The organism is Epilithonimonas sp., assembly GCF_032055105.1.
Classification (GTDB): domain Bacteria; phylum Bacteroidota; class Bacteroidia; order Flavobacteriales; family Weeksellaceae; genus Epilithonimonas.
The window spans coordinates 1-57,671 of sequence record NZ_DAMBRK010000013.1; the positions used below are offsets into that span (position 1 = coordinate 1).

The 57,671-nt window shown below is 35.4% G+C and carries 37 protein-coding genes, 1 tRNA gene and 1 pseudogene (1 of these 39 running past the window's edge); 29 read left to right on the top strand and 10 right to left on the bottom strand.

Annotated elements, in window-relative coordinates:
• Window positions 1-84: 84 nt before the first annotated feature.
• The 16 genes and pseudogenes from RTY06_RS11535 (at window position 85) to RTY06_RS11600 (ending at window position 20,971) form a co-directional block, all read left to right on the top strand.
• Window positions 85-158 (top strand) — tRNA-Asp (locus RTY06_RS11535).
• 329 nt (window positions 159-487) lie between these two features.
• Entirely contained in the window at window positions 488-619 is a 132-nt protein-coding gene (locus RTY06_RS11540; protein WP_312825153.1) for a hypothetical protein, read from the top strand.
• A gap of 100 nt (window positions 620-719) precedes the next feature.
• Window positions 720-920 (top strand): phage integrase SAM-like domain-containing protein, encoded by a 201-nt coding sequence (locus RTY06_RS11545; protein ID WP_312825032.1) that lies wholly within the window; start codon window positions 720-722, stop codon window positions 918-920.
• A gap of 196 nt (window positions 921-1,116) precedes the next feature.
• Window positions 1,117-1,608: a site-specific integrase gene (locus tag RTY06_RS11550; protein ID WP_312825033.1), complete on the top strand. Its 492-nt coding sequence runs from the start codon at window positions 1,117-1,119 to the stop codon at window positions 1,606-1,608.
• 125 nt (window positions 1,609-1,733) lie between these two features.
• Window positions 1,734-3,371, top strand: coding sequence for a DUF6377 domain-containing protein (locus RTY06_RS11555; RefSeq protein WP_312825034.1), 1,638 nt, complete (start codon window positions 1,734-1,736; stop codon window positions 3,369-3,371).
• Window positions 3,372-3,574: 203 nt separating this feature from the next.
• Entirely contained in the window at window positions 3,575-6,055 is a 2,481-nt protein-coding gene (locus RTY06_RS11560) for a T9SS type A sorting domain-containing protein (RefSeq protein WP_312825035.1), read from the top strand.
• 19 nt (window positions 6,056-6,074) lie between these two features.
• Entirely contained in the window at window positions 6,075-8,870 is a 2,796-nt protein-coding gene (locus RTY06_RS11565) for a TonB-dependent receptor (RefSeq protein WP_312825036.1), read from the top strand.
• A gap of 13 nt (window positions 8,871-8,883) precedes the next feature.
• The gene (locus RTY06_RS11570; protein WP_312825037.1) at window positions 8,884-10,362 is read left to right on the top strand and encodes a RagB/SusD family nutrient uptake outer membrane protein; all 1,479 of its coding nucleotides are present in this window, start codon (window positions 8,884-8,886) and stop codon (window positions 10,360-10,362) included.
• Window positions 10,363-10,382: 20 nt separating this feature from the next.
• Complete coding sequence (locus tag RTY06_RS11575) at window positions 10,383-11,852, top strand: SusF/SusE family outer membrane protein (protein ID WP_312825038.1); 1,470 nt, start codon at window positions 10,383-10,385, stop codon at window positions 11,850-11,852.
• 143 nt (window positions 11,853-11,995) lie between these two features.
• A complete protein-coding gene (locus RTY06_RS11580; protein ID WP_312825039.1) occupies window positions 11,996-14,473 on the top strand; it encodes a TIM-barrel domain-containing protein in 2,478 nt (825 codons plus the stop codon).
• A gap of 6 nt (window positions 14,474-14,479) precedes the next feature.
• Window positions 14,480-16,636, top strand: coding sequence for a glycoside hydrolase family 97 protein (locus tag RTY06_RS11585; RefSeq protein ID WP_312825040.1), 2,157 nt, complete (start codon window positions 14,480-14,482; stop codon window positions 16,634-16,636).
• A gap of 36 nt (window positions 16,637-16,672) precedes the next feature.
• A complete protein-coding gene (locus RTY06_RS11590) occupies window positions 16,673-17,644 on the top strand; it encodes a SusF/SusE family outer membrane protein (protein WP_312825041.1) in 972 nt (323 codons plus the stop codon).
• A 117-nt stretch (window positions 17,645-17,761) separates the two neighbouring features.
• Window positions 17,762-18,352 (top strand): annotated as a pseudogene (locus RTY06_RS11595) (RteC domain-containing protein).
• Complete coding sequence (locus RTY06_RS16220; RefSeq protein WP_409450850.1) at window positions 18,343-18,435, top strand: RteC domain-containing protein; 93 nt, start codon at window positions 18,343-18,345, stop codon at window positions 18,433-18,435. Before RTY06_RS11595 ends, RTY06_RS16220 begins: the two are co-directional and overlap by 10 nt.
• Window positions 18,392-18,580 (top strand): RteC domain-containing protein, encoded by a 189-nt coding sequence (locus RTY06_RS16225; protein ID WP_409450851.1) that lies wholly within the window; start codon window positions 18,392-18,394, stop codon window positions 18,578-18,580. The genes RTY06_RS16220 and RTY06_RS16225 overlap by 44 nt, the downstream gene beginning before the upstream one ends.
• A gap of 366 nt (window positions 18,581-18,946) precedes the next feature.
• Window positions 18,947-20,971, top strand: a complete 2,025-nt coding sequence (locus tag RTY06_RS11600) for a M13 family metallopeptidase (RefSeq protein ID WP_312825043.1) — start codon at window positions 18,947-18,949, stop codon at window positions 20,969-20,971.
• A 282-nt stretch (window positions 20,972-21,253) separates the two neighbouring features.
• Here the strand turns inward: RTY06_RS11600 and RTY06_RS11605 are convergent, their stop codons facing one another.
• The 3 genes from RTY06_RS11605 to dnaE all read right to left on the bottom strand — a co-directional run bounded on the left by RTY06_RS11605 (window position 21,254) and on the right by dnaE (window position 29,225).
• On the bottom strand, window positions 21,254-22,312 hold the full coding sequence (locus tag RTY06_RS11605) for a T9SS type A sorting domain-containing protein (protein ID WP_312825045.1): 1,059 nt from the start codon (window positions 22,310-22,312) through the stop codon (window positions 21,254-21,256).
• Between the two features lie 158 nt (window positions 22,313-22,470).
• Window positions 22,471-24,381, bottom strand: a complete 1,911-nt coding sequence (locus tag RTY06_RS11610) for a T9SS-dependent choice-of-anchor J family protein (RefSeq protein WP_312825047.1) — start codon at window positions 24,379-24,381, stop codon at window positions 22,471-22,473.
• Between the two features lie 191 nt (window positions 24,382-24,572).
• Window positions 24,573-29,225 carry a DNA polymerase III subunit alpha gene (dnaE, locus tag RTY06_RS11615; protein ID WP_312825048.1) on the bottom strand — a complete coding sequence of 1,551 codons (4,653 nt, stop codon included), beginning with the start codon at window positions 29,223-29,225 and terminating at the stop codon, window positions 24,573-24,575.
• 151 nt (window positions 29,226-29,376) lie between these two features.
• Here dnaE and RTY06_RS11620 point away from each other — a divergent pair, with 151 nt between their 5' ends.
• Window positions 29,377-30,090 carry a hypothetical protein gene (locus RTY06_RS11620; RefSeq protein ID WP_312825049.1) on the top strand — a complete coding sequence of 238 codons (714 nt, stop codon included), beginning with the start codon at window positions 29,377-29,379 and terminating at the stop codon, window positions 30,088-30,090.
• 60 nt (window positions 30,091-30,150) lie between these two features.
• Window positions 30,151-32,229: a S8 family peptidase gene (locus tag RTY06_RS11625; RefSeq protein WP_312825050.1), complete on the top strand. Its 2,079-nt coding sequence runs from the start codon at window positions 30,151-30,153 to the stop codon at window positions 32,227-32,229.
• An 81-nt stretch (window positions 32,230-32,310) separates the two neighbouring features.
• Here the strand turns inward: RTY06_RS11625 and pyk are convergent, their stop codons facing one another.
• The 5 genes from pyk to RTY06_RS11650 are packed head-to-tail and all read right to left on the bottom strand — an operon-like array spanning window position 32,311 to window position 36,487.
• Window positions 32,311-33,756, bottom strand: coding sequence for a pyruvate kinase (pyk, locus tag RTY06_RS11630; RefSeq protein ID WP_312825051.1), 1,446 nt, complete (start codon window positions 33,754-33,756; stop codon window positions 32,311-32,313).
• Window positions 33,749-34,222: an IPExxxVDY family protein gene (locus tag RTY06_RS11635; RefSeq protein WP_312825053.1), complete on the bottom strand. Its 474-nt coding sequence runs from the start codon at window positions 34,220-34,222 to the stop codon at window positions 33,749-33,751. Before RTY06_RS11635 ends, pyk begins: the two co-directional genes overlap by 8 nt.
• Window positions 34,197-34,967: a ribonuclease III gene (gene rnc / locus RTY06_RS11640; protein WP_312825055.1), complete on the bottom strand. Its 771-nt coding sequence runs from the start codon at window positions 34,965-34,967 to the stop codon at window positions 34,197-34,199. The genes RTY06_RS11635 and rnc overlap by 26 nt, the downstream gene beginning before the upstream one ends.
• A gap of 9 nt (window positions 34,968-34,976) precedes the next feature.
• Window positions 34,977-36,224: a beta-ketoacyl-ACP synthase II gene (gene fabF / locus RTY06_RS11645; protein WP_312825057.1), complete on the bottom strand. Its 1,248-nt coding sequence runs from the start codon at window positions 36,222-36,224 to the stop codon at window positions 34,977-34,979.
• A gap of 23 nt (window positions 36,225-36,247) precedes the next feature.
• Entirely contained in the window at window positions 36,248-36,487 is a 240-nt protein-coding gene (locus tag RTY06_RS11650; RefSeq protein ID WP_002976354.1) for an acyl carrier protein, read from the bottom strand.
• Between the two features lie 180 nt (window positions 36,488-36,667).
• Here RTY06_RS11650 and folE point away from each other — a divergent pair, with 180 nt between their 5' ends.
• The 9 genes from folE to RTY06_RS11695 all read left to right on the top strand — a co-directional run bounded on the left by folE (window position 36,668) and on the right by RTY06_RS11695 (window position 48,662).
• A complete protein-coding gene (gene folE / locus RTY06_RS11655; RefSeq protein ID WP_312825059.1) occupies window positions 36,668-37,333 on the top strand; it encodes a GTP cyclohydrolase I FolE in 666 nt (221 codons plus the stop codon).
• A gap of 138 nt (window positions 37,334-37,471) precedes the next feature.
• Entirely contained in the window at window positions 37,472-38,941 is a 1,470-nt protein-coding gene (gene cysS / locus RTY06_RS11660; protein ID WP_312825061.1) for a cysteine--tRNA ligase, read from the top strand.
• Window positions 38,942-39,039: 98 nt separating this feature from the next.
• Complete coding sequence (locus tag RTY06_RS11665) at window positions 39,040-39,771, top strand: hypothetical protein (RefSeq protein WP_312825062.1); 732 nt, start codon at window positions 39,040-39,042, stop codon at window positions 39,769-39,771.
• 71 nt (window positions 39,772-39,842) lie between these two features.
• Complete coding sequence (locus RTY06_RS11670) at window positions 39,843-42,494, top strand: 4-alpha-glucanotransferase (protein WP_312825063.1); 2,652 nt, start codon at window positions 39,843-39,845, stop codon at window positions 42,492-42,494.
• A 221-nt stretch (window positions 42,495-42,715) separates the two neighbouring features.
• A complete protein-coding gene (locus RTY06_RS11675; protein ID WP_312825064.1) occupies window positions 42,716-43,690 on the top strand; it encodes a hypothetical protein in 975 nt (324 codons plus the stop codon).
• A 100-nt stretch (window positions 43,691-43,790) separates the two neighbouring features.
• Complete coding sequence (locus tag RTY06_RS11680) at window positions 43,791-44,165, top strand: Spy/CpxP family protein refolding chaperone (RefSeq protein WP_312825065.1); 375 nt, start codon at window positions 43,791-43,793, stop codon at window positions 44,163-44,165.
• Between the two features lie 106 nt (window positions 44,166-44,271).
• The gene (locus RTY06_RS11685) at window positions 44,272-44,781 is read left to right on the top strand and encodes a ferritin (protein ID WP_312825066.1); all 510 of its coding nucleotides are present in this window, start codon (window positions 44,272-44,274) and stop codon (window positions 44,779-44,781) included.
• A gap of 13 nt (window positions 44,782-44,794) precedes the next feature.
• The gene (locus RTY06_RS11690; protein WP_312825067.1) at window positions 44,795-46,675 is read left to right on the top strand and encodes a DUF3857 domain-containing protein; all 1,881 of its coding nucleotides are present in this window, start codon (window positions 44,795-44,797) and stop codon (window positions 46,673-46,675) included.
• A gap of 16 nt (window positions 46,676-46,691) precedes the next feature.
• On the top strand, window positions 46,692-48,662 hold the full coding sequence (locus tag RTY06_RS11695) for a transglutaminase-like domain-containing protein (protein WP_312825069.1): 1,971 nt from the start codon (window positions 46,692-46,694) through the stop codon (window positions 48,660-48,662).
• Between the two features lie 67 nt (window positions 48,663-48,729).
• Here the strand turns inward: RTY06_RS11695 and RTY06_RS11700 are convergent, their stop codons facing one another.
• Window positions 48,730-51,888: a UvrD-helicase domain-containing protein gene (locus RTY06_RS11700; protein WP_312825071.1), complete on the bottom strand. Its 3,159-nt coding sequence runs from the start codon at window positions 51,886-51,888 to the stop codon at window positions 48,730-48,732.
• 208 nt (window positions 51,889-52,096) lie between these two features.
• Window positions 52,097-52,693, bottom strand: coding sequence for a ribonuclease HII (locus RTY06_RS11705; protein ID WP_409450852.1), 597 nt, complete (start codon window positions 52,691-52,693; stop codon window positions 52,097-52,099).
• Window positions 52,694-53,449: 756 nt separating this feature from the next.
• On the opposite strand from RTY06_RS11705, the gene RTY06_RS11710 reads away from it, so the two are divergent.
• Both RTY06_RS11710 and RTY06_RS11715 read left to right on the top strand, forming a co-directional pair.
• Entirely contained in the window at window positions 53,450-56,317 is a 2,868-nt protein-coding gene (locus tag RTY06_RS11710; RefSeq protein ID WP_312825072.1) for a SusC/RagA family TonB-linked outer membrane protein, read from the top strand.
• A gap of 20 nt (window positions 56,318-56,337) precedes the next feature.
• Window positions 56,338-57,671, top strand: the 5' portion of a protein-coding gene (locus RTY06_RS11715; protein ID WP_312825074.1) for a RagB/SusD family nutrient uptake outer membrane protein. The gene runs 31 nt beyond the window's last position; the window shows 1,334 of its 1,365 coding nt (coding positions 1-1,334); the start codon lies at window positions 56,338-56,340; its stop codon lies off the right edge, out of view.

The window sequence follows — 57,671 nt, forward strand, 5'->3', positions numbered from 1 at the left end:
GAATGCCGCCCTGTCACGGCGGAGGTCGCGGGTTCGAGTCCCGTCCGGATCGCAAAAGATTTACAATTTTATCTTCAAAAAATTGATCCGGTAGTTCAGCTGGTTAGAATGCCGCCCTGTCACGGCGGAGGTCGCGGGTTCGAGTCCCGTCCGGATCGCAACTGTAAATACAGAATCGTTCAAAATGCTTTAAAATATAAGTTTTAAAGCATTTTTTGTTTTATGTCAGTTCAGATTGGGCTAAAAAATATAATCTGGAAGTGTCCTATTCAGTGACCCATTAAAAAAGCATAAAAAAGGTCACTAAAGATTCAGAAAGGTCTTTTAAATAGGCTATTTATAGAGTTCTATTCCCGCTATGTTTTGAGTTGTTTAATTTTAACTTTAAAATAAAGACATCTGAACAAGACATTCAATTTACTCTTCTATGTGAAAAAAAAACAAAATAGATTCGGCTGGTGAAGCATCTGTCTATTTAAGAATTACCATAGACGGGAAAATTTCTGAAATTAGTACGAAGCATAAGGTTCAGCCTTCAAAATGGAATTCTTTGACACAGAAGGTTATTGGAACTTCAGAAGATATCCGCTCATTCAATTTTTATCTTAAAACATTTTAACAGAAAGTTTATGATACCTATCACTTGTTGATGAGGGATGAAGAAACGGTAACAAGCGAATGCTAAATAAAAACTCTTAGGCAAAGGTGAAAAATCAAGAATGCTTATTCCTATCTTCCAGGAGCATAACAACAGAATGGAATCATTATTGGGAAAAGAATATGCAAAAGGGACATTGACACGTTATAAAACCTGTTTGAGCCCCATCAAGGAATTTCTGAAATGGAAATTTAATATTTCTGATATTGAGATTATAGAAATAGACTACGTCTTCATTTATGACTTTGAGTTTTTCCTGTAAACAGAAAAATCCTGTGCTAATAATTCCGCAGTGAAGTACGTCAAAAATTTCGGTAAAATTATTAGAATATGGTTGGCAAATAAATGGATGATTCACAATCCTTTTCAGGCTACAGTTCCAAATTTGTTGAGGTAAACAGAGGTTTTTTGAATGAAGAAGAATTATCACGTTTGCAGAATAAAGAATTGAAAATAGAATGAATTGCTTTGGTTCGCGATGTATTTCTTTTCAGCTTTATACAGGACTATCTTTTATTGATGCTTGGAATCTTACCAAAGACAATATAGGAGTCGGAATAGACGGTAATAAATGGATTTTTACTGCACGGCAAAAAACAAAAATAGCTTCTCATAAACCTTTGCTCCCGGTTGCAGAAGATATCATTAAGAAATATGAAAAACATCTGATGTGTACTATTTCTGGAAAACTTCTTCCTGTGCTCAGTAATCAGAAAATGAATGCTTATCTTAAAGAGATTGCAGATTTATGTAAAATCACAAAAGAACTCACATTTCACATTGCAAGTCACACATTTGCTACTACTGTTACTCTTTCCTATGGAGTTCCTATTGAAAGTGTCAGCAAAATGCTTGGACATAAAAGTATTAAGACCACTCAGCATTACGCAAAAATTTTAGATAAAAAAGTAAGTGAGGGTATGTTGACTTTGAAGAAAAAATTGGTGTAGAATTTTTAAGATTATTTCAAACTACTAATCGAAAATTAAACTAATATTTTTATTCATAATAAAAAATAGAATGTCATCATTAAATTTAATCTTTTTATAAATTAGCAGATAGAATTAAAACTTTTATGATAGTCTTTAAAATAAGGAACTGTTTTTTTATTTTTTACTTTTTTTTAGGAGCTATTTCCTGCCAAAAAAATAATTCTGCTATTAATGTAAATGAAAGATTACTGAGTAGCTTAGACAAAAAAATTAAACAAAAACAATATTACGAGAACAAGAAGAAAATAACAATCCAAAAACTGAAAGATAAGCTTAAAACCAATAAGAATTCAGATAGCGTTACCTATGATGTAAATTATCAGATAGCGGAAGAATATCTTGGATATCAATGTGATTCTGCATATCTATACTCGGACAGAAATAGACAAATAGCATTAAAAAACAATAATAACAGATGGCTACACAAAAATCTTCTTCAAAGATCTGTATTGCTTTCTACGACCGGACTTTTTGTAGAATCAAAAGAGATTTTAGATAGGATCAATCCCGAAAAACTTTCTTCAGACTTACGTTTTTCTTATAATTCTGCTTACGAATGCTTGTATTCCAATCTGCTGGATTATACCGGTGATAATAATACTCATGGAATTAGATATAAAAAAAATTTGGTTAATTATTACGATTATGCCTATAAAAGTTTGAAACCGGATAATCAGTTTTATTATCTCTTTCTGAGCCATAAAAACAGGATTAATAATCAATGGCAGCTTGCTAATGACAATATCGACCGGTTCCTGAAAACTACAAACCCCGGAACTAGGCTGTATGCGATAGGAAGCTATTGTAAAGCAGTAATAGAAGCAAAACTTGGGAATCAGGATTCGCAGGAAAGCTGCCTTATCTATTCTGCAATATCCGATATAGAGTCTTCTACGAAAGAAAACCGTTCTATGCAGGATCTTGCAAGCATTTTGTATAAAAAGGGTGAAACGGAAAGGGCTTACATCTACATCCAATCGGCTTTGCAGGATGCTAATTTTTATAATGCGCGTTTCAGAAGCATTCAGATCAGCAAGGTTCAGCCGATTATAGAGAATACTTATCTTCTTACGATCAATTCCCAAAACAACAAATTGCGCTGGTCTGTTTTTATCATCAGCTTTTTATTGTTAGGACTGGCTATTACCTTGTTTTTTATCTATAAGCAGCTGAAAACAATCGCGTCTTCCAGGAATGAGCTATCGTTGATGAATACAGACCTCAAAATGATGAATGGCAAACTGAATGAAGCTAACCATATCAAGGAAGAATATGTTGCATTTTTCATTAATCAGTGTTCTATCTATCTGGAACGTTTTGAAAAATATAAAAAATTGATTTCCAAAAGATTATCTGCTGGTCAGGTGGATAAGTTGACTGAAATGATAAATAATAAAAAAAATGTTGAACTGGATTTGGATGAGCTTTATCTAAGCTTTGATAAAGCATTTTTGAGAATCTACCCAAACTTTGTAGAAGAAGTTAACAAACTGCTGAAACCGGAGGAAAGGTATGATGTTACAAATATACTGAAAACGGAGCTTAGAATTTTTGCATTAATACGACTTGGCATTAATGATGCGCAACAAATTTCTGACTTTTTAAGATATTCTTTAAGAACAATTTATAATTATAAGAGCAAATTGAAAACAAAATCGGTTGTTGGAAATGATGAATTCGAAGAAAAAATTATGATGATTGGCTCAATTTCTTATCATTAACATTTACTTTTTTAATTTGTTTTTTAAAACGTAATATTTTGTATTTCAATTAAATAAACTTTAAAATCCTCTTTTTTTATTTACCTAAATATCTTCAGCGACTGTTAAAGGCATTTTTTGTTATGTAATCGAGATATATTAGCAAAAGTTAATTAACATTCAGTTAAAAAACTGTTAATAATAACTTTAATCTCCCTTATATTATGAAACAGCCTAACATTTTCAGACGCTTGTATTCTCTTATATTTCTACTTTTTCTATCCGGCATTTGCTATTGTCAAAATCCATATAAAGCACCACTCTACTGGAATCCTTATGAATATCATATCACGCGAGAGATGGCTGGCGTTCAGGACAATTACCTTACAGAGCAGGCTTTATCCGATAATATCAATTGGCTTGAGCAAAACCTGAAATCCTATGGCTACAATATGGTGTGTATGGACGGATGGGGAGATACAAGCCAAATCAATGAAAACGGTTATAGAAAAAGCCATTCTTCTCATTGGCAGCACGATTATGCCTGGTGGTCCCAATATCTCCAGGGTAAAGGGATGACTTTCGGGATGTATGAGAATCCTCTTTGGCTGCACGTGGATGCTAATGATACCACAAAAAAGATTGTAGGGACTAATATTAATGTATCATCACTTCTAGATCCTAATGAAAATGCAATGTGGTTCCGATGGGTACAAGTTGACAGACCAGGTGCAGAAGAATATGTAAAAGGATATGTGAAATATTATGCGGATATGGGAATCAAATATCTGCGTGTAGACTTTCTATCTTGGTTTGAAACTGGTTATGATAGGAACTTAGGAACTGTAGGTCCACAAAGAACAAGAGCTCAGTATGAAAAGGCTTTAAAATGGATGCGCGAAGCTTGTGATGCCAATGGAGTATATCTGAGTTTGGTAATGCCAAATCTTACCAATGTTGCTGAACTTGAAAAAGTTTACGGTCATCTATTCAGAATCAATTCTGATGCGTTAGAAGGTACTTGGAATAGATTCAGTGATGTAAACAGAGGGATACATTTTCCAACTTGGTCTCAGTATGATTCTGCTTTTGATGGATTCATTTATTGGTCGCAAGTTACAGGAAATAATAAAGTTCAACTAGACGGAGATTTTATCAGAATCAACACTTTTGCAAACGATACAGAAAAAAGAAGTGTGATATCTCTTAATATTTTAGCAGGTGGTCCTGTTACCATTGCAGATCAGTTTGATACGATTGGTAATGATCTTTGGTTGTATCAGAACTCTGAGTTATTGGATCTGAATACCGTAAAATTCATAGGAAAACCTCTTAGCAATGATCCAAATAATGTTGGCAGCCAGACTTGGAGAGGACAGCTAAGCAACGGAGATTGGATCATCGGATTTTTTAATAGAGAAAAAACTCCTCAAGTTCGCTCTATGAACTTCCTCAACCAACTTGGGATTACAGGGCAAATAATGGTAAGAGATCTTTGGCAACATGCTAATCTGGGAAAAATGAACAGTATTTCTGTTAATGTTCCGCCACACGGCTGTGTCATTCTGAAATTAATAAAAAACTCTTCAGAAACTTGTAACAGCCAAACCATTACCTTCCCAACAATTCCTAATAAAAATGCAAACGATCCTGTATTCTCACTATCTGCAACATCATCTGCAGGACAAGCTATTACATATGAAGTTAACGCAGGACCAGCAAAAATTGTAAACAATCAAGTACAATTGACAGGTTATAATGGAACAGTCTATCTTCAAGCAAAACAATCCGGAGCAAACGGTTTCTGTGCAGCTATACCACAACTTCAGAGCTTTAATGTTACAGGTGGGCATAACAGCCAGATTTATGTTGGAGGAACTTATAACAATTGGAGTATGAATTCTATGACAATGGAGAATAATGTGTGGAAATTAAAAAATCAAATTCTTCTTGCTGGTAATCATGAGCTGAAATTTGCAAACACAAGCAACTTTAGCGGTCAGGATTGGGGCAATGCCAACGGACTTTCTGGAACTGCGCAGCAAACAACTGGTGGAGGTGTTAATATCAAATTTTCTATTGTAAATCCGGGTACTTATAACATAGAATTCAATGATCTGACGCTTCAATATAACATACAATTTGCTCCAACTCATCAGCAAAATATGTATGTAGGAGGAACTTTTAATAACTGGGCTTTGCAACAGATGACCCTTCAGAATGATATCTGGACAAGAAGTAATGTTTCTTTCTCTGCTGGAGATCATGAACTAAAGTTTGCCAATACATCTAACTGGACCGGTGACGATTGGGGTAATGCCAACGGAACTACTGGGTTTGCACAACTTACGACAGGTGGTGCGCCTAATGTCAAATTCAATTTAGCATCATCAGGCAATTATAATATCCTTTTCAATGATATGACTTTAGGTTATCAAGTTTATAACGTTTTGGCTGTAAATGATGTCAGCAAAAAACCTTTATCAATCTATCCTAATCCTGCGGATAAAAATATCTTTATCACATCTGATAATGAAATTATTAGAAGCTACGAAATATATGATATGACAGGAAAATTGATCAAATCTCAAAAAACAGATTGTAAACAATGTGAGATTAATGTTTCCAAAATGATAAAAGGGAATTATATTCTTAATGTAAATCTGGAGAACAGAATTGTAGGAAAAAAAATTATAATCAAATAAATAAAAACCCCAATTATAAATGAAACCAAAATTTTTGAGAAGCACCATTGCGATTGCAGCAGTCTATTTTTCAGGGAATTTGTATGCACAGCGAACTGCTGATACGTTACAAGCAGAACAGAAGATAGATGAGGTTGTAGTAATCGGTTATGGTAAAGCAAAAGCAAAAGATCTGACAGGTTCAGTATCTGTAATCAATTTAGGGAAGGCAGAAAACCAACCTGTTGCAGATATCGGGCAGGCGATACAAGGTAGAGCTTCCGGTGTTAATGTGATCACTTCCGGGGAGCCGGGGGGTAATGTTACTTTTCGTATCCGTGGAACAGGAACTATCCAAAACAACAACCCACTGATCGTAGTTGACGGGATGCCACTTAATGGTGGACTTAACCAAATTAATATGAGCGATGTAGAATCTATTAACATTCTGAAAGATGCATCATCCACAGCCATCTATGGTTCTCGTGGTGCGAACGGAGTTGTAATAATTACTACAAAAAGAGGTGCAAAAGGTGGAATTCTTAATTTTGATACCTTCACCGGAATCCAAAGCGTGAGTAATATGATTAAAGTTCTGGATGCATCGCAATATGCCCAGCTTAATAATGAAATGCTTACCAATGCAGGGATGTCTACCAATCCGGAATTTGCAAACCCCGCATCATTAGGAAAAGGTACGGATTGGGTAGATGCGCTTTTCAGCCCGGCATTGCTGTCAAATTATTCTTTGTCATATGGAGATCGTACAGAAAAAAGTAACTTATATGTTTCTACAAGTTATTTTAATCAAAAAGGTGTGGTTCTCAATACAAATTATGACAGATATATTGTTCAGTTAAACGGAGATACCAAAATAAAACCTTTCTTAAAAATCGGGAATAGTGTAAAACTACAACACGATCTTAAAAGAAGTGGATCTTATGATATCAAAGGCGCAATACTGTCTTTACCAACAAGACCTATTTACGATGCAAATGGCGGATGGGCAGGCCCGGGAAGTAATCCAATGCTTTACGGAGATATAGATAATCCGATTGGGAAAGCAACGATGGTAGAAAACTCTACAAAAGGTTACAATATACAAGGAAACGTGTATGCCGAAGCTGAAATCATAAAAGATTTGAAATTTAAATCTTTAGGTGGTATGGAAGCGAACCTTTGGTATACAAGAACTTGGTCTCCAAAATACAACTGGGGCGTAAAATCTCAGGAGAATTCTTACCTTTCAGAAGGTTCTAACAGAAGTATTACTTTGCTTTGGGATAATACCTTGACTTATGACAAAAATTTTGGTGAACATCATATCAATGCCGTTGTAGGAAGCAGTGCTCAGAATAATCAATTTAATTATCTAAGTGCATCGGTACAAAAATTCCCTAGCGAAAGTACACAGCAGATAGATAACGGTATCTTGCAACCAGTGCAACACGGGAACGCATCTGAGTGGGCAATTATGTCATACCTAGGACGTGTAAACTATAGTTTTTCAAATAAATATTATTTAACAGGAACTATACGTAGAGATGGATCTTCAAGATTTGGAGTAGATAATAGATGGGGATGGTTTCCATCAGCAGCTTTAGCTTGGAGAATTTCTAATGAAAATTTCCTTAAAGATTCTAAAACCATCAATAACTTAAAACTAAGGTTAGGTTATGGTATAACGGGAAATCAGGAGATTGGTAATTACTCATTCTCATCGTCATACAATACATATCTGTACAATTTCAATAATACTTATGTAAGTGCGGTTTTACCAACCGTTTTACCAAATCCGAACGTAAAATGGGAAGGACAAGAACAGTATAACGCCGGTTTTGACCTAGATATGTTCAACAACAGAATTAGTTTGATTGTAGATGGGTATATCAAGAACACCAATGATATGCTCGTACCAATGTCGGTACCGGTAACCTCCGGATATTCTGATGTGTATGTTCCGTCAATCAATGCTGGTAAAATCCAGAACAAAGGGATTGAGGCCACGTTATCTACCAAAAATTTTGTTGGAGAAAACTTCAAATGGTCTACAGATGTTGTCTTTTCTTATAACAAAAATAATGTAGAAAGCATCAATAGTGAGACACCGATTATCACAGCAAGTGGTGGGCTTAATAGCACCATTGGACAGATCCAGAACGGTTATCCTGTTAATATTTTCTATGGTTATGTTACGGATGGGATTTTCCAAAATCAGACCGAAGTGAATGTTCATGCTGTACAACAACCAGGAAGCAATTCTGCTACAAGTACAGCTCCTGGTGATATCAGATACAAAGATTTGAATAACGATGGTGTTATCAATGACAAAGACCGTACGATTATTGGGAATCCGAATCCAAAATTCACATTCTCACTTAACAATACTTTTACATACAAAAATTTTGATTTAACTATTTTCCTACAAGGTAGTTATGGTAACGATATCTTCAACGCCAATAGAATGTATACAGAATCTATGTCTGTAATTAATAATCAAAACGCGTCTGTACTAGGAAGATGGACAGGAGAGGGCACTAGCAACAGTATGCCAAGAGCAATCTATGGAGATCCAAATCAAAACTCTAGAGTTAGTGATAGGTATATCGAAGATGGATCATACATCAAGATCAAAAATATTAATTTGAGCTACACTCTTCCTAAAGGTGCCTTTGGTCAGAATTTCAGTTTAATCAAAATATTTGTTTCTGCACAGAATCTTGTGACGTGGACCAAATATACAGGCTTCGATCCAGAAGTTCCAGTTAATGGCATAGACAACGGTACTTACCCTATTACAAGAACTGTTTCTTTGGGACTTAATGTAGGATTTTAAAAAAAATAAAATAATGAAAAAGATTAAAATAGCAATCTTCGCACTCATCGCACTTACTGCTGTAAACTGTAGTGACGATTTTCTTGACAAAACTCAGCCAGATACAATTAACACTAGCAACTATCCGAAAACAGGAGAAGAACTTATCACTTTAGTAAATGGAGCTTATCAGCCATTACAACGTCCTAAACTTTATAATATGAGAATGTGGACAAGCGATATCTTCGCTGGGAACAGTATTGTAGGAGCTGGAAGTGGCGATGATGGGATAGAAACCACACAACTTTCAAATTTTGTTACAAGTACGGATAACCAAGGCGTTTTAGACCTTTGGAGAGGGCCATGGCCAGGGATTTTATCTACTAATATTATCATCAAAACAGCTTCAACTTTAAATATTGACGATGCGGTCAGAAACAAATGTTTGGGAGAAGCTTATTTCCTAAGAGCACATTATTACTTCATTTTAGTAAGATTTTTTGGTGATGTTCCTTTGGTAACAGAGCCTCAGGATGTGAACGGAGATCTTTATCCGGCAAGAGCACCAAAAGCAGATATTTATAACCTGATTGTTTCCGATTTAGAAAAAGCGATCCAGTTATTACCAACAAAACAACAGTATGGTGAGGCTGATAAAGGAAGAGCAAGCAAAGGTGCAGCAATTGGCGCATTGGCAAAAGTAAACCTAACCTTAGGAAACTGGCAAAAAGTTGTAGACCTTACCAACCAATTAGAAGGAATGGGCTATGCACTGAATGCAGATTATTCTGATAATTTTAATGTTAATACAGAAAACGGAATAGAATCCCTTTTCGAAGTTCAGTACGCTTCTGATGGTGGATACGATTTCTGGAGCAATGAAAATCAGGCTTCTTGGACCAGTACATTTATGGGACCTCGTGGTGCAAATTTTGTTGGCGGAGGCTGGGGCTGGAATCAGCCAACGCAAGAATTTGTTGACAGTTACGAAGCTGGAGACAAAAGAAAAGACAAAACTGTTTTCTATCAGGGTTGTCCGGATTATGATGGTAAAGAATACAAAGCCAGCTATTCCCTCACAGGATATAATGTAAGAAAATTCCTTGTGCCTTTATCTGCATTCCCGTCTTACGACAACAGTCCGCTTAATTTCCCAATAATGCGTTATTCGGAAGTGTTGTTGATGAAAGCCGAAGCGCTTAATGAGCTGGGACAGACTTCGCTTGCATTGGTTCCCATCAACGCTGTGAGAACAAGAGCTGGATTGGCAAATCTAATTTCCGGACTTTCACAAGCCGCATTCCGTGACAAAGTATTACACGAGAGAAGGATGGAGTTGGCTTTCGAGGGACAAAGATGGTTTGACCTTGTACGTACAAACAACGGACAATATGGTTTAGACTTCTTACATTCAATTGGGAAAACCAACGCTACTACCAAGCATTTGCTTCTTCCGATTCCTCAGATAGAAAGAGACAGAAACCCTAATCTTACACAAAATCCTGGCTATTAATAAAAAGATTATCCTGAATTATGAAAACAAAATCTAACATAAAAAATTGGAGCAAAAAGTTATTTTGGATTGTTCCTCTTATGTTCCTTGGCATCTTTGCCTGTCGGGAAGAGCTGGCTTCAGAAGAGTTTGAACTCAGCGAATTGTCTGTGAAGACTTCGGAAATCAGTGAGTTGCTGCCATCAATGTATAACTCAAAATTCAATTTTAGCTGGACTCCGGCTAACAATCATGGCACAAGCTCTGCAATTTCTTATAAATTGGAAATTGATAAAAAAGAAAATAATTTTTCTAATCCACAGTCTTATGATATAGGGAAAAACATCTACTCTCATGATATCGTAATCAGCGATCTTAATACTTTGCTGATTGACACTTATGGAGCAACTCCAGGAACAGATATCGCTATGCAGGCTAGAGTGACTGCTACATTTGCAGATGCTTCGGTACAGTCTCAGTCTGCAGTTGTAGATTTTACACTTAAACCTTTTAAACCATTTACCAATACCTTATACATTGTTGGTGATGCATCTCCGAATGGTTGGGATATTACAAAAGCTACAGCACTTACAAAAAGTACAAGTAACCCAGCAGAGTTTGTTTATTATGGACAGTTGAAAGCTGGAAACTTCAAGTTTGCTACCACTCAGGAGAGTTGCTGGTGTCAAGATTTCTATACCAAAGATGCTAATGATGAGACCAAAATGGTTTACAACGTAGGCGGAAGCGGTACAGATTTGCAATGGACTGTTGATAATGCAAGCTTATATAGAATTACAGTAAACGTACTGACACTAAGCATTAAAATAGAACAAATGAATGGTCCTCAGTTCAGTGATATTTGGATTGTAGGTGACGCATCACCAAGTGGTTGGGATGTTGATAACCCTGTTGCTTTAAAACAGGATACAAGTAATCCATTTATTTTCACTTTAGAATGTTCTCTTAAAGAAGGAAACTTCAAATTCTTAACGGGTACAAAAGGAGAGTGGTGCGGAGAATGGTATCGTCCGCTGGTAGACAATCAGGATCTTATGGCAACGGGAGTAGCTCAAAATTCCGGCTGTACCGTCGACAATAAATGGAAAGTCAATGCTGCAGCTGCAGGAAGATATCTAATTACACTTAACACAGCAAACAATACCATAAAATTTGAACCTATTAATGTATATATAATCGGAGATGCTACTCCAAATGGATGGAATATGGGTACACTCACACCAATGCAGAAAAACGGAAGCGTTTACACTTGGACAGGTAACCTTACTGCTGGTTCTTTCAAATTTACCAAATTCAATACCACTTGGTGTGATGGGACAGAATTGGTTGGTGTAGTTGCAGATCAAAGCATTTCTAATACAAGTTTCCAAGAGAGAGTAAAATGTGCCGGCGGTGATGCAACAGATTTTAAATGGAAGGTGACAGCTGCGCAAGCTGGTAACCACACTATTACACTTAATCTGGATACCAATACACTAAGCATTCAATAATTTTTTTTCATATCAATTAATCGCGCGGCAATTTTTGCCGTGTGATTTTTAAGATATTATGATACCTCTGATTTTTTTTAAAAATTGGAAGTGTCTCGGGAGATTATTGCTCAAAAAAAATAAATTAAAAAATTAAAAGTAAAATGAAAGTTACACAACAACTTTTTCTTTTCATCGGACTGCTTTTTTCTTCAATACTGTTTGCTGGCGAGATCACCTCGTTTACAAAAAAAAGGAATGAAGTCACTTTTAATTGCAAAGACGGTTCAAAATTATCATTAACAATCAACAGCAGTTCTGTTGTGAAAGTTTGGTTTGACCAGTCGGGCAAATTCTCACGTCAGAATCCATCTTTTGCGATCGTAAATGATCAGTTGGAAAATGTCGGCGATATATCAGTGAATGAAGAACCTTCTGCCTACGAGATCTTTACCTCAAAACTAAGAATCCGTGTCAACAAAAATCCGATGCAACTCCAGATTTTCGACAAATATCAGAAACTGGTTTTCAGCGATTATAACGACAAAGGAAATGTCCCAAACGGGAAAGGTGTAAAGTCCTATAAAAATCTCAGAAGTGATGAGCAGTTTTTTGGTTTGGGCGAGAAAACAGGAACACTTAACAGAAGAGGGAAAAATTATAAAATGTGGAATAGTGACAAACCTTGTTACTCTACCACAGAAGATCCGATTGCCAAGAGTATTCCGTTTTTTATGAGCAGTTATAATTACGGGATTTTCCTGGATAATACCTATAAAAGCGAATTCAAATTCGGGACAGAATCAGATGATTATTACTCCTTCGAAGCTCCTAATGGCGCATTTGTCTATTATTTTATTTTCGGGAAAGATTATAAAGATATTCAGAAACAATATATTACGCTAACGGGAAAACCGATAATGCCTCCAAAATGGGCACTTGGTTTTGCACAAAGCCGTGGATTGTACACCAGAGAAGATCAGGCGCTGGAAGTGTCAGCAGAATTCCGTAAACGCAGGATTCCTATTGATATTATTTATCAAGACATCGGCTGGACGCAGAATCTTCAGGATTTTGACTGGCGAAAAGACAATTACAAAGATCCAAAAGGAATGCTGAAAAAATTGAAATCAAATGGTTTCAAAATGATTGTTTCCCAAGATCCTGTTATTTCTCAAAAAGGCAATAAACAATGGACAGAAGCCGACAAATTGGGTTATTTTGTAAAAGATATCCGTACCAACAAAGCCTACGAAATGCCGTGGCCTTGGGGTGGAAACTGTGGTGTTGTAGATTTTACACTTCCTGAAGTGGCAGATTGGTGGGGAAAATATCAGCAAAAACCATTGGATGACGGCATCAGCGGTTTTTGGACAGATATGGGCGAACCGGCCTGGAGCAATGAAGAAGATACCGACCGACTCAATATGAAGCACCATCTTGGGATGCACGATGAGATCCATAATGTTTTTGGATTGACTTGGGACAAAGTGGTAAAAGAACAGTTTGATAAAAGAAATCCCAACAAACGTATTTTCCAGATGACACGTTCTGCCTATGCCGGTTTGCAACGTTACACATTTGGTTGGACCAATGACAGCGGAAACGGCAATGACGTTCTGGATGGCTGGTCTCAGATGGAAAATCAAGTTGCAGTAGGAATTTCTGCGGGATTGGGCGGAATCCCGTTCTGGACAACCGATATCTCCGGATATTGTGGCGATATCACAGATTATCCTGCAATGGCAGAACTCTATACAAGATGGATGCAGTTTGGCATATTTTGTCCGCTAAGCCGTGCCCATCACGAGGGCGATAATGCGGTAGAACCTTGGATGTTTGGCGAAGTGGCAGAGAAAAATACCAAAGCCGCCATCGAGTTAAAATACCAACTGTTCCCTTATTTATACACCTATTCCAGAAAAGCACACGACACCGGCTTGCCGATTACCAGAGGTCTTTTTATGGAATATCCTAAAGATTTGGAAGCCACAAAAATCGACAATCAGTTTATGTTTGGAGAAGAGATTCTTGTGGCGCCTGTTCTCAAAAAAGGCGAACGTGTAAAACGGGTTTATTTCCCGGATGGCGAATGGATTGATTTTAATGATAAAAAAACCGAATATCTGGGTGGTGAAAAATTACCTTACAAAGCACCGCTCAATACCATCCCTATTTTTGTGAAGAAAGGATCAATCGTTCCGATGATGCCTATTATGCAATACATTGGAGAGAAAAAAGATTATCCTGTAACCTTTCATATTTTTCCCAATTATGAAGATGAAAAAGCCAGTTTTACGCTATACGAAGACGAAGGCGAAAATCAGGATTATCTGAAAGATATTTTTTCGTTAACGCATATAATCTGTTCGACTGTTGCAAATGGATTTAACATCGATATTTCACCTGAAGATAAAGGTTTTCATCAATCCGATAAAAGAAATTTTGTATTGAGCATCCTTACGGATAAAAAGCCAACTTCGGTTTTTATCAACGGAAATGCAGTAACATTGGTTCCTACAGAAAAATTGAATACAGAGACTGATTTCTCACAACAATGGAGCTGGGATGAAAATGGGAAAAAATTGCTGGTGAAAACACCAGATCAAAGAAAAAAAATAAATATTAAAATAAATAATTAATAGAAAATGAAGAAATTATTATTGCTTATTACATTAAGTTTTGTAAGCCTTGTTTTTGCACAACAGCTCCAATCTCCAGACGGAAAATTTGTGATGAATTTTTCTATTCAGAATGGAGGTTTCCCTACCTATCAACTTAAGTATAAGAGTAAAGAAATCATTAAACCGAGTAAATTGGGCTTTGAGCTGAAAACCAAAGATGCTGCTGCAAATGATGCCCGTAATTTTTTGAACAATAATTTTACCGTAATAGGTTCCAAGACTGCAAAGTTTGATGAAACCTGGCAACCGGTTTGGGGAGAAACCAAAAATATAAGAAACCACTACAACGAATTGGTTGTTAGCCTGAAACAATCTGGTACAGACCGATTGTTGGATGTCCGTTTCCGTTTGTTTGATGACGGATTGGGTTTCCGTTACGAGTTTCCTCAGCAAAAAAATCTGGTTTACTTTACCATAAAAGAAGAGAAAACACAGTTTGCGATGACGGGCGACCACACAGCTTACTGGATTCCGGGCGATTATGATACCCAGGAATATAATTATACAACGTCCAAACTTTCTGAGATCCGAGGTTTGATGGCAAAATCTTATGAAAAAGGAAATGTTTCTCAGACTTCTTTTTCGCCAACAGGTGTTCAGACTTCTTTGATGCTGAAAACCAAAGACGGTGTTTACATCAATCTTCACGAGGCTGCTTTGATCGATTATTCTTGTATGCACCTTAATTTGGATGATAAAAACTTTGTTTTCGAATCTTGGTTAACGCCTGATTCTCATGGAGACAAAGGTAAAATGCGGGCACCACGCCACACACCATGGAGAACCATTATCGTAAGCGATGATGCAAGAAATATTTTGGCTTCTAAAATGACTTATAACCTAAATGACCCAAGCAAAATTGAAAACACATCTTGGATCAAACCAACCAAATATGTAGGTGTTTGGTGGGAAATGATTTCCGGGAAAAGCAGTTGGTCTTACACAGATGAGTTTCCGTCTGTACAATTAGGCGTTACCGATTATTCCAATGCCAAACCAAACGGGAAACATGGTGCAAACAATGCCAATGTAAGACGATATATCGATTTTGCGGCGAAAAACGGTTTTGATGCTGTTTTGGTGGAAGGCTGGAACATCGGTTGGGAAGACTGGTTTGGTAATGACAAAGATTATGTATTTGATTTCGTAACACCATATCCTGATTTTGACATCGTTGCATTGAATGCCTATGCTCATTCAAAAGGGGTGAAACTGATTATGCACCACGAGACTTCCGGATCTATCAGAAACTACGAACGCCATATGGATGCAGCTTACAAACTGATGAACAAATACGGCTATGATGCGGTGAAAAGTGGTTATGTTGGAAACATCCTGCCTGTAGGTGAAACACATTACAGCCAATGGACAAACAACCATTACCAGTATGCCATAGAAAAAGCGGCAGATTATAAAATTATGGTTAATGCTCACGAAGCGGTTCGTCCAACTGGTATTGCCAGAACTTATCCAAACCTTATTGGAAATGAATCTGCAAGAGGTACAGAATACCAAGCGTTTGGTAACGACAGAAACAATCCGAACCACACAGCTATTTTGCCTTTCACAAGATTAATTGGTGGACCAATGGATTATACACCTGGGATTTTCCAGATGGACGTAACCAATGGTTCCCACGTTAATGCGACGATTGCCAACCAATTGGCTTTGTATGTAACAATGTACAGTCCGTTGCAAATGGCGGCAGATTTCCCAGAGAATTATGAGAAATTCCCGGATGCTTTCCAGTTTATCAAAGATGTGGCGGTAGATTGGGATGATAGCAAATATCTGGAAGCTGAGCCGGGACAATATATTACCGTTGCAAGAAAAGCAAAAGGCACAGACAAATGGTTTGTAGGTAATGTTTCTGGTTACAAGCCTTTCAAATCAAAAATTTCTTTTGACTTCTTGGATAAAGGCAAACAATACATTGCAACGATTTATTCTGATGCAAAAGATGCTGATTATCTTAAAAATACACAGGCTTACAGCATCCGAAAAGTGGTGGTAACTAGCAAATCAAAATTAGAGCAACTTTCTGTTCCTGGCGGAGGTTATGCCATCAGTATTATTCCGGTAAAAGATAAAGCGGAACTGAAAGGTTTAGAAACCTTGTAACAAAAACTATGAAAACTCATTTTTAACATACAAATTATGAAAACAAAAATTCTTTTTTTCGTTTTCCTGTTTGTAAATGCAGGATTTTCGTTGGCACAGTTGCCATCAACTTTGTATATTGTCGGAAATGCTACACCAATTGGCTGGCATATAGAAAAGGCTTTGGCTTTGGAAACCGTTTCCAGCGGTGTTTACAAATATTCCGGACCATTGTTTGCAGGGGCTTATAAGTTTGCGAATAATCAGAACTCTTGTTGGTGTCAGGATTTTTATGTGAAAGACCCTAATGATGCGACCAAAGTTCTGAAAAACGGAGCAGACAATCAGGGGTCTGTAAGCGCACTAGCGCAGTTTGATGTTACGGTAAATCTTAACACGATGAGCATTAATGTGCAGCAAACCTCAACTACAGCTTCCTACAAAAATTTCTGGACTATCGGTGATGCTACTCCAGGAGGCTGGAGTATGGATAGTGTTATTGATCAGAAGTTTACCCAAAATCCAAACAATTCTTCGGAATATTATTATCAGGGAAGTTTCAGTGCCGGCGAATTTAAAATCTTTATGGGAGCTTTCAATGATTTTAATGGTAGTTTCTATATGCCATTATCTAATCATCAAAGTTTTTCAAATACTGCTGCGCAGATTGTAACGGGTGGTGCTGTAGATTACAAGTGGCAAATCACGTCATCTGGTAATTATACGGTTGTTGTAAATCCGACAGCCAACAAGGTTACGATAACTCCAGGATTGATTCTTGCTGTAAATAATATAAAAGGAAAAGTTTTATCCGTTTACCCAAATCCTTCTAGTGGCAGAATTTTCATACAATCTCCAACTGGTTTCGACAACAGTCGTGCGGATATTTTCAATTTTGATGGTAAGAAAATCATCAGTTCCACTATTATAAATAATCAAATTGACACAACTGCTTTGAAAACTGGAACATATATCTTGAAAATTGACAGTAATAGTGACAGTTATTCTGCAAAAATTATTGTTAAGTAATAATTTTTTTCCATATAGAAAATTTAATTATTTATGATATAAAAGTGGAGGCTTACCTCCACTTTTTTTGAATGTAATATAAGATATAATCTTTGAAATATTATAAAATGTTATAAAATGTTAACGAGATACTATGAAATAATTGAATCGCTAGAAGGGAAAATTTCTGATCTTAATTTAGAAATAGACAATCCTATTGTTTTATCCGAAGAAAGCATAAAGCTGGAGCTAAAAAGCTTATCTGCATTAAGGGATTTTGTGCTTCAAAGAACATTCAAAAACGAACAGGAGGAAATTTTGTTTTTCAAAGAGCTGAAACCACAGATACTTTCAAAGCTCATTTATCATAATTCCGTGTTGAAAATTGAAACAAAAAAACCAAACGGAGGAGAAAAAATTATCCGGAAATATTATGAGAACCAATTAGCCAAACTCAAAATTTATTTTGAAAACAATCTGGACTTCTATAAATATTACAGGACAGGAAGCAGTTATTTAGACCAATATTATTTTGTTCGGGGTAAATATGACATAAACTAAATTTAGAGACTTATTTTTTTTGAATCCGATCATTCTTTTAATACTTCATATGATTATAAAGTAGCAAAAATCATTACCAATGACCAATTACAGGTTTATCTGGAAAATGAATTAGCGGAACTCTATAAAAAATATACCGATAACAATTCACAACACACTTGGCTCTAAAATGGACAGCTCCTAAAGTTTCATTAATAGAATTGATGTATGCGCTCCATTCCGAAGGGGGTATTAAACTACGGAACAGCTGATTTAAAAGATATTGCAGAATGTTTTGAAATAATATTTGCAATTGATTTGGGACAGTATCGCAGAACATTTTTAGAAATTAGAGGAAGAGTAGAAATACTAATTCTGGATCTAGTTCTACTTCTGGGATTCCGGGGAGTAAACTGATTGCTAATCCAGTAATAACCAAGAATATGGGATAGGCTATTTTCATTTTTTGGTAACCATTACCATCATGAAAACTGAAAACAACAAGGCTAGTATCAATAATAAATTATGATGCATCTGTGTAAGATTTGTAGTGAATTAAGTTGTAAAAATATCATTCTATATATTAAAATCATATATATCTAATCAATTAATTTAAATAAATAATTTAGTGGAAATTATTTTGGTTTAAAGCTTTAATTATTAATAGGTTTATAAAAGATTTATGACAATAAGCCTTAATTTTAAACCTTTAATTTTTTTAAAGTGAATTTGTAACAAATTCGATTTTAAAACTACAAATAGAACAAATATTTTTATCAAAAAATGAAAAAGATCTCTATTACAGCATTAATGTTGGCTTCTTTTGTAAGTAATATTTCTGCTCAGTCTAAGCAACAAGCTTTGGAGCTTAATTATATGGATACTTCTGTTCGTCCTCAGGATGATTTTTATAACTATGTCAATGGAACTTGGATGAAAACTGCCAAGATTCCTGCAGACAAACCAAGCTGGGGTTCTTTCACTCAGTTGAGAGAAACTACAGACAACAATTCTCTTGGGCTTTTGGATAGCATTCTGAAAGAAAAATACGAAAACGGTTCCGAAGGGCAGAAGATACAAGCGCTTTATCAGACTTATATGGATATGAATAAGCGTAATGCAGATGGTCTTAATCCTATAAAAGGTGATCTTGCTAAGATTGATGCGATTAAGAATCTTGCAGATCTTCAAAAGTATCTTATAGATGCAACCAAAAGAGGAGATAATTCTTTATACGCTTGGGGGGTAGATGGCGATCTTAAAAACTCTAAGATGAACGCAGTTTACCTTGGTGATGCGTCTTTGGGACTTGGTAGAGATTATTACCAGAAAGAATCTCCTAAGAATGCAGAAACTATCGAGGAATACAAAAAATATGTAGCTCAGGTTCTTACAGAGGTTGGTTACAAAAATGCTGATGTTGTAGCGGCTCAAATTGTAGCTTTTGAAAAGCAAATCGCATCAACATTATTGTCAAACGAGCAGATCCGCGATTCTAATTTACAATACAATCCTAAAACTTTACCAGAACTAAAAGCATTGGTAAAGAATGTTGATCTTCCAAAATATCTCGCAGCGGTAGGTGTGAAGACAGATAAAGTAATCATTGGGGAACTAGGTTATTATAAAAAACTGGATACCTTCCTTACTGAGAAAAATATCCCTTTGCTAAAGGATTATTTGAAGTATAATTTAGTTTCAGGAAGTGCCGGTTATCTGGATCAAAAACTGGATGATATGAGATTCAACTTCTACAGCAAGTATCTTCAAGGTCAGCAAGAGCAGAGAGCGCTTAACAAGAGAGCGCTTGGTTTGATTAATGGTGTTGTTGGGGAAGCTTTTGGAAAGGTTTATGTTGATAAATATTTCACACCAGAAGCTAAGGCGCAGATGTTGACTTATGTAGATTATCTTAAGAAAAGCTTTGCTGTTCACATTAACGGATTGACTTGGATGTCTCCGGTAACTAAGGCTAAGGCATTAGAAAAACTAAATAAATTCACAGTTAAGATTGCTTATCCAGATACTTGGAAAGATTATTCTAAACTGACGCTGAAATCTGAGAAAGATGGCGGAACACTTTACGCTAATCTTCAAAATGTTTCTAGTTGGCAATATGCTAAAGAATTAGAAAAAATAGGAAAGCCAGTGGATAAAGCAGAATGGGGGATGTCTCCACAGACTGTGAATGCTTATTACAATCCGGTGAATAACGAGATTGTTTTCCCAGCGGCAATCTTACAGCCTCCTTTCTTTAATCCTAATGCAGACGCTGCAGTTAACTTCGGTGGGATAGGAGCTGTAATTGGTCACGAGATGACGCATGGTTTTGATGATAGTGGTGCTCAGTTTGACGGTGATGGAAACCTAAAAGATTGGTGGACTGCAGAGGATAAAGCCAACTTCGAGAAAGCTACCAAAAGCTTAGCAGCTCAGTACGATACTTACGAACCAGTAAAAGATGTACACGTGAATGGAACTTTCACCAATGGTGAGAATATTGCCGATCTTGGTGGGGTTAATATCGCTTATGATGCATTGCAAATGTATCTGAAAGATAAAGGGAACCCAGGTAAAATAGATGGCTATTCTCCAGATCAAAGGTTCTTCTTAAGCTGGGCAACTGTTTGGAGAACTCTATCAACGGAGAAATATTTAAGCAACCAGGTGAAGACGGATCCGCACTCTCCGGGATTCTTCAGAAGTTTTGGGCCTTTGGTGAATACGGAAGCTTTCTACAAAGCATTCGATGTGAAGCAAGGCGACAAGCTTTACAAAAAACCAGAAGAAAGAGTGAAAATCTGGTAAGACCAGAATGATAATATTAATACAAAGTCCTGTGAATTTCACGGGACTTTTTTTGCTTGAATAGTTGGTGACTATTTTCTAAATAAATATAACCACTTATAGTGATGTTTTGTATAAGCATTACGAGGTTTCTCAATGATTTTTATTTAATAATTTAAGGGTTTTGTAGGATGGTAAATACATTATAGATATTTAATGTTTTACAATTAGTTAAGCTTTTTTTTAGTATAAAAAAATCCCACTCAACTGAGTGGGATTGAATATTAGAATAATTCTAAAACGTTACTTTTTGATAAATTTCTGAGAAGAAGTTCCTTCTGCAGTAGTTGTTTTCAATAGATAAACTCCGTTTTGTAGATTTCTAACATCTACTTGGTTGTCTATGAGTTGTGCATTTACGGCTTTTCCAGAGATATCAAAAACTTGAACCGCATCGATTTTTGCATTGGTATCAAATTTTAAGAAATCTGTAGTAGGATTAGGATAGATTCCAATATTAGTTTTTGTATTTACTACGTCATTAACTGCTAAAAGATCAATAGTATTAGTGGCTTTTAGTGAGATGTTGTCAAACAATACTGTTGCGGCAACTGTGTTAGCTGTAACGGTTGTATTTGGAACAGCTTGCACTTGTATATTAGCTAGATTTGGGGTTGCGCCAACGCCAGCACCTTGATAGAACTCATCTAGAATTATAGCACCTGTATCTTCGTTGACAATTTTGTAAGCAATCTCACCAGTTACAGAATCCCAAGCGAGTCCAACTTTGTACCAAGTATCTGCACTTAATGCTTGGTTAAAAGTGAAGCCCCAGTTTCCGACTTCTCCAGTTCCTCCATTGATTTCAGCTGGGTCAGAATAAGCGATTAGAGTGTGTTGCTTTGTGGCCATATTCAATGCGAAGCCTATTACGCATTTATTTGCTGCAGAGCCATCCCACAAGTATATTCTGCCTGTGTTTTGTGAAGTTGTTGTAGGGCCACTGTAAACATCAAACTCGTATACTAATATGTCATTGCCTGGGGTTCTTGTTCCCCATACAGAAACTAATTTATCATTCTGGTTGATTTGTTTTGTTCCTACAGTACTCGCAGACCCGAGAATAGACAATACTTTGCCATGAGCTGCAGTGTTGTTTACTACTTGGAAATTACTAGCGGCAGAGTTGGAGGCGGTAGTGGCAGCAGTTATGTACCAGCCGCCTTGTCCAGGTGTAACGCCAGTGATGTCGGTCCCTAAGTTGCCTAGGGTTGCAGCTTCGAAATTATCAGTAAAAACATTTTGTGCAAATGCTAAACTTGATGCGGTTGCCAATAGGCAAGAAAATAGAATTTTTCTCATAATATTAAAAATTTATTAAAACTGATACGAATATAGTGCAAATTATCTATTTAAAAAATGATATTAACATATAAATTGATTGTAGTGTGTTGATAATGTAAAAAAAAGTCGCTTCGGTTATAGACCGAAGCGACTTATGTATTTGCAATTTTAAAGAATTATTTTTTTATTGCTTTGAAAGTTTTAACACTTCCATCTTCCATTTTAAGGTTTACAATATATAAACCAGATTGTAGGTTAGAAAGGTTAATTTCGGAAGCTGGAGAAAGGGTTTTAACTTCTCTTCCAGAAATGTCATTTACAGAAATTGATTTAACTCCTTTTACATTAGAAATGTTAAGCACATCTGTGAATGGGTTAGGGTATACGGAGATGTTTGCTTTGTTGATGTCTGATACTGCTAATGTGCCAGAAGGAACAACTTCTATAGTGTAATCTTCCGCTTGTCCGTACGCTGCAGTTGCAGGATTTGTACAAGGGTTTGCAATGTTTGCTATTGCAGTAGCAGAAGGTGTGGCTCCAGCATAGAAAGCTTTAACCCTCATACGAGTTTTACCAAGTGTTGCAGTTGCGGGAACGTTAAAGGTTTTGGTTTTAACTCCAGTAGTTCCAACACCGGTACTTGCGTTGTTTGTGAAGAAATTGCCAGTAGTTGTGAAAAGACTTTCATCTGCATCTGCAAAGTCTCCATCATTATTCCAGTCAATAAATACTGAATAATAGTGTGTAAATGCACCTCCGGTATTTGAGTTTACGCTAATATCCGTTGTACTACCTTGTTCAACTTTGAATTCCTTAGTAAGGAAAGCTTCGTGGCTAGCTGCGCCAGTTGTTGAGGCTGATGATGTATTAGCAGTGTTGTACTTCATGTTAACATAGCTAATAGGCTCTACTGTAGAGTAAGTCAATGGTCCGCAATATGGGGCAAAAGGATTTATTGCTGTGATATTGTTGATAGAGCAACCAGTAGCGGCACCGTCTGCGTTGACAGGAACAATTTGGAAGTAGTAAGAACCGACAGTAACATTGGTTATATTAACTGCTAAGTTAGCTGTAGTTCCTAATTTGGTCAAAGCAGTTGCTGATGTTCCCCAATATACATCGTAGGAAGTTGGTGCGCCACCAGTGGTTGGAGCTGACCAAGATAACGGCACGGTACCAGCTGTTACAGTAGCACCATCGGCAGGTGTTACGTTGCCTGCGCATCCAGGAGGGGTGGCTGTTTTTGTAGTAAATGAGAATACAGAACATCCAGTTGAAGAGCCTGCTGTATTCTTAGGGACAACACTCCAATAATAGGTGGTGTTTGAAGCTAATGAAGTTGTTAAAGTATAGCTTGTACTAGTGGAGTTGCCTACTATAGTCGTAGGATTGGCAGTTGTTCCCAGATAAACGTCATAAGATTCTGCTCCTGCAGCTGCAGCCCAATTGAGTACTGTTCCTACATTAGCTACGCCAGTTGCTGCATTAGCAGGTGTTGTCAATGTTGTACAGCTAGGTGCAGTAGTTTCAGGTGATTTTACGACAACATCATCAATTGAGATGTAATCCATGTCTGTTACATTGTGATGTCTAAAAGCAACATAAATTGTTTGACCAGCAAGACTACTTACATCAAGAGTTCTGCTATATTGAGTTCCAAGATTGTTAGGATCGTCATAAGTTTCTGAGAATTGAACATTAGAAGCTTGTAAAGAAGCTATGTCACTTGCTGTTCCTACATAAACAGAATAGTGCTCGTTATCCCAAGCTGCTGCTGCGCATTTAACTTTCCAATTCAAAGAAACAGTACCTGTAGCGGCTGTCAAATTGATAGCGGGAGAGATAATCCAGTTGTCTGGAGTTAGTGCGCTAACCTGCCATGATCTTGAGATAAGCGAAACGGGAGTGGTTGGGTTACCGCTTGAATCTGGAACAAAAAACATGTCTGCCCAGTTCCTACCATCTCCGTCAGAGTCGATACGCGTCCAGTCGGAAACGTCTTCGTCATCAAAGTTATCCGAAAAGTAAGTTTGAGCATTTGCGCTCATTCCTAATGCAATTAAGCAAGGGAGTAAAAATTTCTTCATAATTATTTTAATTGTAAAACAAATATAATAATAGTTTTTAATTATTTTGTGGTTATTTGTGTTTTTTTTAAAATAAAAAAGTCTTATAATTATTTTTGTATTAAATTTTTGTGGTTTATTTGATTTATTTAATAAAAAAAGTCAAATTAAAAATAATTTGACTTTTCATGTTTTTGGCTTTTTCGTGATGTTTAATTCAGAAAAACTTCATAATTATTAATCTGATGGATGACTTCCAATAGATTTTCATTAATATTAATCTTGTGTTGCATAGAAACTACTTCCAAAACAGATTCGTCTTCGGGATTTTTGATAAAGAAATTAAGCTTTTGTTCGCCTTGATTTTGAATGATGTTTTCTCGGAAGAACTCGATGTCAGATTTTCTAAGAGAATCTAGCGGAACTACAACAGATAAACTTTTAGCAAATCTTTCAAACGCTTCCTTCAGCTCCAGAACTTCATTCACATTCACGAAAACACGGCCATCTTTTCCTTGCGAGTATTTGATTTTCATTATGACAAATCTTTGAACTTCTAATTTATCTTTCAATCGCATATAATCTCTATCTCCTAATCGGAAAGAATAAGAACCAGTATAATCTTCCAGCATAACAAAAGCAACTTTTTCTCCACTTCGGAAGCCGTCTGCAACACGATATTCGGTAATCAGTCCAGCAACTGTATATTCTTTAGTATTGTCTTTTTCATTCATTTTGTCTTTCCAGCTTTTCTTCTCTTCAAAAAGTTCTGCTGTTTTTGGAGGGAAAGCCAAATCTTTAAAAGCTTCCACTTCATCAAGATTCAAAAAATTGAAGTTTCCTTTTGGTTCTGCCTTTTTCGTAGATTCTTCGACGATTTCTTCCTCAAGCCCAGAGTCATCAGAAACTACTATGTCTGGAACTTCCTCATCAGGAGAACTATCTTTTTCTAAAATTGGAGCAACTTCTTCCAAAACAATTTCTTCCTTCTTTTCTTCCAAAACTGCTTTTTTAGACAAAACACCTTGCATAAATTGGAATTGATATTTGAACTCGTCCAAAGGATGTGCAGAAAGATAGAAACCGATGATTTCCTTTTCTTTATTAAGTTTATGCATGTTTGGCCATTCGGCGCAAGGCGCTAGTTTTGGCTGCTCAATTTGAACTTCCTCAGCAAAATCAGCAAAAAGCGAATTGTCCATTTCGTTTTTACTATCTTGAAAACTTTGCCCATATTTGGAAAGTCTTTCGATATTGGTTCTTCCGGCTTGGTCGATATCAAAATACTGTCCTCTGTGATAAGAATCCAATTCGTCAAAAGCGCCAGCAATTACTAAACTTTCCGCTACTCTTTTATTAACCTGTGAAGATGGAACTCTCTCAAAAAAGTCATAGATGTTTTTGAATCTTCCATTTTCACGGATCTTCGTAATCGCCTCACTAGGGCCTTCACCAATACCTTTGATGGCGCCTAATCCGAATCTGATTTGCCCTTTTTCATTCACAGAAAATTTATATTGAGATTCATTCACATCCGGCCCCAGAACGTCAACGCCAATTGCTTTGCAGTCCTCCATAAACATCGTGATGGAAGCTGTGTTGTTGATGTTATTGCTCATCACACTCGCCATATATTCTGCGGGATAATTGGCTTTTAAGTAAGCAGTTTGATAAGCAATCCAAGCATAACAAGTAGAGTGGGATTTGTTGAAGGCATATTCTGCAAAAGCTTTCCAGTCATTCCAAATCTTTTCTAATCGTTCTTCATTAAGGTTATTTTTTCTTCCACCTTCTATGAATTTCGGATACATTTTATTAAGGACATCAATCTGCTTTTTACCCATCGCCTTTCTCAAAGTATCGGCTTCACCTTTTGTAAAATTGGCGAGTTTTTGAGACAAAAGCATTACCTGTTCCTGGTAAACTGTAATTCCGTAGGTTTCTTCCAAATATTCCTCAAGTTCTGGTAAATCGTAAATGATTTCCTCAGTTCCGTGTTTTCTGTTAATAAAGTTTGGGATATATTTAATTGGACCAGGACGATACAAGGCGTTCATTGCAATCAAATCGGCAAATACGGTTGGTTTCAGTTCTCGCATATATTTTTGCATTCCTGGACTTTCATATTGGAAAATCCCGATGGTTCGTCCTTCTTTAAATAATTGATAAGTCTTGGCGTCATCCAACGGAATTTCATCTGGATTAATATCAATTCCGTGACGTTCTTTCACGAGCTTTACCGCGTCTTTTATAATGGTCAAAGTTCTTAATCCCAAGAAATCCATTTTCAAAAGACCAGCGTCTTCTGCCACTGAGTTATCAAACTGAGAAACCAAAATCTCTGCATCTTTCGCTGCAATCGTAATTGGTACCAGATTACTTACAGGTTCTGGTGTGATAATCACACCGCAAGCGTGAATTCCGGTGTTTCTGATACAGCCTTCCATTTTTTTGGCGCTGTCTAAAACTGAAAATCTTGAGTCATTTTGGTCGCTCAAAATAGCCTTCATTTCATCAACTAATTGTTGGTCTTCTGGCTTAAGCTTGTCATATTTGGTTAAGGCTTTTGCGATGTTCATTCCCGGACTTGGTGGAATTAATTTTGCAATCATATTGGTTTCCGGAATCGAAACATCCAGAACTCGACCAGCATCTTTAATTGCAGATTTTCCTCCTAAAACAGAATAAGTAATAATCTGCGCCACTTGTTCCTGACCATATTTTTCAACTACCCATTTGATAATTTTATCACGACCTTCGTCATCAAAATCGATATCAATATCGGGCATCGAAACCCTTTCTGGATTAAGAAATCTCTCGAAAAGTAAGTCGTATTTAATAGGGTCAACATTGGTGATTCCGATACAATAAGCAACCGCAGAACCTGCAGCCGAACCACGACCAGGACCAACCCAAACACCCATATTTCGAGCCTCGTTACAGAAATCCTGAACAATCAAGAAATATCCTGGATAACCTGTGTTGGCAATAACTTCCAATTCGAAGTCTAAACGTTCTTTAATTTCAGGAGTTATTCCTGTGTCTTTATATCTTCTGTTTGCACCTTCGTAAGTCAGATGTGTTAAGTAAGCCATTTCGCCTCGTTTTCCGCCATCAATGTCATCTTCTGGATTAACAAATTCTGCAGGGATGTCAAATTTCGGAAGCAAAACATCACGCTTCAAAGTGTAGGGTTTGAACTTGCCCAAAAACTCTTCGTAAGCTTCAAAAGCGTCTGGATAAGCAAGAAAAGCTGCTTTCAGTTCTTCTGCATTTTTGATGTAATATTCATCGGTTGTTAAGCCTTTTCTTTTTCCAAAGCCTTTTCCAATAGGTGTTGATTGTTTTTCGCCATCTTTGATGCAAGCTAAAATATCCTGAATTGGGGCATCACTTTTATTGGTATAATAAGTCTCGTTCTGAGCCAGAATTTTCACATTGTATTTATCGGCAAACTGCAGTAAAACCTCATTCAAGTGCTCTTCTTCTGGTAGTTTGTGATTTTGGATTTGAACATAAAAATCATCGCCAAATTCCTCTTTCCACCACTGGAATAATTCTTCACCTTTTTGTTCTCCAATATTTAAAATCGTGCTTGGAATGTCGCCGTTGATTCCAGATGTTAAAGCAATCAAGCCTTCTTTATACTGAGCTATCAATTCTCTGCTGATTCTCGGAACACCAAAATAAAATCCTTTCTGAAAACCAATACTTGATAATTTGACCAAGTTTTTATAACCATTGAAATCCTTCGCCAACAAAACAACCTGCGTTCTTCTATCAGGGTCATCTTTGGTAAATTGTTTTTGCTCGTATCTGTCCGAAATATAAAATTCTGAACCAACAATTGGAATCAATTGGCTGGAGTCCGGTTCTTCTTCATCGAAAGCTTCACCTTTTTCTTCCGCCTCTGCTTTTTTCGCTAAATATTCTTTATGCTTTTTAGAAACAACCGAATTGGAACCTTCAACCGCAGTAACAAACTTGAAAGCACCCATCATATTTCCGATGTCAACAATCCCGACAGCCGAGAAGTTTTCTTCTTTAGCTTTAGTGATAAGGTCGTTGATATTGGTAGTTGCCGTCAAAGTTGAAAATACAGTGTGATTATCAAAATGGAAATATTTGCCCAAATCAATCTCATCAATGTTGGTGATGTCAACCTGTTTCTTTTTGTTGTTGAAACTTGCGACTTGCCTTCTGATAATAATTCCGAAAGGTTTTATCGGATTTGGATTGAGAGCTTGAAATTCTTTTAATTGAGCATCACTGATTTTCAAAACCTCAGTTGGAATCACGCCGATTCTCATCATTTCGAAGAAAACCTGCGCTGTTGCATTTACGTCGGCGGCGGCGTTGTGAGCTTCGTCGAATTTGTGTCCGTATAATTTTTCGTAAAGTTCTTCTAACTTTGGAGATTTGTATCTTCCGCCACGTCCACCTTCTAGTTTACAATAATCTGTTCCCAGAATCATGGTGTCAGCTCTTGGTTTTTCCTGAAGATTATCTTTGATGTTTTTTCTGAAAAATTCTGCACCAACAATGTTGTAATCAAATTCAACATTGTGTCCAGAAACCACTCTCACATTTTCCAAAGCTTTAGAAAATTCTTCCAAAATCTCTTGCAAATCACGACCTTCTTCATTCGCAATTTTTGTTGTGATTCCGTGGATTCTCGCTGCGTTGAAAGGAATGTCATAACCTTCTGGTTTGATGATGTAATCTTGGTTTTCGATTAAGTTTCCATTGTCATCGTGGATTTGCCAAGCAATCTGAACCATTCTTGGCCAGTTGTCTGAATCTGAAAGTGGAGCGTTGAAATTTTTGGGTAAACCAGTGGTTTCGGTATCGAAAACTAAATACATCTACATAGAAATTTTTGTAAAGTTAGTGTTTTAAAAAAGATAAAAAAATAGCTTTCAAAGTGGAAATTGTTAATTCCTCATAAAAAAGTTAATCCTGGTTAAAAGTCTTTATTGACTAACAATTAAAATTAATTTTGATAAAAAATAACCTTTGAAAAAAATTTTATTAATTACTTTTTTACTTATTCCGCTCGTCATTTTTTCTCAACAGATTAATGGAAGAATTATATCTGATTCTGTTGCTATCAATGAGGTTTTGATTATTAATGTCAATTCTCAGCACAAAACTTATTCTAATTCTCAAGGGCAATTTAGCATTAATGCTAATATTGGAGATGAACTTCGTTTTGTTAAATTAGGCTATGAGCGTAAGACAATTAATGTTAGTAATTATAATGAGTTGCTCATTAATATTGTAAAATTAGCAATTGAAATCGAAGAAGTGGAGGTTAACAAAAAACTGTCTGGAAATCTTGCTTCGGACTCAAAACTATTTAATGAAAATAAGAAAAAAGTTACACTGAATAACGATTTAAGAGTCTATTTCAAAGCACCTTCAAGCGAAGAATTGTTGAAGCCCAAACCCGGAGAGTTTGTACAACCAACAAGCGGAGGTATTGGTTTTGGAGAAATTAAAAATAAATGGAAACTTCCTGATCTTGTGGAGTGGATTAGAGAAAATCTGACAGATAATTATTTTATTTCGATGGGATTTGAACTTCCCGAAATTAATTCGTTTTTGTATTATTCTCTTCAAAGCTTCAATACATTTTATATTTTGAAATATGGTTTTTGCAGTGATAGAGATGTAGCCAATTTAAAACTCCATTTTGAATATTCATTTAAGAAATTCAAAAATAAATAGTTAACACTTTTAAAACTAATATGAAATAAGTATTTTTTATCTTTGCAAAAAGTTATTAAGATGAAAAAAATTTTATTCAGTGTAAGTTTTTTAGCGACTTTTTATTTTGCTAATGCTCAAGACTTAAAACTTAAAAATGAATTCACTCAGCAAAGATTAAATAATGAGAATAAATTAGATTCTTATTTTTCAAAATCCACTGCAAAATATTCTCAAAAAGAAAAAGACAGCCTTAAAAAGAATCTTGCAGGTTTTGCTGCAGGTCAGATTCCCGTTTTTTATTCTATTGAAGAAACTAGTGCCAATGCGACTGCAAATATTGATGAGTTGCAAGCAGGAACAGTTTCTGGAATCTCATCCCCGGTAACAGGTAATGGAATTAAAATAACAGTTTTTGATGCTGGCCTTATTCTAAGTAATCACGAGCAATTTGCAACTGGAAGAGCAATTAATAAAGAAGATGCAAGTCAAAGTCAACACTATCACGGGACCAATGTTAATAGTGTTTTGATAGGAAACGGACTGGCTACAGGTGATTTCACTCAGTCTAGTGTCTCTTACCCAAAAGCTAATGCAAAAGGAATTTTGCTACAAGGAACAGTTGATAATTATATGTTCGGTACAACAGCTTTAGGAAATAATTATGAAAAATTGTCTAGCTTACCGGATCTCAATATCTCCAATCATTCCTACGGAACCAATTATGGCTGGAATAAACCAAATTCATCAAATACTTATTATTGGTACGGGAATTATGATTTGAACCATACTGATACCTATGCAGGGGCTTATGGTGGTAATGATTATAACTTTGATAAAATAGTCTATTCTCAGCCACAACAGATTATAGTTAAGTCAACTGGAAATTATTATAACGTAGGACCCAATGCGAATTCTGTAAAGTATAGATATAGTTTTACATCTAATAGCTGGGTGGTTTTTGGTGCTAATGATGAGGTTCCACCTGCTAACTGTAGCCAGGGAAATAACTGTATTTACTTTGGATCTTTGGCTAAGAATATTATTACTGTCGGAGCTGTTAATCAATTGACAACTACTAATCATAAATATACTCAAGCTAGTGATGTTGTAAAAGGCAGTTTCAGTAGTGCTGGTCCAAGAAAAGACGGTGCTGTAAAGCCTGATTTGTCGGCAGTAGGAGTAGATATGATTATGGCAAATTTTTTAACTACCAATCCAACTGCTACCAATCTTTATGTCGTTAATTATGGAACTTCTTATGCCGCTCCGATGGTGACAGGAATTGCTGGCGCTTTAACTCAAATTGAAAGAAATATTACAGGAAACAACAGTTTTATTTTCAATGCTGATGAGATGAAAGCTTTACTGACTCATACAGCTAACGAAGCCGGAAGACCTGGTCCTGATGTTTGGTATGGTTGGGGATTGGTAGATGCTAAAAAAGCCGCTCAGGTCTTGGTCAATAAGCTTACGGAAGATTCCTATCTTGAAAAAAATAATCTGACTACAGGAGTTTCTTTTACCAAAGAAATTAAAGCAACAGGAAATGAGCCTTTGAAAGTTAGTATTTCTTGGATTGATCCTGCAATCACGCCATTCACAGATGATATAGATTTCCAAAATAATCATACTTCTAGAATTGTCAACGACCTTGACCTTAGAGTCGTAGAAGTAGGCTCTGGAACAACTTATTATCCTTGGAAATTAGATATTAATGATCCAAATGCCAATGCTACGAAAGGTGATAATACAGTTGATAATGTAGAACAAATTGTTATTGATAATCCTGTAGCAGATGGGATTTATAAAGTGGTTGTAACAAACAAAGGAACTCTGGTTGATCAAGATGGGAATTCTGCGACTCAGGATTTTGCTTGGGTGGCAACAGGAACTAAAAAGATAACTTTGGCTACGGATAACTCTACTAAGGATGAAGTGAAAGTATATCCAACAAAAACGAAAGATTTCATTAATATTACAGCTCCAAATGATATTGAAAGAATTGCTCTTTTTGATATGAATGGGAAACTGATATTAGAAAATAGCAAAGCTTCAAAATCTCAAACTATTAGTTTAAATCAATTCCCCAATACAGTTTACATTATTACTGTAAAAACTAAAATAGGAGTTGTTTCTAAGAAAATTATTAAAGAATAAGAGATTTAAATTTAATCATTTAAAATAAAAAAAGACACCAAAGTAATAATTTGGTGTCTTTCATTTTTATATAGCTTGAAATTATATTGTAGATAATCTCAATGTGTTGGTTTTTCCACCGTTGTGAACTGGCATTGCGTTCAAGTTGATTACAAAATCACCTTGCTCTACAAATCCGTAGTTATGTGTCAACATATTCACTTGGATTACAGTTTCGTCTGTAGATTTTTCCATATCGTAGAAGAAAGCTCTTACACCCCAAAGAAGATTCAGCATTGTAATCACTCGCTTATTATTACTGAAAACAATGATGTGAGAAGATGGTCTGTGTGCAGAGATTTGGAAAGCAGTGTAACCAGAACTAGTCAAAGTTACAATAGCTTCAGCACCTGTAGATTTTGCAACATCAACTGCAGATCGACAAACTTTATCTGTAATAAAACGCTCATCTACACAGTTGATTTTCTCTTCGATAACGTGATTTAGTTTTGAATAAAGCGGAGTGCTTTCAATATTCTTAACGATCTTTGCCATATTTTTGATCACATCTACAGGATATTTTCCAACAGAAGTTTCTCCAGAAAGCATCACAGCATCAGCACCATCTAAAACAGAGTTAGCAACGTCATTTACTTCCGCTCTTGTAGGCGTTAAGCTGTTAATCATTGTTTCCATCATTTGAGTCGCAATGATAACTGGTTTTGCATAAAGTCTAGCTTTGTTTACCAAGTTTTTCTGGATAACAGGAACTTGCTCCATAGGAACTTCCACACCTAGATCTCCTCTTGCAACCATTAGACAATCGCATTCCATCAAGATTTCATCGATGTTTTTGACACCTTCTGGTTTCTCAATTTTAGCAATGATTGGGGTTTTAGTTTTGTTAGTTGGATGTTTTGCCATCAATTCTTTCAAATCAATGATGTCTTGAGCGTGACGAACGAAAGATAATGCAATCCAATCAAACTCGTTATCTAACATAAAGTTCGCATCCTCAATATCCTTTTCTGTAAGAGCTGGAAGAGATACGTTTGTATTAGGAAGGTTAACCCCTTTTTTAGAACTCAATGGTCCACCTTGGATTGTTTTCGCTTTTACTGTATCAACATTATTTGTTTCAATAACTTCAAAAACCAATTTTCCATCATCAATCAAGATTCTTTCTCCAACTTTTACATCTTGAGGGAACTGTTGATAAGTCATATAAACTTTTGTAGAATCACCTTCAACCTTTTCATTAGTAAAAGTAAGAACATCTCCAGGATTAAGGAAAGAACCTTCTTTTACAACACCAACTCTAAGCTTTGGACCTTGAAGATCTCCAAGAATAGATACTGAGTAGCCATATTCCTTGTTGATCTCACGGATTGTATTGACATTTTTCAACACCAATTCGTAATCGGCGTGTGAAAAATTTATTCTGAATACGTCAACACCTGCTTGGATCATTTGGATCATCGTTTCCTTGTTGGAAGATGCTGGTCCTAGTGTTGCAATGATTTTTGTTTTTTTTAGGTTTTTATTCATAATATTGAATTAATTGATAAAGTTCTTCGTCAGAACTCAATGGATATTCTTGAATTTGGAATACAAAATTTTCCGGAAGCAAAATTAACGAAAATTCCGCAAACATATCGGAATTCGTCAAGATGTAATCCGCATCACTATGCAGATTTAGTAAAAATTTAACATTCGATTCATCCGAAAAAAGTTGATTTTGTACTTTTTTCTCAACAGATGTAATCGATTTGTTGGAAATGAAACTGAAACAATTTTTTGAAGATTGGTCGTATGCCTGATAGCGCGAGAAAGAATGGTCGAAATATTCGCCTTTTATTAAGATGTCATCAACTCTTTTGAACTTAAAAGCATTGATTTTATTAATGAAAAAAAACAATTCGTGTTCTGGGATTGGTTTGGCAAGTCTAATCAATCCGACGTTGATCTCCGATAGATCTTCTTCTAGTTTAAGATACTGTTTTTTGATTTTCAATAATGTTTTCTTTCTTACTCAAAACGTAAAATGCTCTTTGGGCTGCTTTTTCTTCTGCTTTCTTTTTAGAAGTTTCTACAGCATTGGCAATTTTTTCATTGTGTAGCCAGACATGACAGCGGAAAACTGTAGCTTTATTAGCTTGGATTTCTTCGCAGGTTTCATACTTGATGGGAATCTTTTTTTTCTGACTCCATTCTAGTAAAAGACCTTTGTAGCTAATGATTTTATTCTCCAACTTATTAATAGTCGAAGGCGTGAGAATCCTGTCAAGAACTATTTTCTTACAGAATTCGTAATCGATATCAAGATAAAGTGCACCAATCAAGGCTTCCAAAAGATTTCCGGAAATATTTTCACTTAGAATGGTCTGACTAATGTCTGCTTGTAAAAGACTCGTTAGTTTAAGATCATCTCCTAGTTTATTTAGGTTCTTCCTATTGACGATTTTGGATTTCATTTGTGTGAGAAATCCTTCATTTCCGTCTGGATATGTCTGAAAAAGATGACAAGAAATAATGGTTCCTAAAACAGAATCCCCTAAAAACTCTAGACGTTCGTAATTTTTTTTATTCGTGCTTTTTGAAGAAGATTTTAATGAAAATGCTTCTTTAAAAATTTCTAAATTATGGATTTCGTATCCAACAATTTTAGAAATGTTTTTGCGAAAAAGAATATCTTTTTCCGAAAGTTTTTGTGCTCTGTTTTTTGGAAGGAATTTAGAAAAATAACTTTTCAACTCCATAAAAACATTTTATATTTTTTTGAAAAGAACACAAGCATTATGACCTCCAAAACCAAAAGTGTTACTCATAGCAATTTTAACATCTTTTTCAACAGCTGTGTTGAATGTGAAGTTAAGTCTGCTGTCGATTTTTTCATCGTCAGAAAAGTGATTGATTGTTGGTGGAACAATACCATGTATAATCGTGTGTAAAGCAGCAATAGCTTCGATAACACCTGCAGCACCTAAAAGGTGACCAGTCATCGATTTTGTAGAATTGATCTGAATATCAAATGCGTGTTCTCCGAATAATTTTGCAATTGCATTAGATTCTGCGATGTCTCCTAGTGGAGTAGATGTACCGTGCATATTGATATGATCTACTTCATCAGCAGTTACACCAGCATCTTCTAAACAATTTTTCATTACCAGATAAGCGCCAAGACCTTCAGGATGTGGAGCAGTCATGTGATGTGCATCTGCACTCATTCCGCCACCCGCTAATTCTGCATAGATTGTTGCTCCTCTTTGTTTTGCGTGTTCATATTCTTCAAGAATGATACATCCTGCACCTTCTCCTAAAACAAATCCATCTCTGTCTTTGTCAAAAGGTCTTGAAGCTGTTTTGGGATCGTCATTTCTTGTAGAAAGTGCATGCATTGCGTTGAAACCACCCATTCCACTAGCTGTAACAGCAGCTTCTGATCCTCCACATACAATAACATCAGCTTTACCTAAGTTAATAAGCATTTTAGCGTCAATCAAAGCATTGGCAGATGAAGCACAAGCAGAAACAGTTGTGTAGTTAGGACCGTGGAAACCATATTCGATAGAAATATTTCCTGGTGTGATGTCTGCAATCATTTTTGGAATAAAGAAAGGGTTGAATCTCGGAATTCCATTAGACTCAGCAAAACCAAGAACTTCTGTTTCAAAAGTTTCCAGTCCACCGATTCCTGATCCCCAGATAACACCTACGCGATCTTTATTCACATTATCCTCAATAAGTCTGCTGTGAGCGATAGCTTCTCTTGCGGCAATCTGTCCGAATTGAGAATTTCTATCCATCTTCTTCGCCTCTTTTTTATCAAAATAATTAAGAGGGTCGTAGTTTTTTACCTCGCTTGCAAACTTAGTTTTGAAATTAGTGGAATCAAAAAGAGTAATAGGAGCAGCTCCGCTCTCTCCCTTTTTTAGGTTTTCCCAGTATTCTTTCGCATTATTTCCGATTGGTGTAATGGCGCCAAAACCGGTTACAACTACTCTTTTTAATTCCATAAATTTTTTCTGTCTAGATAATATTATTTATTTACAACTTCTTCGATGTAAGCAATAGCGTGACCAACAGTTGTGATTTTTTCTGCTTGGTCATCTGGGATTTGGATGTTGAATTCTTTTTCGAACTCCATGATAAGTTCTACAGTATCCAAAGAATCAGCTCCTAAATCATTAGTGAAGCTAGCTTCTGGAGTTACTTCTGTTTCTTCAACGTCAAGCTTATCAGCGATGATAGCTTTTACTCTTGATGCAATGTCTGACATAGTATTTATTTTTAATTATGTTAATTTGGTGCAAATATATAAAATTTCAAATCAAATCAATTTTTTTTTAGTTTTTTAAACTGGTTCTAAATCTATCTTTTTTATAATCAAATCTTTATATTTACTCTGGATAGGGTACAAAATTTTGTTTATTTTTGCGACTTATTATATAATGATATTATGGAACATTTTCCTGATAATGACGATGACTTGTTCACAGGCAAAGACCACACGCCGTTGAGACCTGATGCTTTTGAACTCAATCCAGAAGAAAAAATTAAAAAAATCGAAGGTCTTTTTGCCGAGATCATGCAAACTTTGGGATTGGATATGACCGATGATTCTTTGAAAGATTCTCCAAAGCGTGTTGCGAAAATGTATGTGAATGAGATTTTTGGAGGTCTTCTTCCTGAAAACAAACCAGGAGTTTCAACTTTCAAAAATCAATATAAGTATCGTCAGATGCTTGTAGAGAAAGACATTACTGTTTACTCTTTCTGCGAACATCATTTCTTACCAATCATCGGAAAGGCACACGTTGCTTATATTTCTAATGGTGAAGTGATTGGCTTGTCAAAAATTAATAGGATTGTGGATTATTATGCAAAACGTCCGCAGGTTCAGGAGCGTTTGACTATGCAAATTGTTGAAGCGATGAAAGAAGCTTTAGGAACGGAAAATGTTGCTTGTATTATTGATGCAAAACATCTTTGCGTCAATTGTAGAGGAATAAAAGACACAGCAAGTTCTACAATCACAGCAGAATTGAGCGGTATTTTCCGTAAAAATCCTACAACAAGAAGAGAATTCTTGCATTATGTAGGAACCCATATGAAATTAGATTAATAATGATAAAATTTAAAAAACAATCTCATAAAATCTTCATTGCAACAATTTTTTGTTGTTGATTACTCTTGTCATGCTGAGGTTCTCGAAGCATATTTTAAATCATTTATCAATTATAATTAATCATTAATTAAAACAATGCAACTAAAAATATACAACTCGCTTTCAGGCGAAAAAGAAGTTTTCAAACCAATATTAGAAGGTAATATCGGGATGTACGTTTGTGGACCGACGGTTTACAGCAATGTGCATCTTGGAAATGTGAGAACTTTTTTGTCTTTCGATTTTATTTACAGAAGCCTTCAGTTTCTTGGATACAAAGTTAGATATGTCAGAAATATTACTGATGCTGGACATCTCACGGATGATGGCGATATCAATAATGACAGATTCATCAAACAATCCAGACTGGAAAAATTAGAACCGATGGAAATCGTTCAGAAATATACCGTCGATTTTCACGATGTTTTGAAGAAATTCAATTTGCTTCCGCCAACAATTGAGCCGACTGCAACTGGTCATATCATCGAACAATTAGAACTAACGAAACTTTTGGTTGAAAAAGGTTTTGCTTACGAAAGCAATGGCTCAGTTTATTTCGATGTTTTAGAATACAATGCGAGAGGACTTAATTATGGAGAACTTTCCAGAAGAAATATAGAGGAATTATTCGCTAATACAAGAGATTTGGATGGACAAGGTGAGAAAAAAAATCCACAAGATTTTGCACTTTGGAAAAAAGCATCGCCGGAACATATTATGAAATGGCCGTCGCCTTGGGGAGAAGGTTTTCCGGGCTGGCATCTCGAATGTACTGCAATGAGTACCAAATATTTGGGAGATCAATTCGATATTCACGGTGGTGGAATGGATTTGAAATTCCCACATCACGAATGTGAAATCGCTCAAGGAAAAGCTTGCAATGGTACAGAACCAGTAAAATATTGGATGCACGCTAATATGTTGACGATGAATGGACAAAGAATGAGTAAATCAACAGGTAATTATATTCTTCCAATGGAATTGATTACTGGAAATAATGATTTCTTTGAGAAATCTTTTCATCCAAGCGTTTTGAGATTTTGCTTTTTACAGGCGCATTACAGAAGTGTTTTGGATATTTCTAATGATGCAATGTTGGCAAGTGAAAAAGGTTTCAATCGATTGATGGAAGCGGTTAAAATCCTTAATACGCAAGTTCAAGTTGAAGGTGTAGAAACTTCTTCTTTTGATTATAAAAATTGGAAAGAAAAAGTTCTGGAAGCTTTGAACGATGATTTCAATAGCCCAATCTTGATTTCTCATTTGTTTGAAGCAGTGAAGTTTATTTCAGCTTCGAAACTAGGTAAAGAAAGTATTTCTACGGAGGATTATGAAGATTTAAAACAATTCCTGAATGCTATTGTGTTTGACGTTTTAGGATTAGAAACAATTGAAGAATCTAATAATGATAAGCTTGACCAGACATTACAGGTTTTAATCGATTTGAGAAATCAAGCAAGAAAATCTAAAAATTGGGAATTGTCTGACCAGATCCGTGATCAGCTTCTTGAAAAAGGTATTGAGCTGAAAGACGGACGTGAAGGAACAACTTATCAGTTGATTTAATTAAAATTAATCATAAATATTAAGAAATACGGTTAACGAAAGTTAAACCGTATTTTTTGTTTCAATAAAAAACTATTTTTGAAGAAAATTACAACCATTTGAAAAGATTTATACTCTTTTACTTTCTCATCATCTCAATATCAATCAACTCTCAGACGATTTCAGGTGTTGTAGTTTCTGATGAAAGTGCGCGACTTCCAAAAACTCTGATTGTCAATATGGCTTCCGACCAAAAAGTTTATAGTAATGAGTTGGGCGAGTTTTCAATCAGTGCTAAAAATGGTGATGAATTACGTTTTGTAAGAGAAAACTATGAACGTGAAAAAGTAATAGTCAACAATGATTATTACCTGACCATTCGATTGACTAAAATTCCGGAAGAGATAGAAGAAGTTAAAATCATCAATAAAAGACTTGCAGAATCTCAGGAAGAAAAACTCAGAACGGATATTGGGCTTCCAAAAGGACCTGAGAAACCTCGCGAAAAACCTGCCGATGCAGTTGATGATATTGTGAAACCTTTGATAAGAATTCCTCCAATGGTGAATTTTCAAGCAATTTATGACGTTCTTAGCGGAAAATCCAGACGATTAAGAAGACTTTATAAATATGAAGATTTGCAGGAAGGTTTGGCTTGGATTCAAAATAATATTGACTTAGAATATTTTGCAGAAGCAGGAATTTCGCCTGAAAAGTTCAATGATTTTCTGATGTTTTCCTTAAAAGATGAAAAAGTTCTGATGTATATGAAAGCTAAAAATATTGGCGGACTTACAGTTTCTTTGGATAATCATATCGGTGCATATCTGGAAAAAATTGGTAAAAAATGATTTTTTTACAGGAATATTATTTATAATTCAATAAATCATTAAATTGCGTCAATATTAATAGACCTTAATAAATGAAACTATACTTTAGTGTTAACTTCGGAACAAAAGTTGGCCAGCGACTCGTTTTGCGCCTATTTGACGACAAAAACGAACATCGAGACTACGACTTAAGCTATTCCGAAAATAACAATTGGATCACCGAATTAGATTATTTTTCTAAATCAATTCTTTACAAATATCTTGTTGTGAGCGAAGATGGGGAAGTTTTGGATGAGGAAATTCCTTTCCACCAGCTCAATCTTCCGAACAGTTTTAAAGAATTTATGATTTTCGACCAATGGAATCTCAAAAACTTTCCTGAAAATTATTTAACCAATAAAATTCTGCATAATCGTTTGCTGGGTTTTCAGCCTGCGAAACAACCGGTTGTTAAGAAGCACACGCATTTTTTCAGAATTGAAGCGCCACTTTATCATCCAAATTGGCAATTGGTTCTTGTTGGAAATGTGGATGCTTTGGGAAATTGGAATTACGAAAAAGCTATTGAGTTGAGTGAAACAGATTATGGCGTTTGGGAAACCGGCGTTGAAATTAATTCTCATCAGACAATTCTTTACAAATACGCGATTAAAGATAAAAATACCGGCAAAGTTTTTTACATAGAACCAAACGAAAATCGTTGGGTTTTTGGAAATCCAAACAAGGATATTCTTTATGTGAAAGCGGACCATTATTTTAAATTTGATAATCATACGCTTTGGCATTCTGCGGGTGTTGCGGTTCCTGTTTTTTCTTTGAGAACTGATGACGGTTTCGGTGTTGGAGAATTTCCGGATATCAAAAAATTGGGAGATTGGGCTAATGAAACCAAATTGTCTGTGATTCAGATTTTGCCGATTAACGATACAACAGCGAATTACACTTGGACAGATTCTTATCCTTACGCTGCGATTTCGGTTTATGCGCTTCATCCGCAATATCTTTCGATTGAGAAATTAGAATATGCTTTGCCGAAAGATTTGATTGAAGATTATCAGGCAAAAAAAGCAGAATTGAATGCTTTGAGTTTGATTGACTACGAGCAGATGATTTCAGGAAAATGGAAATATGCAACGGCTGTTTTCGAGGGAAATCAAGACGCAATTCTTAAAGATAAAAACTTCAAAAAATTCATTAAAGATAACGAAGAATGGCTGATGCCTTATTCTGCATTTTGTGTTTTGAGAGACAAATACAAAACGCCCAACTTTAATGAATGGAAGACTCATAAAAAATATGTTGCAGGAAAAGTAGCGACACTTTATTCTCCAAAACATAAAGAGTATTCTCAATTAATGCTTCACGCTTGGGTACAGTATCAACTACATTTGCAACTTCAAGAAGCTGTAGAATATCTTCACAAACTCGGGATTTCCGTAAAAGGAGATTTACCGATTGGGATTTATCGATATTCTGTAGAAGCTTGGACAGAACCGGAATTATTCGGAATGGATTTTCAAGCTGGTGCACCGCCAGACCAATTCTCGGATTTGGGACAAAACTGGGAGTTCCCGACATACAATTGGGAAGTGATGAAAGCGGACGGTTACCAATGGTGGAAAAAACGTTTCAAAGTCTTAGAACAATATTTTGATGCAATGAGAATCGACCATATTCTTGGATTTTTCAGAATCTGGAGAATGCCGATTTCTGCGACTCAAGGATTGTTGGGGTATTTTTATCCTGCGCTTCCTGTGACTGAGAAAGAGTTTGCAGACAGACAGATTCCATTTAGCTTTGACCGTTATGTGAAACCGTTTGTGAATGACCCGATTCTTTGGGAGAACTTCGGTGATGTGAAAGAAAAAGTTCAGAATCATTTTTTTGATACTCATAATGGAACAATTACTTTCAAACCGGAATTTGATACGCAGAGAAAATTAACTGATTATTTCAAGAAAGAATCTTGGGATTGGGCAGAAGAAAAATTAATTTCTCTAGCAGGAAATGTTCTATTCTTAACTGAAGAAACTGAGAATGGAATCGTTTATCATCCGAGATTTAATATTGCAAAAACGACTTCTTACAAATATCTTCCAGATTGGGAAAAAGCAAAACTGAATGATGTTTATAACGATTATTTCTTCAAACGTCAGGACGGACTTTGGTATCAGAAAGCAATGGAAAAATTACCGGCTTTACTGAATTCTACAACGATGTTGATTTGTGGTGAAGATTTGGGATTGGTTCCGGATTCGGTTCCTGTTGTGATGGATAAGTTGGCGATTACCGCTTTGAAAGTTCAAAGAATGCCTTCTGAAAATATCGCTTGGTACGACCCGAAAAATGCAAGTTACCTGAATGTTGTAACCGCATCTTCTCACGACAGTTCTACACTGAGACAATGGTGGCACGAGGACAGAAATCTGACTCAGAAATATTTTAATAATCAATTAGGGCAATATGGAACTGCGCCTTGGGATTTGGCTCCGGAATTGTCAGAAATGATAATGAAACAGCATCTTTATACGGATGCAATGTTGGCGATTTTCCCTATTCAGGAATTTTTAGCAACTGACGAAGAATTGATGAATCCGAATATGGATGAGGAGAGAATCAACAATCCAGCAGTTTTCCCACACTATTGGCGATACAGAATGCACCTGAAATTGGAAGATTTGAAAACCAAAGACAGATTCAATCAAAAAATTGCAAGTTGGGTTGAAAACAGTGACCGATTTTAATCCGAAAAAATAAATTTTAAAGCCTTTCAAATTTTTTGAAAGGCTTTTTTGTTGAAAATTATTAGGCTGATTATCAGATGTAAATTTGATTTTTGAATTGAATTTTAATTCGAAATCTAAATTTTCGTTTAACTTTTATTATCCGTCAATATCCAAAAGATAGAAAGTTTCATTTCAAGGAAAAAATGGATTTTCGAATTTAATTTTTAAAATAAAAGAAAATGAAAAAGATAATTTTAACACTTGCTATTATTTTTGGAGGATTAGTTTCTGCACAAGATTACTACGACACTTATCCAACCGATTATAACGGATACGAATATTATGATGACTCCTACGATTATCCGGACGATTATTATTACAACTATCCAACGGATTATTATCCGGACCAATATTATCAAGGTTATTATAACGATTACCGAAATGCAGTTTTCTCTGTAAACTGGAATCAGTTTTTTGTTCAATATCGATTGAGTCCTTTCCAAATCAATCAGATTATGATTCTTAACAATCGTTTTGCTTCTTATGATGCTTGGAACTCTTATTACAGATGGAACCCGGACAGATGGTATTATGATAGATTTTATGCACTTCAAAATATCCTTGGGCCAAGAGTTTTTGTAGTGTATCAAAATGTTTATTTCCGTGGCGCAAGTCCGTTTGTCTATTACAGAAACAGAAATGTTAATTTTTATGCAAGACGATATCCGGTAAGACCAGTTTACAGAAATGTGAATATTAATATCTACAAAGTTAACCGAGGAAATTTCCGAGAAGGATTTAGAGAAAATGTCAGAAATCAAGGAATGATAAACCCAACCAGAAACAACGGAATCCGAAATGATAATCCAAGAAGTGGCTCTAACGGAAATAATTGGGGAGGAATCCGAGGTTCCGAAAATAATGGAATCAGAAATCAGCAAAACTCAGGAATCAGAACTAATGAAAATAGTGGAATAAGAAATTCCGGAGGGACAAGAGATAATAATTTTGGAGGAATAAGAAGCGGAAATAATTCTGATAATGTCAGAAATCAATCTTCTCCTAATATTAGAAATCAAGGAGGAATCAGACAAAATCAAAACTCTGAAAGAAAAATCGAGAACAGAAGTAATGAACGCTCTAACCAAAGAAATTCTACTCCGAAATCTGAAAGCGGAAACAGAGGTTCCGAAATGAGATTCACTTCCAGATAAAAGTATTTAACAAAAATTTATAATATCAGCAACTTAACATTATAAATTATAGTAAATCCAACAAACAGATAAAATTTATAAATATTAAAATCAATCAAAAATGAAAAAATTAATTTTAAGCGCAGCATTTCTTGGACTAGGAGTTTTCGGATTTGCTCAAACTACAGCAAAAGCAGACCATTCTCAGAAAAAAGCTGAACATCTTCAAAAATTAAAGCAAGAACTTAATCTTACTGATGCTCAAGTGGCTCAATTAAAAGCTTTACACGAGTCCAAAGCTGCAGAAAGAAAAGCTGAAATGACGGCTAAAAAAGAAGACAGAATGCAGAAGATGAAAGAGAATGAAGCAGAAATGCAGAAAATCTTAACACCGGAACAATACAAAAAATTCCAAGAGTTGAAAGCTAAAAAAATGGCAGAAAGAAAGGAGAAATTCCAAGATAGAAAAAGTGCTAATTCAGCAATTGTGAAATAAGTTTTTAGTTAGTGATTAATTTCAGAAAGAGTCGTTATATTTTTAACGGCTCTTTTTTTATATTTGAAAATTAAAGTTAAAATTTCATAAAATAATAAATAAAGTTATGGTTACTGATAAAATTGCTAAGCTTATTAATGAGCAAATCACAAAAGAACAATACGCTGCACATTATTATCTATCGATGTCTGCTTGGTTTTCCAGCAAAGACCTTGATGGGATTGCCAATTATTTCCGAGTTCAGAGCAAAGAGGAATTGATGCACGCAGATAAAATGTTTGATTATTTGAATGACGTTGGTGGAGAAATCGTGATTGGCGAAATTCCAAAACCACCACACGAATTTGAAAGCGCAATAGATATTTTTGAAAAAGCTTTGGAGCACGAAAAAATCGTTACGAAAAGTATTTTCAATATCGTTAAAAATGCTAATGATGAAAGTGATTTTGCAACAACATCATTCTTGCAATGGTTCATCAATGAGCAAGTAGAGGAGGAAGCTAATGCATCTCAGTATGTTACAAAAATCAAAATGGTTTCTGATAATCCTTCTGCTTTATATCTATTTGACCAAGAATTAGCACAAAGGGTTTTTGATCCTGCTGCTGAGAAATAATTCCTGAAAATCAATGAAAAAACTAATAACCCTATTGGTGTTAATGTCGGTCAAGACATTTTCACAGAATTATGCTGTCTCAGAGATTCCGGAAGAACTGAAGAAAGATGCGAACTATGTGGTTCGTAACAACAGTTCAGAATATATCATCAAAGCTGAAAATAATATCGAATTAAAAAAGAAAATTATTATTTCGATATTGAGTAAAGCTGGTGAAGGCGGTTCTTATGTTTACATTCCTTACGACAAGTACAGCAAAATTTCTGATATCAAAATCAGAGTTTTGGATGAGAATGGGAAACAAATCAAGACTTATTCAAAAAGTGATTTGAATGACGTGAGCCAGTCCGATGATTCCTATTTGTATTCTGATGACAGAGCTCTGAGAATGAGAATTATCCATCCGGTTTATCCTTATACAATAGAAACTTCTTACACAGAAAGGTCTTCTGATACTGTGTTTCTTCCTGTTTTACAACCTTATATGGACGAAAATGTTTCCGTGGAAAACTGGAGTGTAGAGTTCAAAAATGAGTCAGGGATTAAACTTCGTAAAAAAATAACTGAAGCATCTTTTGGAAAAGCAGAAATCTCGGAATCTGGTAATACCTTAAGAGCGGCTTACAAAAACCTTCCTGTTTACAGAGACGAAAACTATTCGCCAGACCAGAGAGTCGTTGTTTCCAAGGTAGAATTTGCTTTGGATAGAGCTTGTCTCAAAGGGATTTGCGGTGATTTTTCCAATTGGAATAGTTTTGCGAATTGGTACAAAGGTCTATTGGATCCGGTTTCTGTCATTACTCCGGAAATTCAACAAGAGATTAATGCACTTAATCTTACAGGAACTGTTTCCGAAAAAGTGCAGAAGATTTACCAATATATGCAAAGCAAGACGCGTTATGTTTTTGTAGCCATAGGAATTGGTGGTTGGCAACCGATGCCAGCTGATGAGGTTAGAAAAAAAGGCTATGGCGATTGCAAAGCTTTGACCAATTATATGCGCGTTCTGCTAAAAGCTGCTGGGATTCCTTCTTATTATTCGGTGATTTATAGTGATAAAACAGCTAAGATTTTTGATAAAGATTTTCCTAAGATGGATGGAAATCACGTGATACTTTGTGTACCAACCGAAAATGGAAATATCTGGCTAGAGAATACTTCTCAAAAGATAGCTTTTAATCATTTGAGCTATGGAACGATGGACAGGAATGTGATAATGGTAAAAGATGATTCCGCAGAACTTATAGATACGCCGAAATCATTATCAGAAAACAATAAGGAAGTGTTGAGAATCAAAGCCAATATCTCTGCAGATAATACATTGGATATAGCATCTAGTTTTAATTTTTCTGGAGGAATGTACGATATGTTTTTGCCTTTGATTTCTCTTTCTCCAACAGAACAGAAAGACGCACTGAAAAGACGTTACGATTATCTTCAGTTTTCCAGCATTGATTTGACTAATTTGACTAATGACAGAAATGATGCGAAGATTAATTTTGATCTGAACTTCAAAGCGAATAATTATTCTAAGTCCTTGGGATCTGATATTTATTTTCGTGCAATTCCATTTTTAGACTCCGATTTTCATTTGGAAAGCACAGATAGAAAACTTCCTATAGAGATTCCATTTGGATTTACGGATGATTATGAGATAGAATATACGATTCCTGATACTCACAAATTTGCCGAAACATTAGCTCCTGTAAAAATAGATTCTGAGTTTGGAAGTTTTTCTATGGAGTTTATCAATCAAGATAAAAAGCTTTTGGTGAAGAGAAAATTTATGTTGAAGAAAGGAACTTTTCCAGCAGATAAAGTTTCAGATTATATTAATTTCAGAAAAAAAACGAACAAAGTAGACCATACAAAAATCCTTATAACTAAACTATAAAACATAACCCTAATCAATGAAAACAAAAATTTTACAATTAGTATTGATACTTTCTGTACTACCTATTTTTGCACAATACAAATATCTCGACCTTCCAAAATTGGATAACAATGATTTGAAAGCTACTTCTTATGTGAAAAATCCGTCCGAAGCAGCTGAGATTCTTTTCAAATCTTATCATTATTACATCACAGATGGACAATTGAATTTGGATGTTATAAGCCGCGTCAAGATTTATAAAAAAGATCAGGCAGAAAAATTTCTTAATCAAGAAATCTATACTTATGACGGGAAAAACAACAAGTCTGAAAGAGTAACTTCTTTGAAAGTTTATACCTACAATCTTGTTAATGACAAAGTAGAAACAACAACTGTTGAAAAGAATTCTAAATATAAATCCAAAGAATCTAAGAACTATACTGTTACCAAATTTGCTTTTGAGAATGTAAAAGATGGCTCTATTGTGGAGTATAAATATTCGATTTTATCGCCTTATGTTTGGTCTATAGATAAAATAACGGTAGAAGATATTGTTCCAACAAGACGTTTCGATTATGTTTTGGATTTTCCAAAATATCTTGGATTTAATATTGACTACAAGGGAAGCTTAACTCCTAAAAACAGAGATGTTTCCGATAGAACTATCTATGGTGGAGAATATTATACTTATCGTTTTGGGTATGAAAATATTGCACCTTACAGAGATGAAAAATATGTTCATAACATAGATAATTACAGAACATCTATAAGAGCAGAACTCAATTCTACTAATATTACAAGAACGCCAGGTGCTTACGGATCTGGTGATTTAGGCGGTTTCAAATCTTATGCAGTAAGTTGGTCAGACATCAGAAAACAATTGTACGATTCTGAGTATTTTGGAGAGCAATTGAAAAAGAAATCCTATGTGAAAGATCTTCTGCCTGCTGATATCAAGAATATGACTTCTCCCGAAGAAAAAGCAGCCGCAATCTTAAAATATGTTCAGAAGAATTATACTTGGAACAACTATTACACTGTAGGAGCAGAAGAAGGAAAAGGGCTTAAAAATCTTTTGGAAACCAAGGTTGGAAGCTCTGGAGAAATAAATATTTTACTGATTTTGCTAATGAGAAGCGCAGGTCTGGAAGCACAACCAGTCGTTTTATCTACAGTAGGAAGAGGTCTCTTGTTGGATCATTCACCTTCTGTTAATCAGCTCAATTATGTTTTAGCAATTCTTGATATCGCTGGAACACCTAAGATCTATGATGCAACTTCTAAGATGACAATTCCTAATCTTATCCGTCCAAGTGCGCTTAATTATAATGGTTATATAATGACGGAGAAGGAAGCTAAAAAAGTTAATATCTTTTGCCCAGGAAAAAGCGTAACTTATCTTACTGTAGAAGCAAAACTAAACCCGACAGGTAGTGTGGAAGGTTCTTTTTCTGATAAAGATACAATGTTGTATGCTATGATGAACAACGAAAGTTATAATGAAGATAAAATAGCTTACCAACAAGAATCTTATAAAGATCGATATACATTTCCCTTTACCAACATCAAAACAGAGTTGTTAGATAATAATGATTTCCAGACTAGTTTTGATTTTGATTCCGACACTTTTGTGGATGGGATTGGTGGAAAATTAGTTTTTAATCCATTGTTGTTTTTATACAACAAGTCTCATCAGTTTGATCAAACGGATGAAAGACGTTCGCCAATCGAGCTTTACACAGGTTATGATAAAATCAAAAAAGTAACCATTACTTTGCCCGATGGTTATGCTTTTGAAAATGTTCCTAAGTCCAAAAAATTCCGAACAGAAGATAATGCAATTCAGTATGTTTATAAAGTAACGCAGGAAGGGAATAAACTGACTGTAGAAACCACAACGACAGTTGAAGATCCAGTTTATCCAAAAGAATATTATCCAGCTTTCAAGCAGATTTTTGATAATATTACCAAGATGGAAGGGCAGGTTGTAACGGCTGTCAAAAAATAAAATAAGAATCCCGAGAAATTATTCTCGGGATTTTTGTCTATAATCTATTAGTCTATTTTCTCAATATCTAAATATAAATCACATCCGTTTTAATTACTTTTTTCCCAAACTGCTCCAGCTTCTCTTTGTAAAGAGCCACTTGTTTCTGATCTTTTTCCTTCTCTTCTCCAGTTTTGAAATCTACAATGATGATTCCGTCTTTGGTTTCTATCAATCTATCGGGGCGGTAAGTTTTTGATGTTTCATTTTCAATGGCAAGCATTTCTCTTTCGTTGATGATTTTCAAATTGGCTTCAAAATAGACGGAATAATTGTCATTATTAAGGACGGATTCAATTCTTTCAAAGATTGACGTTTTTTCTTCACTTGTAATTGTTCCTTCCAAAACATAAGAATTCAGGACTTTAATCACATCTTTTCTAGTATTGATTTTGGATAAAATCTCGTGGGTGAAAATCCCCATTCTTACGTGTTCTACACGATTCTGATAACTTTTGGAAGTTGTGGCAATCTCAATTTTTGAAGTCTTTTCAATAGATTGGGAAATCGACTGGATATTTTCCGACATGTATTCCTTTTTTTCTTTTCTCTTTTGCTTTTTTAAAGATTCTGTTGAGGTTTCGAATACATCAAAAGAATCTAATAATTCACCATTTTCTGTTGGCTGAAATTGTGTCACAAAATCAAGTAATTCCAGATAGTTAGTGGTTTTATTTGGCTTTTCTAGGTATAAAAATAGTTGTTCTACAGGTCGCGTTGTCGCCACATATTGAATGCAGAAACGGTCAATTTTATTTCGATAAGAATTGATAAAGTTGAAGTTGGCTAATTCCTCATCATATCTTTCCAGTTCAGGAGAAAACTGATTAAGAATGACGGTTTTAAGCTCATCTTGGCTGTCGAGGTCAAACCATTCGGAGAATTTGGTGTCATTATTTTTATTCTCCATTGGGATAAAAACAACGGGGAATTCCAGACCTTTCGCTTTGTGAATGGTCATAATCTGAATAGCATCCACATTTTCACTCGCCTGAATACTGATCTTCGAAGCTTCATCTTCCCAGAATTTCAAAAATTCTTTCAATGTTGCGCCTGCATTTTGAGTGTAATTATGAAGCATTTCCAAGAAATTCAGAAGGAAATCGGTTTCCTTATTCTCAACAGAAAATTCGTGAACGTAATATTCGATGAAATTATAAAGATTCAGTTGAGGAATATCTTTTTGAACAAGCTTTACATTATATTTCGAATTAATAAACTCCTCAATTTCAGTTTTCGATTCAAGGTTCAGTATTTCTTTAATTTCCGAAGTGAAATCTGTCATTTTAATTCTTCCAGAAACGTTCAAAAAGTACATCATTTTTACCAAAAACTGACGATTCTTAGGAACAAGATTCCATTTCAAAAACTCAATCAAAGCTTTTAATGTAAATGCTAAATCCAACGTCAATCCTTTTTCAGAAATCGTTTTGATATAGGTTTCTTTTCCTTTATAATTAACTTTCAAATTCCCTAACAATTGAGAGTAATTGAAAATATCCGAATTTCCTCGACAAAGAATGGTAATGTCAGAAAAATCAAAACCGTTGTCCAGACTTTCTTGGATGTCATTCTGCATTTTTGCGACCGTTTCTTCATAGAAAATATCTTTGGTAGAATTTTCTAAAAGATGAATTTTCACTCGACCTTCCAATTTGGATTTTGCACCTTGAACAGCATTTTCTCCGAATATTTTCTGATGTTCCTCATTCAAATCCTGCGACATAAAATCGTACAATCGATTATTAAAATCGACAATGTTTTTTGCACTTCGCCAATTGAATTCGAGGTTTTCCAGCGTGGCGAACTTCGGTGTGATTTCTTTTTTATTAATAATGTCGAGCATCAATTCACTCTCTCCACCACGAAATCTATAAATACTCTGTTTCGGGTCGCCCACAATCGTAAAACTTGTGTTGTCGGAAGTGATGCTGTTATCTCGAAGTGGAAGAAAATTCTGCCATTGCATCGATGAAGTATCCTGAAACTCATCAAAAAAGTAATGCTGAAACTGTGTTCCTACTTTTTCATAAATAAAGGCTGAAGGTTCATTTCTGAGATTTTCATTAATTAAAATATTAAATTTCGAAAGTAGAACCAAGTCATTTTCTTCCTCAATCTCCAATAATTTTTTCTGAATATCCGCATTCACTTTCAAAGGAAGAATCGCTTGTAGAACTTTTTCCTTTTTCTGAGAATTAATATAAAGTTCAATGATTTCTCTTCGCCAAGAAATGAGTTGGGGAAGAATGTCCAGAATTTCGGATTGTTTGTGTTTTCCTTTTGTGGAGGCGCCTTTTTGGAAAGTTTCAATCTTGGATTCTTCCGAAGTTGTTGGGAAAGGGAATTTCTTGTCTTTGATTTTATGAAACTCCAACATATTAACGAAGAATCCACCAATTCCACTTTTTCCACTTGCAAAATCCTCGATTTCAATGCCTCGATTTTTAATTAATTCTAAAGCTTGTTTTGTAATTTCAAGCGATTTTGTTTTATAAGAATTTATATTTTCTCGGAGTTCATTTTTTTTGTTTTCATAAGCTTGCCATTCAAAATCTTTATTGTCTTGCAAAGGTTGATAATGGACGTCGCTCACAAATTTCTTCGCCGAATTGTAAAGTGTTTGGTTGAGATTGACACGTTCATTATTATCCAAATTATAATTAATGAAATCCATAAATGCGTCTGAAACGGTTTCATCTTCGCCAATTTCGTCCAGCATTTTGTCAACCGCTTCTATCAAATAAGGTTCTGGCTGAATCTCCAGATTAAAGTTCTGAGCCAACCCTAATTCATAAGAAAAACTCTTTACCAATCGGGAGTTGAACTTGTCAATTGTTCCGATATTAAGCGTAGAGTAGTGGTGTAGAATATAATCTAGAACTTTTTGGGAACGGTAATGCAAATCTTCTAAAGGCACTCTATAACCTTTCTCAGCTAATGCTTCCTGAATGTTTTTAAGGTCTTGATTTTCGGAATAATTCTCTTTCACGAATTCGCCAAGATAAAAAAGAATTCTTTCCTTCATTTCTTTGGCGGCTTTGTTGGTGAAAGTCAATGCTAGAATTGTTCGGATTGCATCTGATTGATTTGGATACCTAAGGCAAATCATTAAAAGATTCTGAACCAAACGATAAGTTTTCCCCGAACCTGCAGAAGCGTTGATAACAATGTATGAGTTTTGCATAAAACAAATATAACCAATATCGTGAAGATTGAAAGGTGCTGTTTTGGTTAATTAGATTGTTTTAAAAAAAAATAATTGAATGTGTTTTTTTGTACGGGATGATACGGAGTATGTACGGGGTATGTATGGAGTATGTACGGGAATGGTACTTATGGAATATGGGAGTAGGTTTTAGTTTTACAAGAAGTAGTTCTAATGAAATTGTAGGTTATATTTCTACATCATAATCTAATCGAAAAGATCTTCTGTGATGGATGTTTGGACCATATTTCTTCAATGCTTTTTGGTGGACTTTGGTGCAATAGCCAAAATTGGTATTCCATCCGTACTCAGGAAACTCATCGTGAAGTTTTATCATCAGATTGTCACGGTAGTTTTTTGCAAGAATTGAGGCTGCTGCGATTGAAAGATATTTGCTGTCACCTTTTATAACACAATGGTGTGGAATGTAATTGTAAGGATGGAACTTGTTGCCGTCAACTAAAATTAATTCTGGTCTGACTTTGAGCTGGTCAAGTGCGCGATGCATTGCGTGGAGACTGGCGTTCAATATATTATGTTGGTCAATGAATTCGGGAGAAAGTTCTGCAATTGCAAAGTCTACTGCGTTTTCTCTAATGTATAAATCAAGATTCTGTCTGGTTTTAAAATTTAACGTTTTGGAATCGTTAACTAAATTTTGCTTAAAATTTTTGTCAACTATCACAGCTGCTGCAACAACAGGTCCTGCGAGACAGCCTCTTCCAACTTCATCGCATCCTGCTTCTATAAAGGTTTCTGAGAAGCTATTGTGGAGTTCTATCATTATGTAATTGAGTATTGATTTAAGTTTTCAAATTTAAGCATCATTTGTGGGAAAGATTAGTTTTTGAATAGGTTTTGTTTAGAATTATTACGATAATTTATTTTAAATAATTTTTAAAATTGAGGTTAAATTAGACTTAAATTAACGTGTGAAATTGATTTGCTTGTTATGAATCTGCTTAAGATTTTAATAGTGTATCTATTTTATTTTATGGATGTCGTTGCTTGTTTGTGTTTTTTTTGAATATCTTAATGGTTGGTGCGTTTTATTTTATTTTTGTTAAAAATGTTAATTGAGATATATTGGGTAGTATTTGTTTTGTTTTTTGATGTTTTAGTTTTGTTGTTTTTTGCTGTTTTATTGAATTATATTTATTTTTTAAAATTCATAAAAAATTAAATAAATGTAAATAGATTGAAAAATATTGTATTGTTTTCATGAGGTTTTATTTTGGTTTTTAGTGTTATTGTACTGATAGTCAATTGATTGATGTTTGTTTAAGTTTATTTGGTGTTATTTTTAATGTTTATAAATAAGGTTTTTTTAAAATAAATTTTGAAATGTAGCATTTTTAAGTTTGCTGTTTTTGTTTTGGTTTTTACTTAATGATTTGGTTTTATTTTTAATTATTTTTAGTTAATTTTTTTAAATTTTTAAAATTGATTATTCATAAAAATAATCGGGTTTTTATTATGAGTTGGTAGTGTTAATTTTAATTAACAAATTTACCGTCCTAAATATTAAAAATCTGTTAAGATGAATTTACGTTTAAGTGTAATGACTGTAGGCGTACTGTTTTTTACAAGCCAAGTGGTAATGGCTCAAAAAAATAGTGACACGCTTACAAATGAGACAGCAATTGAGAATGTTGTTATTATGGGGTTTGGCCAAAAAAAGGCTGTTCAAGAAGTTACTGGTTCTACTAGTACAATGAACGCGAAGTCTATAGAAGATGTACCAGTGGCTTCTGTAGATAAGATGTTGCAAGGGCGCGTGTCTGGTGTGCAAACGGGTAATGCATCTGGACAACCAGGAGGTATGGCTAGTGTACGTGTGCGTGGTATCTCTTCTATCAATGGGGTTACATCTCCTGTTTGGATTGTAGATGGTGTGCGTGTTTCTTCTGGTGATTTAACAACTAATGGAACAACTTCTAATGTCTTGGCAAATATGAACCCAGATGATATAGAAAGTGTTACTGTATTAAAAGATGCTGTTTCTACAGCTGTTTTTGGTGCTGATGCAGGTTCTGGTGTAATTGTTATTACTACCAAATCTGGTAAAAAAGGAAAGGCTAAGTTTAATTTTTCTTCTAATATAGGATATAATGACAGAGCTGTTAAGTCTTATAGAGGTTTTACAAGTGATGAGTATAAGTCTTATATTGCCACTGCCTATGCAAACAGATATCCAGCAGATTATGCTAACCCTAACGAAGCTTCAGCAGGGATTCTTGCAGGTCTGGAAGGTTCTGGTATTCAGCGTGTGTTTCAATCAACTGCTGATACAGATTGGTTAAAAGAAACCACTAAGAAAGGTTTTCAACAAAATATTGATTTTAACTTATCAGGAGCTAATGACCGTTTAACTTATTATGCATCTGCTAATTACATGACTCAGGAGAGTATTGTTAGAGGTTCAGATTTTAATCGTTTGGCGTTCACAACTAAAGTTTCATATAAAGCAACGGATAAATTAAAGATTTCTACAGATTTCCAAGCGTCATTTGGTAAAATTAATACTTTGTCTGATGGTGGTGCATTTTCTAATCCAATTTTGGCGCAGTACTTTAATAGACCAACGGATCCTGTACGTAATGCAGATGGTTCTTTCTATCTAGGCTCAGTAAGCAATGGCCGTTTGTCTAATAATATGTTTAACCCTGCTTTTCTTCAGCAGAATAATTATAACGAAGCTAGAACGGCTAGAATTTTTGGTAATTTGAAAGCAGAGTATCAAATTTTGGACAATTTGAAATATCAATTTGTTTTTGCTCCAGAATATATCAATGTTGAGGAGGATACTTATTGGTCTCCAAAACATGGTGATGGTTACAATTATAATGGTTATCAAAGGACTTCTTTTAATAGATATTTTAATTTCAATTTACAAAATATTTTAAGTTGGAATCATAGTTTTGATGTACATAATGTAGAGGTTTCTGCGATTCAAGAAGCTTATAAATCTGATCGTAAATACTTAACCGCTACAGGTATTGGAGTTGGGTCTCCAACGCTTCAGACTTTGGATAATTTTGTTGTGCCATTTGGTTACAATGGATCAGAAAAACCAACATCACGTTGGGGATATGCAGTAACGGCGCATTATGATTATGATAAAATCATTATGGTAGATGGTTCATATAGAAGAGATTATCTTTCTCAATTCCAGCCAGGTCAAAAAGCAGGTGATTTCTGGTCTGCGGGGTTAGGTTTTGATGTTGCAAAGCTTGGGATGTTAAGAGATAATAATGTGCTTACTATGTTGAAACTTCGTTCCTCTTATGGTAAAATAGGTAATCAGGTGTCTGCTAATCCTTATGCGCTTTATATGTTTACAACCAATTATAATGATACACCAGCAGCATCTTATACAGGTTTTGATAATCCTAATCTTTCTTGGGAGACTATCAAGCCGTTCAACGTTGGTTTAGATTTCGGTTTTTGGAATAACAGAGTTACATTGTCAGCAGAATATTATAACAAGAAAACACAGGATCTAATTTATAACCGTCCGTTATCTACGTCACAAGGAAGTATTATTACAAACTCTGATGGATCATTGTCTTATGGTGGTTACGTGGATAATATTGGTTCTTTGGTGAACCGTGGTTTTGAATTTTCTGTAAATGCAGATATTTTCAGAGGAGGTAGAGATGCGTTCAATTGGAGTATTGGAGGTAACTTATCTACTTTGCATAATGAGGTGACAGAGCTTTACGGAGGTGATGTTATTGGAAGTACAACAATCCTAAGAGAAGGAGAAGGTGTAAGAACTTTCTTTTTAAGAAAATGGGCAGGTGTAGATCCTACCAATGGTGATCCACTATGGTATATTAATGGTAAAGACGGTGCTACAACAAACAATTATGCAGAAGCACAGCAAGCAACTCAAGGTTCTTTTTTAAGTACTCTTTTTGGTGGTGCTAATACTAACTTAAGCTATAAAGGTTTTGCTCTTGATCTACAATTTACTTATGGATTTGGAGGTAAGATCTATGATAACTGGGCAAGGTATACGATGAGTGATGGTCAATATAATGCCACCTATCCTGGTTACGGTGATGTAATGGGTAACTATTGGACACCAGAAAATACCAATGCAGCTAATCCTAAGCCAATCTACGGTGGTAACAAAAGATCTAACGCAGCATCCACACGTTTCTTATATGATAGTGATTATATCCGTTTGAGTAATGCAAGATTTGGATATACTTTTGACCGTGATCAATTACAGGGTACATTATTGAACAGTGTGCAGATTTATGTAATGGCTAATAATGCATGGACGCATAGATTTGATAAAAATCTGAAGTTTGACCCTGAAACAAATGTGGCAGGATATACAGATTTGAATCTACCTGTTCTTAAGTCTTTCTTAATAGGTTTTAACGCAAGTTTCTAAAAACAAAAAAAATTAAAAAAATGAAAAAGAGATTATTTTCAATCGCTATATTTTCTGCATCTTTGTTCACCTTAACAACTTCTTGTAGTGATGATTTTGTAGAAACCGTATTCAATGAAGCAATCATACAATCTGATCTTAAGTCGTCAGATGAGGTTCAGGCTTTTGTTAGGGGTATTTATTCTTCTATGAGATCAGCAGATTATTATGGTGCAAATTATCTAGGATACGGAGAAGTACGTTCCGATGAGATGTTTAGTAATACCGCAGGTGGTTATTTTCTAAATGTTCAAAACTACACCATGCTTTCTAATGACGCCTATGCCGGTGATACTTGGAATAAAATATATGAAACAGTAGCCAAGGCTAATATTGTAGTTAATACCAATGTGTCAGGTTTTACAGATGCTAATTTTGCAGAATATCTTCAAGGAGAAGCTTATGGTCTTAGAGCTGTAGCGTTCTTTGACTTGTTGAAGCTGTATGGTCAACAATTTAGTGGAGGTTCTGTAGGTATTGTTTTGCCAACTAAGTATGATCCTAAAGCACTTATGCCACGTGCTAGTGTTGCAGAAACAGAAGCTCAGATCGATGCAGATTTCACCAAGGCACTTCAAATGATGGAGGCTAATGCAGGGTATGATCAAGCTGCAGTAAAAACTGATTTGTCTATCAATGCTCTAAAAGGCTTAATGACTCGTTTCTATCTGTATAAAAAAGATTATGCAAAAGTAAGATCGTTAGTTAACGATGTTGTTGCTTCTGGCAATTATTCGGTAGCACCTGCAGCACTTGTGAATGTGTTTTTTAGTTATCAGATGAATGGGGCGGCTTCCAACTCTATGTTTGAGCTTGCGGTAGGAATTAATTCTGCTCTTGCTACAGATTCTTATGGTTACTTAATTGGTCTACAGGGTTATGCTAATATTCAGTTGAAAGAAGGTGTTGTTGATTTATATGAAGCTAATGATGCTCGTTTGAAATTGATTACTGAGGATGCAGGTGATTATTTTGTTACAGGAAAATATACGCATGATAACGGAGCTGATAATATCAAAATGATACGTTACGAAGAGGTTTTGCTAGCAGGTGTAGAAGCAGAACTTAACGGTGGTTCTTCGGCTAAAGCTTTAGAGTACTATAATGATATTGTTACTAATAGAGGTTTAGCGGCAGCTACAAGTGTAACTATGGAAGATCTTAAATTGGAAAGATTGAAAGAACTTCTAGGAGAAGGTCAAAGACAGTGGGATCTATTGCGTTGGGGAGATAAGTCTTTCAAACCAGCTAATGTAGCAGAAACTATGCTAGCTTTCCCTATTCCAAGAAAAGAAACCAATATTGCCAATACGCC

What these genes read in the sequence shown, in the direction of transcription:
- rnc (WP_312825055.1), bottom strand. Translation starts at nt 34,967, where the DNA reads ATGGAGTTGAAAAGTTATTTTTCTAAATTCCTTCCAAAAAACAGAGCA.
- RTY06_RS11550 (WP_312825033.1), top strand. Translation starts at nt 1,117, where the DNA reads ATGAATTGCTTTGGTTCGCGATGTATTTCTTTTCAGCTTTATACAGGA.
- RTY06_RS11610 (WP_312825047.1), bottom strand. Translation starts at nt 24,381, where the DNA reads ATGAAGAAATTTTTACTCCCTTGCTTAATTGCATTAGGAATGAGCGCA.
- RTY06_RS11605 (WP_312825045.1), bottom strand. Translation starts at nt 22,312, where the DNA reads ATGAGAAAAATTCTATTTTCTTGCCTATTGGCAACCGCATCAAGTTTA.
- RTY06_RS11590 (WP_312825041.1), top strand. Translation starts at nt 16,673, where the DNA reads ATGAAAACAAAAATTCTTTTTTTCGTTTTCCTGTTTGTAAATGCAGGA.
- RTY06_RS11685 (WP_312825066.1), top strand. Translation starts at nt 44,272, where the DNA reads ATGGTTACTGATAAAATTGCTAAGCTTATTAATGAGCAAATCACAAAA.
- RTY06_RS11600 (WP_312825043.1), top strand. Translation starts at nt 18,947, where the DNA reads ATGAAAAAGATCTCTATTACAGCATTAATGTTGGCTTCTTTTGTAAGT.
- RTY06_RS11695 (WP_312825069.1), top strand. Translation starts at nt 46,692, where the DNA reads ATGAAAACAAAAATTTTACAATTAGTATTGATACTTTCTGTACTACCT.
- RTY06_RS11560 (WP_312825035.1), top strand. Translation starts at nt 3,575, where the DNA reads ATGAAACAGCCTAACATTTTCAGACGCTTGTATTCTCTTATATTTCTA.
- cysS (WP_312825061.1), top strand. Translation starts at nt 37,472, where the DNA reads ATGCAACTAAAAATATACAACTCGCTTTCAGGCGAAAAAGAAGTTTTC.
- folE (WP_312825059.1), top strand. Translation starts at nt 36,668, where the DNA reads ATGGAACATTTTCCTGATAATGACGATGACTTGTTCACAGGCAAAGAC.
- RTY06_RS11650 (WP_002976354.1), bottom strand. Translation starts at nt 36,487, where the DNA reads ATGTCAGACATTGCATCAAGAGTAAAAGCTATCATCGCTGATAAGCTT.
- RTY06_RS11705 (WP_409450852.1), bottom strand. Translation starts at nt 52,693, where the DNA reads ATGATAGAACTCCACAATAGCTTCTCAGAAACCTTTATAGAAGCAGGA.
- RTY06_RS11690 (WP_312825067.1), top strand. Translation starts at nt 44,795, where the DNA reads ATGAAAAAACTAATAACCCTATTGGTGTTAATGTCGGTCAAGACATTT.
- RTY06_RS11675 (WP_312825064.1), top strand. Translation starts at nt 42,716, where the DNA reads ATGAAAAAGATAATTTTAACACTTGCTATTATTTTTGGAGGATTAGTT.
- RTY06_RS11565 (WP_312825036.1), top strand. Translation starts at nt 6,075, where the DNA reads ATGAAACCAAAATTTTTGAGAAGCACCATTGCGATTGCAGCAGTCTAT.
- fabF (WP_312825057.1), bottom strand. Translation starts at nt 36,224, where the DNA reads ATGGAATTAAAAAGAGTAGTTGTAACCGGTTTTGGCGCCATTACACCA.
- RTY06_RS11700 (WP_312825071.1), bottom strand. Translation starts at nt 51,888, where the DNA reads ATGCAAAACTCATACATTGTTATCAACGCTTCTGCAGGTTCGGGGAAA.
- RTY06_RS11575 (WP_312825038.1), top strand. Translation starts at nt 10,383, where the DNA reads ATGAAAACAAAATCTAACATAAAAAATTGGAGCAAAAAGTTATTTTGG.
- pyk (WP_312825051.1), bottom strand. Translation starts at nt 33,756, where the DNA reads ATGAATAAAAACCTAAAAAAAACAAAAATCATTGCAACACTAGGACCA.
- dnaE (WP_312825048.1), bottom strand. Translation starts at nt 29,225, where the DNA reads ATGTATTTAGTTTTCGATACCGAAACCACTGGTTTACCCAAAAATTTC.
- RTY06_RS11545 (WP_312825032.1), top strand. Translation starts at nt 720, where the DNA reads ATGCTTATTCCTATCTTCCAGGAGCATAACAACAGAATGGAATCATTA.
- RTY06_RS11710 (WP_312825072.1), top strand. Translation starts at nt 53,450, where the DNA reads ATGAATTTACGTTTAAGTGTAATGACTGTAGGCGTACTGTTTTTTACA.
- RTY06_RS16225 (WP_409450851.1), top strand. Translation starts at nt 18,392, where the DNA reads ATGCGCTCCATTCCGAAGGGGGTATTAAACTACGGAACAGCTGATTTA.
- RTY06_RS11625 (WP_312825050.1), top strand. Translation starts at nt 30,151, where the DNA reads ATGAAAAAAATTTTATTCAGTGTAAGTTTTTTAGCGACTTTTTATTTT.
- RTY06_RS11585 (WP_312825040.1), top strand. Translation starts at nt 14,480, where the DNA reads ATGAAGAAATTATTATTGCTTATTACATTAAGTTTTGTAAGCCTTGTT.
- RTY06_RS11555 (WP_312825034.1), top strand. Translation starts at nt 1,734, where the DNA reads ATGATAGTCTTTAAAATAAGGAACTGTTTTTTTATTTTTTACTTTTTT.
- RTY06_RS11570 (WP_312825037.1), top strand. Translation starts at nt 8,884, where the DNA reads ATGAAAAAGATTAAAATAGCAATCTTCGCACTCATCGCACTTACTGCT.
- RTY06_RS11670 (WP_312825063.1), top strand. Translation starts at nt 39,843, where the DNA reads ATGAAACTATACTTTAGTGTTAACTTCGGAACAAAAGTTGGCCAGCGA.
- RTY06_RS11580 (WP_312825039.1), top strand. Translation starts at nt 11,996, where the DNA reads ATGAAAGTTACACAACAACTTTTTCTTTTCATCGGACTGCTTTTTTCT.
- RTY06_RS11680 (WP_312825065.1), top strand. Translation starts at nt 43,791, where the DNA reads ATGAAAAAATTAATTTTAAGCGCAGCATTTCTTGGACTAGGAGTTTTC.